General features: G+C 36.9%; 52 protein-coding genes. 23 read left to right on the top strand and 29 right to left on the bottom strand.

What is annotated here, in order from left to right; all coding sequences use genetic code 11:
- The first annotated feature begins 424 nt into the window (after positions 1-424).
- On the top strand, positions 425-1,105 hold the full coding sequence (locus ACFWDE_RS20590) for an MgtC/SapB family protein (RefSeq protein WP_377894362.1): 681 nt from the start codon (positions 425-427) through the stop codon (positions 1,103-1,105).
- 370 nt (positions 1,106-1,475) lie between these two features.
- A complete protein-coding gene (locus ACFWDE_RS20595; RefSeq protein ID WP_377894364.1) occupies positions 1,476-2,471 on the top strand; it encodes a potassium channel family protein in 996 nt (331 codons plus the stop codon).
- Here ACFWDE_RS20595 and ACFWDE_RS20600 read toward each other — a convergent pair.
- Both ACFWDE_RS20600 and ACFWDE_RS20605 read right to left on the bottom strand, forming a co-directional pair.
- The gene (locus tag ACFWDE_RS20600; protein WP_377894366.1) at positions 2,458-2,871 is read right to left on the bottom strand and encodes a YugN-like family protein; all 414 of its coding nucleotides are present in this window, start codon (positions 2,869-2,871) and stop codon (positions 2,458-2,460) included. The two genes, ACFWDE_RS20595 and ACFWDE_RS20600, sit on opposite strands and share 14 nt — an antisense overlap.
- 108 nt (positions 2,872-2,979) lie before the next feature.
- A complete protein-coding gene (locus tag ACFWDE_RS20605) occupies positions 2,980-4,332 on the bottom strand; it encodes a glucose-6-phosphate isomerase (RefSeq protein ID WP_377894367.1) in 1,353 nt (450 codons plus the stop codon).
- Between the two features lie 282 nt (positions 4,333-4,614).
- On the opposite strand from ACFWDE_RS20605, the gene ACFWDE_RS20610 reads away from it, so the two are divergent.
- A complete protein-coding gene (locus ACFWDE_RS20610; protein WP_002034535.1) occupies positions 4,615-4,848 on the top strand; it encodes a DUF378 domain-containing protein in 234 nt (77 codons plus the stop codon).
- Positions 4,849-4,960: 112 nt separating this feature from the next.
- Here ACFWDE_RS20610 and yugI read toward each other — a convergent pair whose 3' ends face one another.
- The 3 genes from yugI to ACFWDE_RS20625 all read right to left on the bottom strand — a co-directional run bounded on the left by yugI (position 4,961) and on the right by ACFWDE_RS20625 (position 7,243).
- A complete protein-coding gene (gene yugI / locus ACFWDE_RS20615) occupies positions 4,961-5,305 on the bottom strand; it encodes a S1 domain-containing post-transcriptional regulator GSP13 (protein WP_002015848.1) in 345 nt (114 codons plus the stop codon).
- Between the two features lie 253 nt (positions 5,306-5,558).
- Positions 5,559-6,749, bottom strand: a complete 1,191-nt coding sequence (locus tag ACFWDE_RS20620; protein WP_377894369.1) for an aminotransferase — start codon at positions 6,747-6,749, stop codon at positions 5,559-5,561.
- Entirely contained in the window at positions 6,746-7,243 is a 498-nt protein-coding gene (locus ACFWDE_RS20625) for an Lrp/AsnC family transcriptional regulator (RefSeq protein ID WP_002124435.1), read from the bottom strand. The genes ACFWDE_RS20620 and ACFWDE_RS20625 overlap by 4 nt, the downstream gene beginning before the upstream one ends.
- A 449-nt stretch (positions 7,244-7,692) precedes the next feature.
- Here ACFWDE_RS20625 and ACFWDE_RS20630 point away from each other — a divergent pair, with 449 nt between their 5' ends.
- Both ACFWDE_RS20630 and ACFWDE_RS20635 read left to right on the top strand, forming a co-directional pair.
- Complete coding sequence (locus ACFWDE_RS20630) at positions 7,693-8,685, top strand: 2-hydroxyacid dehydrogenase (protein ID WP_377894417.1); 993 nt, start codon at positions 7,693-7,695, stop codon at positions 8,683-8,685.
- A gap of 110 nt (positions 8,686-8,795) precedes the next feature.
- Positions 8,796-9,635, top strand: a complete 840-nt coding sequence (locus ACFWDE_RS20635; protein WP_377894372.1) for an alpha/beta fold hydrolase — start codon at positions 8,796-8,798, stop codon at positions 9,633-9,635.
- Between the two features lie 211 nt (positions 9,636-9,846).
- Here ACFWDE_RS20635 and ACFWDE_RS20640 read toward each other — a convergent pair whose 3' ends face one another.
- Positions 9,847-10,098, bottom strand: coding sequence for a YugE family protein (locus ACFWDE_RS20640; RefSeq protein WP_002015854.1), 252 nt, complete (start codon positions 10,096-10,098; stop codon positions 9,847-9,849).
- A 117-nt stretch (positions 10,099-10,215) separates the two neighbouring features.
- Between ACFWDE_RS20640 and ACFWDE_RS20645 the strand changes: the two genes are divergently transcribed.
- On the top strand, positions 10,216-11,367 hold the full coding sequence (locus tag ACFWDE_RS20645) for a MalY/PatB family protein (protein ID WP_377894375.1): 1,152 nt from the start codon (positions 10,216-10,218) through the stop codon (positions 11,365-11,367).
- A gap of 117 nt (positions 11,368-11,484) precedes the next feature.
- On the opposite strand, the gene sodC is transcribed toward ACFWDE_RS20645, so the two are convergent.
- Positions 11,485-12,024: a superoxide dismutase [Cu-Zn] gene (gene sodC, locus ACFWDE_RS20650; RefSeq protein WP_016096632.1), complete on the bottom strand. Its 540-nt coding sequence runs from the start codon at positions 12,022-12,024 to the stop codon at positions 11,485-11,487.
- Between the two features lie 68 nt (positions 12,025-12,092).
- Positions 12,093-12,269, bottom strand: a complete 177-nt coding sequence (locus tag ACFWDE_RS20655) for a hypothetical protein (RefSeq protein WP_000982763.1) — start codon at positions 12,267-12,269, stop codon at positions 12,093-12,095.
- A gap of 174 nt (positions 12,270-12,443) precedes the next feature.
- On the opposite strand from ACFWDE_RS20655, the gene kapB reads away from it, so the two are divergent.
- Positions 12,444-12,827, top strand: coding sequence for a kinase-associated lipoprotein KapB (gene kapB / locus ACFWDE_RS20660; RefSeq protein ID WP_001209324.1), 384 nt, complete (start codon positions 12,444-12,446; stop codon positions 12,825-12,827).
- 41 nt (positions 12,828-12,868) lie between these two features.
- On the opposite strand, the gene kapD is transcribed toward kapB, so the two are convergent.
- Positions 12,869-13,492 (bottom strand): 3'-5' exonuclease KapD, encoded by a 624-nt coding sequence (kapD, locus tag ACFWDE_RS20665; RefSeq protein WP_219920706.1) that lies wholly within the window; start codon positions 13,490-13,492, stop codon positions 12,869-12,871.
- 290 nt (positions 13,493-13,782) lie between these two features.
- Between kapD and ACFWDE_RS20670 the strand changes: the two genes are divergently transcribed.
- Entirely contained in the window at positions 13,783-15,108 is a 1,326-nt protein-coding gene (locus ACFWDE_RS20670; protein ID WP_377894376.1) for an ArsB/NhaD family transporter, read from the top strand.
- A gap of 103 nt (positions 15,109-15,211) precedes the next feature.
- Here ACFWDE_RS20670 and ACFWDE_RS20675 read toward each other — a convergent pair whose 3' ends face one another.
- Positions 15,212-15,679: a hypothetical protein gene (locus ACFWDE_RS20675; protein ID WP_002015861.1), complete on the bottom strand. Its 468-nt coding sequence runs from the start codon at positions 15,677-15,679 to the stop codon at positions 15,212-15,214.
- Between the two features lie 118 nt (positions 15,680-15,797).
- Between ACFWDE_RS20675 and ACFWDE_RS20680 the strand changes: the two genes are divergently transcribed.
- Positions 15,798-16,511, top strand: coding sequence for a DNA alkylation repair protein (locus ACFWDE_RS20680; protein ID WP_377894377.1), 714 nt, complete (start codon positions 15,798-15,800; stop codon positions 16,509-16,511).
- 581 nt (positions 16,512-17,092) lie between these two features.
- Positions 17,093-18,469: a glycine--tRNA ligase gene (locus ACFWDE_RS20685; RefSeq protein WP_002015863.1), complete on the top strand. Its 1,377-nt coding sequence runs from the start codon at positions 17,093-17,095 to the stop codon at positions 18,467-18,469.
- A gap of 38 nt (positions 18,470-18,507) precedes the next feature.
- On the opposite strand, the gene ACFWDE_RS20690 is transcribed toward ACFWDE_RS20685, so the two are convergent.
- Positions 18,508-18,891 (bottom strand): hotdog fold thioesterase, encoded by a 384-nt coding sequence (locus ACFWDE_RS20690; protein WP_002145111.1) that lies wholly within the window; start codon positions 18,889-18,891, stop codon positions 18,508-18,510.
- Positions 18,892-18,988: 97 nt separating this feature from the next.
- On the opposite strand from ACFWDE_RS20690, the gene ACFWDE_RS20695 reads away from it, so the two are divergent.
- Positions 18,989-19,732, top strand: coding sequence for a DUF3298 and DUF4163 domain-containing protein (locus ACFWDE_RS20695; protein ID WP_016096630.1), 744 nt, complete (start codon positions 18,989-18,991; stop codon positions 19,730-19,732).
- 50 nt (positions 19,733-19,782) lie between these two features.
- The gene (locus ACFWDE_RS20700) at positions 19,783-20,376 is read left to right on the top strand and encodes a biotin transporter BioY (RefSeq protein WP_377894379.1); all 594 of its coding nucleotides are present in this window, start codon (positions 19,783-19,785) and stop codon (positions 20,374-20,376) included.
- Positions 20,377-20,421: 45 nt separating this feature from the next.
- On the opposite strand, the gene galU is transcribed toward ACFWDE_RS20700, so the two are convergent.
- Together galU and ACFWDE_RS20710 are read right to left on the bottom strand one after the other, a co-directional pair.
- A complete protein-coding gene (gene galU / locus ACFWDE_RS20705) occupies positions 20,422-21,309 on the bottom strand; it encodes a UTP--glucose-1-phosphate uridylyltransferase GalU (protein ID WP_002067929.1) in 888 nt (295 codons plus the stop codon).
- Between the two features lie 152 nt (positions 21,310-21,461).
- Positions 21,462-23,186: a phospho-sugar mutase gene (locus tag ACFWDE_RS20710; RefSeq protein WP_377894380.1), complete on the bottom strand. Its 1,725-nt coding sequence runs from the start codon at positions 23,184-23,186 to the stop codon at positions 21,462-21,464.
- A gap of 143 nt (positions 23,187-23,329) precedes the next feature.
- Here ACFWDE_RS20710 and cdaS point away from each other — a divergent pair, with 143 nt between their 5' ends.
- Positions 23,330-23,935: a sporulation-specific diadenylate cyclase CdaS gene (gene cdaS, locus ACFWDE_RS20715; RefSeq protein WP_377894382.1), complete on the top strand. Its 606-nt coding sequence runs from the start codon at positions 23,330-23,332 to the stop codon at positions 23,933-23,935.
- 79 nt (positions 23,936-24,014) lie between these two features.
- Here cdaS and ACFWDE_RS20720 read toward each other — a convergent pair whose 3' ends face one another.
- From ACFWDE_RS20720 to ACFWDE_RS20735, 4 genes are all read right to left on the bottom strand, one after another.
- A complete protein-coding gene (locus ACFWDE_RS20720; RefSeq protein ID WP_377894384.1) occupies positions 24,015-25,499 on the bottom strand; it encodes a leucyl aminopeptidase in 1,485 nt (494 codons plus the stop codon).
- Positions 25,500-25,654: 155 nt separating this feature from the next.
- The gene (locus tag ACFWDE_RS20725) at positions 25,655-26,281 is read right to left on the bottom strand and encodes a 3D domain-containing protein (RefSeq protein ID WP_002089307.1); all 627 of its coding nucleotides are present in this window, start codon (positions 26,279-26,281) and stop codon (positions 25,655-25,657) included.
- Positions 26,282-26,367: 86 nt separating this feature from the next.
- Complete coding sequence (locus ACFWDE_RS20730; RefSeq protein ID WP_002089308.1) at positions 26,368-26,685, bottom strand: YuiB family protein; 318 nt, start codon at positions 26,683-26,685, stop codon at positions 26,368-26,370.
- A complete protein-coding gene (locus ACFWDE_RS20735) occupies positions 26,682-27,188 on the bottom strand; it encodes an NUDIX hydrolase (RefSeq protein WP_002067921.1) in 507 nt (168 codons plus the stop codon). Before ACFWDE_RS20735 ends, ACFWDE_RS20730 begins: the two co-directional genes overlap by 4 nt.
- A gap of 315 nt (positions 27,189-27,503) precedes the next feature.
- Between ACFWDE_RS20735 and ACFWDE_RS20740 the strand changes: the two genes are divergently transcribed.
- Both ACFWDE_RS20740 and ACFWDE_RS20745 read left to right on the top strand, forming a co-directional pair.
- Positions 27,504-28,550 carry an FUSC family protein gene (locus tag ACFWDE_RS20740; RefSeq protein WP_377894388.1) on the top strand — a complete coding sequence of 349 codons (1,047 nt, stop codon included), beginning with the start codon at positions 27,504-27,506 and terminating at the stop codon, positions 28,548-28,550.
- A 193-nt stretch (positions 28,551-28,743) separates the two neighbouring features.
- The gene (locus ACFWDE_RS20745; protein WP_377894391.1) at positions 28,744-28,923 is read left to right on the top strand and encodes a hypothetical protein; all 180 of its coding nucleotides are present in this window, start codon (positions 28,744-28,746) and stop codon (positions 28,921-28,923) included.
- Here the strand turns inward: ACFWDE_RS20745 and ACFWDE_RS20750 are convergent.
- Positions 28,920-30,128 carry an NAD(P)/FAD-dependent oxidoreductase gene (locus tag ACFWDE_RS20750; RefSeq protein WP_377894394.1) on the bottom strand — a complete coding sequence of 403 codons (1,209 nt, stop codon included), beginning with the start codon at positions 30,126-30,128 and terminating at the stop codon, positions 28,920-28,922. The two genes, ACFWDE_RS20745 and ACFWDE_RS20750, sit on opposite strands and share 4 nt — an antisense overlap.
- A gap of 461 nt (positions 30,129-30,589) precedes the next feature.
- On the opposite strand from ACFWDE_RS20750, the gene ACFWDE_RS20755 reads away from it, so the two are divergent.
- From ACFWDE_RS20755 to ACFWDE_RS20765, 3 genes are all read left to right on the top strand, one after another.
- The gene (locus ACFWDE_RS20755; protein ID WP_377894396.1) at positions 30,590-31,579 is read left to right on the top strand and encodes an NAD(P)/FAD-dependent oxidoreductase; all 990 of its coding nucleotides are present in this window, start codon (positions 30,590-30,592) and stop codon (positions 31,577-31,579) included.
- Between the two features lie 166 nt (positions 31,580-31,745).
- Positions 31,746-32,222, top strand: a complete 477-nt coding sequence (locus tag ACFWDE_RS20760; RefSeq protein ID WP_002112609.1) for a GyrI-like domain-containing protein — start codon at positions 31,746-31,748, stop codon at positions 32,220-32,222.
- Positions 32,223-32,397: 175 nt separating this feature from the next.
- Positions 32,398-33,645 (top strand): MFS transporter, encoded by a 1,248-nt coding sequence (locus tag ACFWDE_RS20765; RefSeq protein ID WP_002145098.1) that lies wholly within the window; start codon positions 32,398-32,400, stop codon positions 33,643-33,645.
- Positions 33,646-33,662: 17 nt separating this feature from the next.
- On the opposite strand, the gene ACFWDE_RS20770 is transcribed toward ACFWDE_RS20765, so the two are convergent.
- Entirely contained in the window at positions 33,663-34,544 is an 882-nt protein-coding gene (locus ACFWDE_RS20770; protein WP_377894398.1) for a helix-turn-helix domain-containing protein, read from the bottom strand.
- A gap of 80 nt (positions 34,545-34,624) precedes the next feature.
- Between ACFWDE_RS20770 and ACFWDE_RS20775 the strand changes: the two genes are divergently transcribed.
- A complete protein-coding gene (locus tag ACFWDE_RS20775) occupies positions 34,625-35,086 on the top strand; it encodes a 2-thiouracil desulfurase family protein (RefSeq protein ID WP_016096624.1) in 462 nt (153 codons plus the stop codon).
- A gap of 30 nt (positions 35,087-35,116) precedes the next feature.
- Here ACFWDE_RS20775 and ACFWDE_RS20780 read toward each other — a convergent pair whose 3' ends face one another.
- From ACFWDE_RS20780 to ACFWDE_RS20815, 8 genes are all read right to left on the bottom strand, one after another.
- Positions 35,117-35,470, bottom strand: coding sequence for a YxeA family protein (locus ACFWDE_RS20780; RefSeq protein ID WP_377894401.1), 354 nt, complete (start codon positions 35,468-35,470; stop codon positions 35,117-35,119).
- 105 nt (positions 35,471-35,575) lie between these two features.
- The gene (locus tag ACFWDE_RS20785; RefSeq protein WP_000809684.1) at positions 35,576-36,214 is read right to left on the bottom strand and encodes an O-methyltransferase; all 639 of its coding nucleotides are present in this window, start codon (positions 36,212-36,214) and stop codon (positions 35,576-35,578) included.
- Positions 36,201-36,542: a hypothetical protein gene (locus ACFWDE_RS20790; protein ID WP_377894403.1), complete on the bottom strand. Its 342-nt coding sequence runs from the start codon at positions 36,540-36,542 to the stop codon at positions 36,201-36,203. Before ACFWDE_RS20790 ends, ACFWDE_RS20785 begins: the two co-directional genes overlap by 14 nt.
- A 158-nt stretch (positions 36,543-36,700) precedes the next feature.
- On the bottom strand, positions 36,701-36,880 hold the full coding sequence (locus ACFWDE_RS20795) for a hypothetical protein (RefSeq protein WP_377894420.1): 180 nt from the start codon (positions 36,878-36,880) through the stop codon (positions 36,701-36,703).
- A 24-nt stretch (positions 36,881-36,904) separates the two neighbouring features.
- Positions 36,905-37,666 (bottom strand): hypothetical protein, encoded by a 762-nt coding sequence (locus ACFWDE_RS20800; protein WP_377894405.1) that lies wholly within the window; start codon positions 37,664-37,666, stop codon positions 36,905-36,907.
- 268 nt (positions 37,667-37,934) lie between these two features.
- Positions 37,935-38,288 carry a HesB/IscA family protein gene (locus ACFWDE_RS20805; protein ID WP_016106515.1) on the bottom strand — a complete coding sequence of 118 codons (354 nt, stop codon included), beginning with the start codon at positions 38,286-38,288 and terminating at the stop codon, positions 37,935-37,937.
- Positions 38,289-38,329: 41 nt separating this feature from the next.
- Positions 38,330-39,196, bottom strand: coding sequence for a diaminopimelate epimerase (dapF, locus tag ACFWDE_RS20810; protein ID WP_002145090.1), 867 nt, complete (start codon positions 39,194-39,196; stop codon positions 38,330-38,332).
- Between the two features lie 331 nt (positions 39,197-39,527).
- A complete protein-coding gene (locus ACFWDE_RS20815; protein ID WP_002015892.1) occupies positions 39,528-39,767 on the bottom strand; it encodes a YuzB family protein in 240 nt (79 codons plus the stop codon).
- Positions 39,768-40,197: 430 nt separating this feature from the next.
- On the opposite strand from ACFWDE_RS20815, the gene ACFWDE_RS20820 reads away from it, so the two are divergent.
- The 4 genes from ACFWDE_RS20820 (at position 40,198) to ACFWDE_RS20835 (ending at position 43,169) form a co-directional block, all read left to right on the top strand.
- Positions 40,198-41,268, top strand: coding sequence for an NAD(P)/FAD-dependent oxidoreductase (locus ACFWDE_RS20820; protein WP_002015890.1), 1,071 nt, complete (start codon positions 40,198-40,200; stop codon positions 41,266-41,268).
- Positions 41,269-41,493: 225 nt separating this feature from the next.
- Positions 41,494-41,667 carry a Spo0E family sporulation regulatory protein-aspartic acid phosphatase gene (locus tag ACFWDE_RS20825; protein WP_377894408.1) on the top strand — a complete coding sequence of 58 codons (174 nt, stop codon included), beginning with the start codon at positions 41,494-41,496 and terminating at the stop codon, positions 41,665-41,667.
- A gap of 64 nt (positions 41,668-41,731) precedes the next feature.
- Positions 41,732-42,391, top strand: a complete 660-nt coding sequence (locus ACFWDE_RS20830) for an ABC transporter ATP-binding protein (protein WP_377894410.1) — start codon at positions 41,732-41,734, stop codon at positions 42,389-42,391.
- Positions 42,375-43,169: an ABC transporter permease gene (locus tag ACFWDE_RS20835; protein ID WP_377894412.1), complete on the top strand. Its 795-nt coding sequence runs from the start codon at positions 42,375-42,377 to the stop codon at positions 43,167-43,169. Before ACFWDE_RS20830 ends, ACFWDE_RS20835 begins: the two co-directional genes overlap by 17 nt.
- Positions 43,170-43,219: 50 nt before the next feature.
- Here the strand turns inward: ACFWDE_RS20835 and phnA are convergent, their stop codons facing one another.
- Positions 43,220-43,561 (bottom strand): alkylphosphonate utilization operon protein PhnA, encoded by a 342-nt coding sequence (phnA, locus tag ACFWDE_RS20840; RefSeq protein WP_002112620.1) that lies wholly within the window; start codon positions 43,559-43,561, stop codon positions 43,220-43,222.
- Positions 43,562-43,820: 259 nt separating this feature from the next.
- On the bottom strand, positions 43,821-44,606 hold the full coding sequence (locus ACFWDE_RS20845) for a DUF2628 domain-containing protein (RefSeq protein WP_377894415.1): 786 nt from the start codon (positions 44,604-44,606) through the stop codon (positions 43,821-43,823).
- Positions 44,607-44,760 lie beyond the last annotated feature (154 nt).

Consider the following 44,760-nt stretch of genomic DNA (forward strand, 5'->3'; position numbering starts at 1 on the left):
CAGGATCAAACTCTCCAATAAAGTTAGTTTGTCTAGCATCTAAAAATAAAAATTGACGTTCACGTTGTTTGTTTCGTTCAGTTTTCAAAGAACTTATCTGCCGCTTCAGAAGCGACTTCATCATATTAACATCTTCATTTTTCGATGTCAACTATGTTTTTCAATTTCTTTTTTGTCGTTTTCTGCGTTTCTGCATCAGCGACGTTTATTAATATATCATGTGAAAAAATGAAATGCAACACCTTTTGAAAACTTTTTTGAAACCAACTACATTTCTTTTTTAATATCATATACTTAAACGAAACATCTCTTTCATTTCTAAGTAATTCCTACATATATTCTATAGAAAGTCACTCTGCCAAAAAGTGTTTCTTTCTATAGAAACGTTTTATTCATATACCATATCATACAAGGAGGAATATACATGGACTACACCGACTTATTAATAAAACTAGGTCTCTCGGCCATTTTAGGATTCGCCATCGGTTTAGAGCGCGAATTAAAACGTAAACCACTCGGTTTAAAAACGTGTTTAGTTATTTCTATAATTAGTTGCCTCCTGACGATTGTTTCTATTAAAGCAGCTTACAACTTACCACATACCGATCATATGAATATGGATCCACTTCGACTTGCCGCTCAAATTGTATCAGGAATCGGTTTTTTAGGTGCCGGTGTAATTTTACGAAGAGGAAACGATAGTATTGCGGGATTAACGACCGCCGCTATGATTTGGGGTGCTTCTGGCATTGGCATTGCCGTTGGAGCTGGTTTCTATATCGAGGCTACTTTCGGAATGTGTTTCCTTATGATTAGTGTAGAACTTATACCCTTAACGATGAAATTCGTCGGTCCTAGATCATTTCGTCAACGTGATATCGCAGTTAAACTCGTTGTACGAAATATGGACAATATCCCCATTGTAATTGAAGAAATAAAAGAAATGGATATAAAAGTTAAAAACATGAAGCTCAAAACATTGGAAAATGGTTCGCACTATTTACATTTGAAATTGTCTATCGATCAAAAAAGACATACTGCCGATGTTTACTATGCTCTTCAGCATCTTGAAAGTGTTCAACAAACTGAAGTGGAGAGTATGTAACATAAAGAAAAACGTAACTACTCAGCCATACATTTCATTCAGAATTTTGATAAGGAGTGTTAGTCCAGCGAAAATACGTACCTTATCGCCTATATTTTTCAGCATATGGATTGCTGCCATTGAGATAAGAATGGACCTACATCTTGCTACCTTTCTTTGTTTTAAAACTTTGCACGTGGCAGGAAAAGGCACTGACCGCTCCTATACATAGCCAGTCCCTCTCGACCATTTAAAAAAATGCTTTTCTGGCATTTTTTCATAGAGTGACTGAGTAGTTAAAGAAAAACTCTCTTTTTAATTAGAGAGTTTTTCTTTTTTCTATAATGGTAACAATGAATGTAGTCCTGAAACGTAAGGAGGAATAAGGAACTTGAAATCCCGCTCGAATTTAGTAGATACATTTCGTGATTCCATTATTTTTCGTTTAATTTGTTTTATTATTGTACTTACTGCTTTTTCTGGCTTTCTTATACATACACTCGAGCCAGATCACTTCACCACATGGTTCGACGGGGTTTGGTGGTCAATCGTTACCATTTTCACCGTTGGATACGGCGATTTCGCCCCCCATACAACGATAGGAAAACTTATTGGTATCTGTATTATTTTATTAGGAACTGGATTTTGTTCTTATTATATGGTTCTATTCGCTACCGACATGATTAGTAAACAATATATGAGAATTAAAGGAGAAGAAGCTGCTACCTCTAATGGTCATATGATTATCGTTGGCTGGAATGAGCGTGCAAAACATGTTGTAAAACAAATGCACATATTACAACCGAACCTTGATATCGTTTTAATTGATGAAACACTTTCTTTACTTCCAAAGCCATTTCATCATTTAGAATTTATAAAAGGTTGTCCGCATCACGATCAAACTTTATTAAAAGCTAACATCGCAACAGCTCACACTATATTAATAACATCAGATAAAGAGAAGAACGAAAGCTTAGCAGATACACAGTCCATTTTAAATATTTTAACTGCAAAAGGACTTAATCCAAACATTCACTGCATCGCTGAACTTCTTACTTCTGAACAAATCCAAAATGCAACGAGAGCTGGCGTATCAGAAATTATAGAAGGAAATAAATTAACGAGCTATGTATTTACCGCTTCTCTTTTATTCCCTTCCATTTCAGGTGTACTATTCTCACTTTACGATGAAATCTCCGATAACAAATTACAACTGATGGAGATTTCCCCGTCCTGCACCGGACAATCCTTTGCAAATTGTAGCTATACTCTTTTAAAGCAAAACATTCTCTTACTAGGTGTAAAGCGCGACGAACAATATATGATCAATCCAGTTCATTCTTTCATTCTCATCGAAAGCGACATACTCATCGTTATTCACCATTAAAAAAATGATTTTCTAGTTCTTGTACCAGTACTTTACCAATACTGATATATTTTCTTTTCACGTCTCCATCGGGATCTTTCGGCTCAGCAAATTGATCAACTCCACTCGTTCCAGCTGTTAAAGAATTAACATTATCATCTAGTTCGTCTTGATATACGTGCGAAAGAATATACGGCGTTTCAAGACGGACTATTACCTCGGGCACATCTAGTTCTCCATCCACCGCTGTAAATGGTACTCGTAAAAATTGATAGCCATCTTCTTCGTCGATTTTATAATCAAAACATCCTTTATCATAATCCCAATTACCACCAATACTATATCCGAGTGGTTTCATAATCTCTTCTAACTTATATAACGCATATGTACGTCCTTCTAAATTTGATTGAATCGGAATCAAGCCCATCCCTCCTAGACTTTTCCTTTAGCATACCCATTTTAGTTTGAATATACCGATGTACTTTTTCGTAAAACAACAAAAAGCGACCGGAGACCCGATCGCTTTTTATTATTTTAAACGCTCTTCTAATTCTGCTTTTAACTCTTCAAATCCTGGTTTTCCAAGTAGAGCAAACATATTTTTCTTGTACGCTTCTACTCCTGGTTGGTCAAATGGATTTACGCCTAATAGGTAGCCGCTCATCGCACATGCTTTTTCGAAGAAGTATACAAGGTAACCGAATGTGTACTCGTTTAGTTCTGGAATGTTTACAATTAAGTTCGGTACTCCGCCATCGCTATGTGCAAGTAATGTACCTTCGTATGCTTTTGTGTTTACGAAGTCTATCGTTTCACCAGCAAGGTAGTTTAATCCATCTAAATCGTTGTCGTCTAATTCGATTTTTAGTTCGTGTGTAGATTTACCTACTTTAAGAACTGTTTCGAATAGGTCACGACGACCTTCTTGAATATATTGACCTAATGAGTGTAAGTCAGTTGAGAAGTTTGCTGAAGATGGGAAAATACCTTTTTGATCTTTTCCTTCACTTTCACCAAATAACTGTTTCCACCACTCAGAGAAGTAGTGAAGTGCTGGCTCATAGTTAACAAGCATTTCAATTGTTTTCCCTTTATTGTATAGGGCATTACGAACTACTGCGTATTGGTAAGCTGGGTTTTCTTCAAGTTCTGATTTCGCGAAATCATTATGACCCGCAGCTGCACCGTTCATCATCTCTTCAATGTTTAGGCCACTTACTGCGATTGGCAATAAACCTACTGGTGTTAATACAGAGAAACGACCGCCAACATCATCTGGAATAACGAACGTTTCGTAGCCTTCATTATCAGATAATGTTTTTAAAGCACCGCGCGCTTTATCTGTAGTCGCATAAATACGTTTGCGTGCTTCTTCTTTTCCATACTTTTCTTCTAATAATTTACGGAAAATACGGAATGCGATTGCAGGCTCTGTTGTTGTACCTGATTTGGAAATAACGTTAATAGAAAAGTCTTTCCCTTCTAGTACGTCCATTAAATCTTTCATGTAAGTGGAGCTAATGTTTTGTCCAACAAATAGCACTTGTGGAGTTTTACGTTGTTCTTTAGAAAGCGTGTTATAGAAAGAATGGTTTAACATTTCGATTGCTGCGCGTGCTCCTAGGTAAGAACCACCAATACCTACAACAAGTAAAATGTCAGAGTCATTTTTAATTTTTTCTGCGCATTTTTGAATGCGAGCAAATTCTTCTTTATCATATTGAAGCGGAAGCTCTACCCATCCAAGGAAATCGTTCCCAGCTCCAGTTTTTTCGTGGATTGCATGATGTGTTACTTTTACTGCATCACGTAAATAAGTTAGTTCATTTTCACCGATGAAGGATAACGCTTTAGAATAGTCGAACGTTACATGTGTACTCATCTTTTTCCCTCCAATTATGTATATGTATTTCTGTATTCACTTTAGCGAAACTAAAGTTGTAAATCAAGCGATTCAATAATTGTAAACGTAACCATTATTTATTTTTTAGAAAAAGTTCATTTTTTGCATAAAAATTCGCATTTTTCGGTATAGATGTATATACATCGTTTTTCGTACATTTTTTATGTATAAAAACACCAAAACTACCCCATTATATAAAGGAGTTAAATTTTCTTATTAACTCTTCACTTGCTCATGCTTCACATTAAGGGGGGCTTTTTCATGAGTACATTGCAACGTATCGCATTAGTCTTCACTGTAATCGGCGCTGTTAACTGGGGACTGATCGGGTTCTTCCAGTTTGACTTAGTAGCAGCTATTTTCGGTGGGCAAAACTCCGCTCTTGCACGTATTATTTACGGCATCGTTGGTATTTCTGGGCTTATCAATCTCGGCTTACTATTTAAACCATCCGAGAATCTTGGTACTCACCCAGAAACACATGAAATTCAATAGTCAGTATGTCTTTTTCGCCTCCGACATACGAATATGATTGCATGCAATCATATTTGCAAATATATATATCATAAGTCACAGTAAAAGAGGAACGCTCATATGCGTTCCTCTTTTACTTTATTACCTCCGATTCTTCAATCCATTCTGCTAGCTTTTCACGCAGCGTATTAAATCCATTCTCAGATGGATTCGGTATAAGAATTCGTCCTTGCTTTCTTTTCGCCGCTTTTAACGATAAACTCATTTTTCTGTGTTCTTCATCAATTGAAAGTACTTTTACTTCTACTGTATCCCCGACCTTTAAAAAGTCATGAATGTCTTTTACATACCCATTTGTGATTTCAGATATATGCACAAGTCCTTGTGTTTCTGCATCCAAAGCTACAAATGCACCGTAATCTTGAATTCCAGTTACTTTCCCTGTTACAACCACTCCCGTTGTATATTGTTCTGACATGTGAAACACTCCCATACGTTTACCATTTTCTCTACAATTGTAAATAGCAAAGCAGATGTATTTATTGTTAAATATCCGATTAGTGAGTAAGTATCCTAAGTAAAACACCGGGGATACTCCCACCTTATATTAGTAAATTATACCACTTTGATAGAGCTCATTCAAAATTCACGAAAAAATTTCCTGTAATACGTATAATTCTCCAATATTAGGATAGAATACTAACACATGGCTTTCTAGTATTCCCCCCCTTTTATGGACAAAACGTATTGTGTTTTGTCCTTTTTTTATTCTCTATGAACCGTTCCATTCTCTTCATTGCTTCCATAAGTTGCTCAAGCGATGTTGCATATGAACAACGAATAAATCCTTCACCACTCCCGCCAAACACATTTCCAGGAACAACAGCCACTTTTTCTTCTAATAATAATTGTTCTGCAAATTCTGCTGAAGATAATCCGGTTGAAGCTATAGAAGGGAAGACATAAAATGCCCCGCCTGGTACATGACATGTTAAGCCCATTTCATTGAAAGATGTCGTCATAAAGTTACGACGTTGTTTATAGCTATCTCTCATTCGAATTACTTCATCATTTCCCCCGCGTAATGCTTCAAGTGCTGCAAATTGAGACATCGTCGGTGCACACATCATTGAATACTGGTGGATTTTGAGCATTAATTCTGAAAATTGCACAGGGGCTGCAATCATCCCAAGACGCCATCCTGTCATCGCAAATCCTTTTGAAAACCCTGAAATTAAAATTGTATGGTCACGCATATTTTTAATACTCGCGAAACTCGCATATGCTTCGTCGTATACGAGCTCTGCATAAATTTCATCAGATAACACGATTAAATTATACTTCTCAACAATAACTGCTAGCTTTTTTAATTCGGATTTATTTAACATTGCGCCTGTTGGGTTATTGGGAGAACAAAGTAATATTGCCTTTGTTTTCGTTGTAATAGCTGCTTCAATTCGATCTGGCTGTACTTTAAATTCATCTTCTAATGAAGTCGCTACTGGAACTGGGACCCCGCCCGCTAACGTAACAAGTGGTGCATACGAAACGAAACTTGGTTCAATAATAAGTATTTCATCATCAGGGTTTACAATAGCGCGCATCGCTACATCTAGCGCTTGACTCGCCCCAACTGTAACAATGATTTCATCATTCGGATCATAAGATACTCCAAATTGTTTTTTTAGATACTTTGCTATTTCTTGACGGAGCTCCAATAATCCTGCATTTGCTGTATATGACGTATATCCTTGTTCTAAAGAACGAATACATGCTTGCCTTACATTCCAAGGTGTAACAAAGTCCGGCTCCCCCACTCCAAGTGAAATAACACCTTTCATACTTGCCGCTAAATCAAAAAACTTTCGTATACCGGACGGTTGTAAAGATTCTGCTACTCTAGATAGGTCGAATTGCTTCACGGTGTCACCACAATTCTCTTATCATCATCTGTCTTTTCATAAATAATCCCCTCATGTTTATACTTCTTCAAAATAAAATGAGTTGTCGTTGAAACGACAGATTCAATTGTTGCTAATTTCTCAGAAACAAACATTGCTACTTCTCCCATCGTTTTCCCTTCTAATGTAATAGAAAGGTCATATGTCCCAGACATTAAATAAACGGATTTCACTTCTGAATAGCGATAAATTTGTTCGGCTACCGCATCAAAACCCACACCACGCTTCGGTGTAACTTTCACATCAATCATCGCCGTTAAACCAGTATGTTCTTTCACTTTTGTCCAATCGATATGTGTTACATAGTCCACGATAATCTTTTCACTTTCTAATTTCGCAACCATTTTTTTCGCTTCTTCTACTTCTATATTTAACAACTTCGCTAATGTATCTACAGATAAACGGCTATTCTTTTCAAGACAAGCTAATAATTCCAATTCTTTCTCTGTCACCATATAAATCATCCTTCCTTTTAGTTTGTGTCTAAATTATACAAATACTCTTTCCAGTTTGAAAAGAAGATTTTTTTTGAGAATTATGTCAAAATAAAGTGAAACTTTAATCAGCGGAATGCTTTATCCCGCTGATTATTAGCCCACACCAATCGGGCCTTTACGGACAGTTGCTTTCTAACTTATATTCTTTGCCTTAGCTGTTCTTCAAGGCGGAAAGCTTACTGCCCGCAAATAGCGGGGTAAAGTGAAACTTTAATCAGTGGGAGGGTTCATACCCGCTGATTATTAACCTTCACCAATCGGGCCTTTACGGGCAGCCCGGACTCCCACCTAACCTCTTTGTTTCAGCCATTTTTTGAGGTCGGAGTCTTACTGCCCGTTAATAGCGGGATAAAGCGAAACTTTAACCAGCGAGAGGGTTCATACCCACTGATTATTAGTACACACCAATCCGGGTAAAGAGGAAAGGGGATGGAACCGTGAAACCAAAAGTATATATTGCCGAACCAGTTCCAACATTTGTAGAAAACTATTTATCAGAACACTGTGATTTTGATAAATGGGATCAAAATCAGAAAGTACCTCGTGATGTTCTATTAGAAAAAATAAAAGATAAAGATGGATTATTAAATTTCGGATCTACTATAAATGAAGAGTTATTGCAGGCTGCTCCTAATTTAAAAGTAGTAAGTAACATTTCTGTTGGCCATGATAACTTTGATTTAAAAGCGATGGAAAAACAAAATGTTATCGGAACGAATACTCCATATGTGTTAGATGATACAGTCGCCGATCTCGTTTTCGCTCTTATGTTATCTGCTGGTCGCCGTGTTTGCGAACTCAATTCTTATGTAAAAAATGGTGAATGGAACGCTGAAATCGGAAAAGAACACTTCGGACTAGATGTACATCATAGTACGATTGGTATTATCGGAATGGGACGAATTGGAGAAGCTGTCGCAAAACGAGCGAAATTCGGCTTTGATATGAATGTCCTTTACTATAACCGTCGCCGTAAAGAAGAAGCTGAGCAAAAATTTGATGCTACATATTGTGATTTACAAACTCTAATCGAACAATCTGATTTTATTATTCTTCTTACTCCATTAACAGATGAAACGTATCATCTTATCGGTGAAAAGGAATTTTCACTAATGAAAGAAACAGCAATTTTCATTAATGCTTCTCGCGGGAAAACAGTAGATGAAACTGCATTAATTCATGCGTTAACAGAAAAGAAAATATTTGCAGCCGGCATCGACACATTTACACAAGAGCCGATTCAAAAAGAGAATCCGCTCTTATCATTACAAAATGTTGTAACTTTACCGCACATCGGATCTGCAACATTAAAAACTCGGCAGCAAATGGCGATGACCGCTGCTGAAAATTTAGTGGCAGGATTACAAGGAAAAACACCACCTAATATTGTGCGTGGGTAATTATAAATACGCAAAAGGCAAGATGACGATGTCATCTTGCCTTTTTTTGTTAACATATTTTGTTTCTTGTCTGGAGATGATATGAACAAAAATCAATGGAGTGAAAAAAAATGAACCATGAATGCAAATGCCCTTACTTCACTTTTTCCACTCGCGGGACTACTATTCATTACGAATTGTATGAACATAATACTAAAAAAGAACGACCTACTTTCGTACTCGTTCACGGCTTCCTCTCTTCCTCATTTAGCTATCGACGACTCATTCCTTTACTAACAAAGGAAGGTACAGTAATTGCCCTTGATTTACCACCATTCGGAAAAAGTGATAAATCTCATCTCTTTAAATATTCTTATCACAATTTAGCAGCTATTATTATCGATTTAATCGAACATTTATCTCTTTCGAATATTGTATTAGTTGGTCATTCTATGGGCGGACAAATTTCACTCTTTGTAAACCGCCTGCGCCCTGAATTAATTTCAAAGACGATTTTACTATGTAGCTCTAGTTATTTAGCACGTGCAAACTTCCCTTTACTGTACTCCTCTTATTTACCGTTCTTCCACTTATACGTGAAGAACTTGATTATTCGAAGGGGCATCGTTCATAACTTAATGAATGTCGTTCATGACCATTCATTAATTGACAATGAAATGATGGAAGGCTATGCTGCTCCTTTTTATGATGATCGTATATTCCCTGCTTTAACTCGAATGATAAGAGACCGTGAAGGTGACTTATCTTCAACTGAATTGCAAAAAATCGAAACCCCAGTATTACTCATTTGGGGTGAAAAAGATCGCGTCGTCCCTGTACATGTAGGACACCGTCTCCATAAAGACCTACCTAATTCAACTTTCATTTCTTACGAAAATACAGGACACTTACTACCTGAAGAAAAGCCCGATCATGTTTATGAAGAAATTATTGCGTTTGCGGCGCAATAAAGTGAAGCTTTAATCCGTGGGAGGCTCTATCCCCACGGATTATTAGCCTTCACCAATCGGGTTTTTACGGGCAGTTTGATTTCTCGCCTAACCTCTTTGCTTCAACCGAATTTTGAGGCGGGAGTTTTACTGCCCGTTAAAACGGGATAAAGGGAAGCTTTAATCAATCCGAACGAAAACAAACAAAAAGGCTGTCGTAAATTCCGACAGCCTATAATGAACAACTTCCGCCTTCTTTTAGTACGAGTAACTCTACTGCTAATTTTTCGCATTTTTCAAGTGCAGGTACTTCTTCAAAAGACATAAAGTATATATGTTGAATCTTCTTTGCGATGTATTTCGGATCATCAAACACACTTACGACGTTTACGACATCGCTCGCTTCTGTTTCATAAAACTCCGGTCCCATTTGAAACGGATCCCAATTTTTCACAACCTCAATCATTTTGTCATATGCACCCATCTGATTCCCGCCTTTTCACTTTTTAATGCTTTTCTTTATCGTATCATATCAGCTATTCTATAAGAAGAGTGAGAATTTTCATAACTTAACAGTTTGACAGAAGAAAGGAGCAAACATATGCAACTATTTCATAAAACGGTAAATCGTCGCGGAACACATAGTACAAAATGGGATACATATAAAAATGAAGAGCTCATCCACGCTTGGATTGCCGATATGGATTTTGAAGTACCAAAACCAATTCAAACTGCATTACAAAAACGCATAGAACATCCTATTTTCGGCTATACACTTCCTCCTGAAAATATTGGGGATATCATTTGTAATTGGACGAAAAGCCAATACAATTGGGAAATACAAAAAGAATGGATTGTATTTAGCGCAGGTATCGTTCCAGCTCTTAGTACGAGCATACAAGCTATAACGAAAGAAGAAGATGCCGTACTCGTACAACCTCCTATTTATCCACCATTTTTTGAAATGGTCAAAACAAATAATAGACAATTATGTGAGAGTCCCTTGTTTAAACAGAATGGCATATATAAGATAGACTTCGAGCATCTAGAAACTCAGTTTAAACAAGGTGTAAAACTAATGCTTCTTTGCAGCCCGCACAATCCTATCGGGCGCGTTTGGACGAAAGAGGAGCTAATAAAACTCGGTACGTTATGTACGCAATATAATGTAACCGTTGTCGCGGATGAAATTCACGCCGATATTATTTATAGAGGCCATACTCATACACCGTTTGCTTCTTTATCTGAAGAATTAGCAGCACGCACTATTACTTGTATGGCTCCGAGCAAAACATTTAATATCGCTGGATTGCAAGCATCGACCATCATTATTCCGAATGAAAATCTCCGTACTACCTTTATGTCTATCCAATATAGACAAGGATTCCACGGATTAAATACATTTGCTTATACAGCAATGCAAAGTGCCTATACAGAATGTAATGATTGGCTAAATGAAATTCGATTGTACGTTGAAGATAACGCTCAATTTGCTTGTGAGTATATTCAAAATCACATACCAGCTCTTTCTATAATTAAACCAGAAGGCAGTTTTTTACTGTGGATTGATTGTTCCCACTTGGACCTTTCTCAAAATAAACGAACAGCCTTGCTTGAAGAGAAAGGTAAAATCATCGTTGATCCTGGTGAGAAATACGGAACAGGTGGAGAAGCCCATATAAGAATTAACATTGGCTGTCCTAGATCTGTTTTAGAAGAAATTTTAAACAGACTGCGTCATACATTCTCCTAACAAAAAAAGAGGCTGTTCCAAAATCATTTTGGGACAGCCTCCTTTTTTCGGTAAATCGATATAATTCCACTTACTATCATGTGGTTTCTCAACAAAATCTACCATTCACGGTACATTCTATTTTTTCTTCATGTCCGACGCTTTTTTTACGATAACACCGCAAGCAATTCGATCACCAGATTTTCCTGTTGGTTGTGTCATACCATCATCAGGGTTTTCTGTAATTATAATAGACGCTCCATCTTTTCTATGAATCGTCGTTTTTCCTTCTTCAAGCGTTATATGCGGCGCATCGATTTCCGCTTTAATCTTTCCAGAACCGTCTGCAATTACGTTCGGTAAATCACCATTTTCTGCACCCTTCGGATTGAGGCGTCCGTGCTTTTTATTGTCTGGATTAAAATGATTCCCAGATGATTCAAAACGAGGTGCTTTACACTCTCCAATTTCGTGTACATGTATTCCATGCGGGCCTGGTGTAAAACCTTCCGCTTTAATCTTAATCTTCACTCCACTTGTTTGCTGAACTACTTTTGCAGTCCCAACTTCATCACCTGAAGCATTATGTAATTTCACGTCAATTTCTTTCGGCTTTCCTTGGTCACAACCCGCCATCAGAAATAACAAACAACAACTGAAAAAAAGCCGTCTTTTCATTCAATTCCCTCCAAAATACTTTCTGCCCTTAGATTGTCCGAGCATAGAGGGAAACATGCAAAAATGAATTACTGTTTCTTTTCAGCTAAAAGCTTTTCTTCTACTTTCTGTAATCGCTCTGCTTCTCGTTTTGATACACGAATAAACATACGCCACGTAGCAACCGCACCGATGATAAATAGAACGCAAACAATACCTGGAATAATATACTCCGTTTTATCTTCAGGAAAATATAAAGGCATCATACAGAACACTCCTTATCGAGGAATTTATGGCAAAAATAAACATCAGAATTTTCTGTTTTATCACCTTAAATTATAATTGAAGCCTGTCATATTCTCAAGGGGGGCGTTCCGAAAGCGAATGATTTCTTTGACTCCTTCGCGCACTTTCCTTACTATAAACTTGAGGTGAAAAATATGAGAGAAACATTTGAAATTGGTGAAATCGTTACTGGTATTTATAAAACTGGAAAATACATTGGCGAAATTACAAATAGCCGTCCTGGCAGTTACGTCGTAAAAGTATTAGCTGTTTTAAAACATCCGGTGCAAGGTGATTTACATAATGTAAAACAAGCTGACGTACCATTCTTCCACGAAAGACGCGCTTTAGCTTTTCGTGAACAGACGAACATTCCAGAGCAAATGGTGAAGAAATATGAAGGAGAAATTCCGGATTATACAGAGTCACTAAAACTAGCATTAGAAACTCAAATGAATTCATTTTCTGAAGATGATTCACCTTTTGCGGGGCGTAGTCTAGAAACACTTCAACAATTGAAGCAAGATTACAAACTTTAAAAAAACAAAACGACCAAATTACATGTTTTGCAATTTGGTCGTTACTGTGTACTCACATTCTTTAACACTTTCGAAAAATCAACAAGTTCTCCTAATGTCGGAGGTGCTGGTTTGACTAAATACTCTTTATCTTTTTCTACTAACTTAAAAATATTATATGTCGTCATCGCATCATCAAGCGCACAATGATGCTTTCCTGTTCCTGCTTTTCCATAAGCCTCAATTGCTTTCCACAGCCCTGTTTGATTTCTTTCTCCAAAAAACTTCTTATACTCAAGCGATAAATCACGACACTGTCCAAAGAATGGAAATTCTACTCCCGCCATTTCGCAATTTTGCTTTAAGACTTTCATATCCATATTTCCCCACGTTACAATTGTCGGTTTACACCTCTTTTCATATTCTGCAAGTTTCTCAACAAGTTCATGAAAAGAAATTCCTTTGTCCACTACTTCCTGTTTAATTCCTAAAAATTTTTTACATCGATCCGTTAAAGACGGAAATGTTTTCGGTCTAACATGCGATGAATACGTATCTTCCACCTTACAACCAACAACTGAAACGAGTCCGACCTCAATAATTTCTGGGAAAAAACCTTTTGGCTTTTTTCTATGCTGGGGCATCGTAAACTCAAAGTCTAAAAACAAAAATCGTTGTTCATCCATACGATCCCTTCCTTATCATCTTTGTCATTCCTTTCTATTTGACACTCCTACACGAACAAGCTCGAATGCTGATTCGATTTTAAATATTCAGATTGGATGTATCTTATATATATGTCAGATGCCCACAAATATTTTTAAAAATAAGAAAAAATGACCTATGCAGAAAATATGACAAAATAAACCCTTTCATTTACATCCGCCATTTTTCTACTTTATAATGACGTTATGTGTGTTTCATCTAGTTAATTTTTTGACACACTAAGAAAAGTGAATGAAAGGAGATGAGAGTTTTGCACGAAACAACGCAAGAACTCGCAAACTGGCAGTATTATTTCGCTATCGCAGTCTTTTTAATTACATATGCCATTATTATTTCTGAAAAAATTAACCGCGCTGTCATCGCACTTCTTGGTGCAACATTCATGGTAATTGCCGGGGTCGTTGACTTACACAATGCCTTTACGAAACATATTGAATGGGGAACAATTACATTACTCATCGGTATGATGATACTGGTAAACATTACAAGTAAGTCAGGTGTCTTCCAATACGTTGCCATTAAAGCCGCAAAAGGAGCACAAGGAAATCCAATTAAAATTTTAATTTCACTTTCCTTACTTACCGCGCTTGGCTCCGCATTTTTAGATAACGTTACAACCGTACTTCTTGTTGTTCCAGTTACTTTATCTATTACGCGCATCTTGCAAGTAAATCCTGTTCCATATTTACTTTCTGAAATTATTTTTTCAAACATCGGAGGAACAGCAACATTAATTGGTGATCCGCCAAATATTATGATTGGTTCTGCTAATAAACATTTAGATTTCAATGCTTTCTTATTCAACTTAGCACCTATCGTAATCATCATTATTGCTGTTACAGCAACAATTCTTTACTTCATGTACCGTAAGCAATTAATTGCTGATCCTGTACAAATTAAAAAATTAATGAGCTTAGATGAAAAACAATACATTAAAGACCCAGTATTAATGAAGAAATCTTTAACAGTACTTGGCCTTACTATTTTAGGTTTCATGACTCATTCCATTTTCCATATTGATGCAGCTATCATCGCCTTAACTGGCGCTACTGTACTTATGCTAATCGGTGTGAAAGAGCATGAAATTGAAGAGGTATTCGCAAGTGTAGAGTGGGTAACAATCTTCTTCTTCGCGGGACTATTCGTACTCGTTGGAGGACTTATTGATATCGGGCTTATCAAAATGTTAGCTCAAAAAGTAATTGGAATAACAGGCGGAGATATTTCTCAGGCATCTATCCTTGTTCTATGGGTATCTGGTATCGCCTCTGCAACAATTGATAACATTCCATTCGTTGCAACAATGATTCCACTTATTAACGATATGGCAGTTGGGCTAGGTTTATCACCTTCCGACGCACAAATCGACGTACTATGGTGGGCATTAGCATTAGGTGCTTGCTTAGGTGGAAACGGAACATTAATCGGGGCTTCTGCTAACGTAATCGTAGCCGGAATCGCAAGTCGTGAAGGACATAAATTCAGCTACATGGAATTCCTTAAAGTCGGCTTCCCAATTATGATCGTTTCATTAATCATTTCTCACATTTACATTTACTTACGCTATCTTATGTAGTAGAAAAAAGCGCCCTGCTCAGCAGGGCGCTTTCGTTCTTTTTTCAGCATATCCGAATTATTATGAAACCAAATATATCGACCGCTCGACAACTTTGATACGCCTACTCGTTATACCTCACCGGCTCATTCCGAATAATGAACAAATGAATCGGCAAGAAAACCGAAAATGTGATTGTATGAATGATCGTAAATAGTATGGAATTCGTTCCGTATCTATCCAAAATAGCGTAGATAAGATAAATAGACAGTACAAGTGATACAGCTGTTGCTAATATATATAGAATTGGTACGAAATTAAAGATGAAGCATCCGACATATATGCCAAATACTTTCCACCCTGCTTCTTCTTTCAAGAAATCTGGTAATTTATCTTTCGCTAAATCACCCCATATCTTACTATTGATAAACGGAATAAAAGCAAGAACACCATCAGTTGCACCATCATTTTTCGCCATCGTATAAAGTGCAAAAGCCGTTAACAAATACGAAATAATTGCCCAAATTATTATAACAAGAATAAACGCAAAACTAAGAGCAAAGAAACCTGCTAGTACGCCTTGATCTTCCATCTTATCCTCTCCTCTCTCTTCTCAACATATTTCATTACAGTGCAAGTTATGTTTTAAAATTCAACCAAACTCTCTGTATAATAAGAGGAGAATGATAATAAGAGAGGAGCCCATACCTATGCATCCATTTGTAAAAGCATTACAAGAGCATTTTACAGCTCATCAAAACCCAGCAAAAGCAGAACCAATGGCACGTTATATGAAAAATCACTTCCCATTTCTCGGTATTCAAACACCTGAAAGACGACAATTATTGAAAGACGTCATTCAAATACATACTCTCCCAGATCAAAAAGACTTCCAAATTATCGTACGTGAGCTTTGGGATTTACCAGAACGTGAATTTCAGGCAGCTGCACTTGATATTATGCAAAAATATAAAAAGCATATTAACGAAACTCATATCCCCTTCTTAGAAGAACTGATTGTAACAAAGTCTTGGTGGGATTCTGTTGATAGCATCGTCCCTACATTTTTAGGTGATATCTTTTTAAAACATCCAGAATTAATTTCTGCATATATTCCAAAGTGGATTGCATCAGAAAACATATGGTTACAACGTGCCGCTATTTTATTCCAGCTAAAATATAAACAAAAAATGGATAAAGAACTCCTTTTCTGGATTATCAGACAACTACATTCCTCAAAAGAATTTTTCATTCAAAAAGCAATCGGCTGGGTCCTTCGTGAATACGCAAAAACAAAGCCAGATGTCGTTTGGGAATACGTTCAAACTAACGAGCTCGCTCCATTAAGTAAACGCGAAGCAATTAAGCACATTAAAGAAAATTACGGAATAAATAACGTCAAAATAGGCGAGACTCTATCATAGATAGGCACGTCCCTCTATTGTGATTTAAAAAAGAACGTGTTAGAATATGTTCATTATTATTAATATAAGTAGCGATGACGGACTTATAAGTACTTGCACAAAAAGCGATTCAGGGATAGTGAAAGCCTGAAGCCGCAAGGAAACGGCAGTCTCGAGCAATACGTGATGAAAGTGGATGCGTCAAATGCGCATCAACTAGGGTGGAACCGCGGGTATATACAAGCTCGTCCCTAGGCATGATTGCCTAGAGACGAGCTTTTTTGTATTTAATTTAAAAGCGGAGGTGACTCGCTCAGAACAGGAGGGCATTGGAGCTCCTGACGAAGAGGCGCTTTTTGCCTCACAGGAAGGCGCGAAATGACCGACTGTTCTAGTCACCGGAGCTGGATAATTTAAAAGCGCAAGCGGCTCGCTCAAAATGTGAGGAGGATGGAGCTTCTGACATAGAGGCGCTTTTTGCCTCGGCGGAAGAAGCGAAGCCACCGAACATTTTAGCCGCTGGAGCTAGCGGAGATGCCCCGTTTCCAAAGTACCCATCACGTCATCGCAAATACGTTAACTTTCAAAAGGAGGATTTTATTATGTATTCAATGGAACAAGTTGTAAACTTAGCAAAACATCGCGGTTTCGTTTTCCCTGGTTCTGAAATTTACGGTGGTCTTGCAAACACATGGGATTACGGTCCACTTGGTATCGAATTAAAAAATAACGTTAAAAAAGCTTGGTGGAAAAAATTCATTCAAGAATCTCCACACAACGTTGGTTTAGATGCTGCTATTTTAATGAACCCAAAAACTTGGATCGCTTCTGGTCACGTTGGTAACTTTAATGATCCAATGATCGACTGTAAAAAATGTAAAGCTCGTCACCGTGCTGACAAATTAATTGAAGATGCATTAGACGCAAAAGGCATCGAAATGGTCGTTGACGGACTTACTTTCGACCAAATGGCTGACTTAATGAAAGAACATGAAGTAAAATGCCCTGATTGCGGTAGCCAAGAATTCACGGAAATCCGTCAGTTCAACTTAATGTTCAAAACATTCCAAGGTGTTACAGAGTCTAGCACAAACGAAATCTTCCTTCGTCCTGAAACAGCACAAGGTATTTTCGTAAACTTTAAAAACGTACAACGCTCTATGCGTAAGAAACTTCCATTTGGTATCGGTCAAATCGGTAAAAGTTTCCGTAACGAAATCACACCTGGTAACTTCACATTCCGTACACGTGAATTCGAACAAATGGAACTTGAATTCTTCTGTAAACCTGGTGAAGATTTAGAGTGGTTCGCATTCTGGCGTGAAACTTGTAAAAACTGGTTACTTTCACTTGGTATGACTGAAGAAAGTATGCGTCTTCGTGACCACGGTGAAGACGAATTATCTCACTACAGTAACGCAACAACTGATATTGAATTCAGATTCCCATTCGGTTGGGGCGAACTATGGGGCGTTGCATCTCGTACAGACTTCGATTTAAAACGTCACATGGAACACTCTAACGAAGACTTTAACTATATCGATCCACAAACGAATGAGCGTTACGTACCATACTGCATCGAGCCATCTCTAGGTGCAGACCGTGTAACATTAGCATTCTTATGTGATGCATATGAAGAAGAGCAATTAGAAAACGATTCTCGTACAGTTCTTCGTTTCCACCCTGCTTTAGCACCATATAAAGCAGCTATCTTACCATTATCTAAAAAGCTATCTGAAGGTGCTACTGAAGTATTCGCAGAACTAGCTAAAGACTTCATGGTAGACTTTGATGAAACTGGTTCTATCGGTAAACGTTACCGTCGTCAAGACGAAATCGGTACACCATTCTGTATCACATACGACTTCGACTCTGTTGAAGACAAAGCTGTTACAGTACGTGACCGTGACACTATGGAACAAGTTCGTATGCCAATTAGCGAACTAAAAGGTTTCTTAGAGAAAAAAATCCAGTTCTAATTATAAAAAAGAGGCAGCTCATAAGAGCCGCCTCTTTTCTATTTTTCACGTTTTTCTTTAATTGCTACTGTACATCTTGATATGCATAGTAAATCATCATTTTCATCAATGATGCGAATATCCCAAACCATTGTCGATTGTCCTCTATGTATCGGTGTCCCGATTGCTGTTACAATTCCATCTTGCTTTGAGCGAATATGATTTGCATTAATTTCTAATCCGAAACAAATACATTTCTCTTGATCAATTAAATTGTATGAACCAACACTTGCCACAGTTTCTGCTAATGCAACAGATGCACCGCCATGTAAAAATCCAAACGGCTGATGCGTACGTTCATCAACGGGCATTGTAGCAACTACTTTATCCTCTGTCATTTCTAATAGTTCAATTCCAAGCGAATCCATTAAAGTTTTTGACATATCGTTTCCCCCTTTTCCTCACTTTTAATTAAATGTATATTTTTACCTATTTACTTTCAAACTACCTATAACACTTATATAAGGAGGTTTCACCTAAATGAAACAGAAATTTTGTATACTACTGCTTATGTTCTCCTTACTCACTATTGTACCAAATTGTACGCATGCAGCCAAAGCATCCAACCTGACAATCGATGTGAAGACTGTAACGCAAAAAGGTAAGAAACCTTATATAGAATATCAAATTAATAGGCCTTCTTTTCACAATTTTTCTGATTCACAATTCCAAAATAAGCTGAATTCCTATTACAAAAATTCTACTACTAAATTTAAAAGTAAATTAGAAAAAGAAGCGAAGAAATATTATAAAGAAACAGAAGGATCTAGCACACCTTTTCATCCCTACGTTGCAAATGTTGACTATAAAGTAGCTTTAAACAAACCACCTTTCCTAAGTCTATATGTGAATTACTATCAATATACAGGCGGAGCGCACGGACTTTATACGTGGAAGGCAAATACATTTGATTTAAACGAAAAAAAATTATTACACTTAGACGATTTATTTCAGCAAGAGGATAAATATAAAGAAATAATTCGCACAGAGATTGTAAGACAAATTAAACAAAATGAAAGCATTTATTTTCCTGATGCAGCCGAAAAGGTAACGAGCACTAAAAAGTTTCACTACTTTTTAGAACCGGATAATCTTGTAATTTATTTCCCTTTATATGAAATTGCTCCTTATTCAAGCGGAATTCCGCAATTTCGTATTCCATACACATTGCTTAGAGACTATTTAAAGCCTTCTTATCAAAATATTTTGATTGACAACAAGTAAATATTTTCGCTACGATAATGTTAACCTAAACACAACTGGAGGTTAACATTATGAGGAAGCTTCATGTTTTAGATTTAGCATTAGCTGCCATGTTCGTCGCTCTTATGGCTATTGGTGCAAATATTGTATCTTGGGCGCCATTCTTACAGGTAGCGGGCGTTCCATTATCTATGCAACCATTTTTCGCAATTTTAGCAGGTCTTCTTCTTGGAAGTAGACTCGGGGCATTATCAATGACTGTTTACATGCTTGTTGGAGTAGCAGGTGCACCAATATTCGCTAACTTCAAAGCTGGATTCGGAGCACTTTTAGATCCTACTGGTGGTTTTATTATCGCATTTATTATCGTTGCTTACGTATCAGGAAAAATAGTAGAACAAAAAGAACGACCAACATTCAGCACCTTTGCAATTGCTTCTTTCGTCGGAATCATTTTAACGTATATTATCGGTACTACTTATATGTACGGGGCAGTGAATATTTTCATGGGTGGTAATATGAGTTATAAAGCTGCCTGGATGATTATGATGTGGTTTGCAGTAAAGGATATTGCGTTTACAATTATCGGCGCTATTATCGCACCTCGCATATACTATGCTGTACGTCGTTCGGCTTATCAGCGTTCTCATTCGACGATTTCATAATAAACAAGGAGCTGTTCCTATAGGAACAGCTCCTTGTTTATTATATTAAGACTCTTGCTTCATTTGCTCTTCTAAAATTTTCTTCATCATTACTAGCATATCATCACGTAATTCTGGGTGTTGCAATGCCATTTCAATTGTTGTTTGAACAAATCCTAATTTTTCACCAACGTCATAACGCTTTCCTTCGAAATCATATGCAAATACACGTTGAATTTCATTTAAGCTTTGAATTGCATCCGTTAACTGAATTTCGCCGCCCGCTCCCACTTGTTGCTGTTCCAAGAACATAAAGATTTCAGGAGTTAAAATGTAACGTCCCATAATCGCTAAGTTTGAAGGTGCAGTACCTTGCGTTGGTTTTTCAACGAAATTACGAACTTGATAACGACGTCCCTCTTGCTCTAACGGATCAATAATTCCGTAGCGATGTGTTTCTGCTTCAGGAACAGTTTGTACACCAATAACAGAAGAAAGTGTTTTATCATACTCGTCCATTAATTGACGTAAACATGGTTTTTCAGCTTGAACGATATCATCGCCTAATAATACTGCAAACGGCTCATCACCAATGAATTTACGCGCACACCAAACAGCATGTCCTAATCCTTTTGGTTCTTTTTGACGAATGTAATGGATATCTACCATTTTAGAAGAAGCTTGTACTTTTTCAAGTAACTCATACTTTTTCTTCTCTAATAAGTTTTGCTCTAATTCAAATGCGTTATCAAAATGATCTTCGATAGAGCGCTTTCCTTTACCAGTAACGATAATAATATCTTCGATGCCTGATTTTACTGCTTCTTCTACGATGTATTGAATTGTTGGTTTATCTACAATTGGAAGCATTTCTTTTGGCATTGCTTTCGTTGCTGGTAAAAAGCGTGTTCCTAATCCCGCTGCCGGGATAATTGCTTTTCTCACTTTTTTCATGACAAATACCCTCGCTTTTCATTCTAATTCTCTTAGTAAAGTGCAAATTTATAACACTCGCTCGTAATAATCCTCTACATCAAACAAAACTATAAGAAAAGAGGAGGCCGTTCTCCGTTCTCCTCTTTTCCTATCAGTAGCACTCTATTCTATTATAAACGATTCATAATATCTTCTTTAATAGTAAGTAACTTTTGTTCACTATTTTGTAAGGAATCATCTTGTACACCAAAGTAGAATTTAATTTTCGGCTCTGTTCCAGATGGACGTAAGCAGAACCAAGAACCATCTTCTAATTGATATTTTAACACATTTGATTTCGGTAAGTGAATCTCTTCCTTATTTCCATCTTGTAACGTTGTAATGATGCTTTCCTTATAATCCTCAACTGCAACGACTGTTAAACCAGCTACTTCTTTCGGAGGATTCCCGCGGAATGTTGCCATCATCTTTTGAATCTGTTCGGCACCGTCTTTTCCTTTTAACGTTAACGATACAAGGTCCTCGCGGAAGAACCCATACTTCTTAAATACTTCTAACAGGCCATCATATAACGTTTTACCTTGTGATTTGTAGTATGCAGCTACTTCACATGCAAATAGAACGGATTGCACTGCATCTTTATCACGGCAGAATGGGCGGATTAAATAACCATAGCTTTCCTCATAACCGAATTGGAATTTATATTGTCCGCTTTCTTCATACTGTTTAATTTTTTCACCGATAAATTTAAATCCAGTTAACGTATCAACTGTATCTAAACCGTATGCTTTTGCGATTGTACGGCCAATTTCAGACGTTACGATTGTTTTTAAAACAACACCGTTCTCTGGAAGCGTTCCGTTTTTTTTCTTTTGAGATAATAAATAATCAAGCATTAATGCACCTGTTTGGTTACCAGTTAATACTTGAAACTCACCATCATGATTACGAACTGCTACACCAAGACGGTCTGCATCAGGATCTGTTGCGATTAACACATCAGCGCCTACTTTTTCACCGTCGCGAATTGCATACTCAAACGCTGCATGCTCTTCTGGATTTGGTGATTTTACTGTAGAGAAGTTTGAATCTGGTAACTCTTGCTCTTTTACAACTGTTACATCTGCAAATCCAACTTCTTCTAAACCACGGCGTACCGAAATATTTGATGTTCCATGTAATGGTGTAAAGACGATTTTTAAATCTTTTCCTACTTCTTTCACCATCTCTTTATTAATAATGACATTGTTCAATTCTGCCGCATATGCATCATCTACTTCTTGTCCAATTATATGTAATAAACCGTCAGCTTTTAATTGCTCAACATCAGCAACTTCAACTGTTAATTCATTTTCTACTGCATTTACGTAGCTAATTAACTCATCAGCTTCTTTTGGAGGCAACTGCCCACCATCTTCACCATATACTTTATAACCGTTATATTCGGGCGGATTATGGCTTGCCGTAAGAACGATTCCACTTACTGTATGTAAATGACGAACTGCGAAAGAAAGCACTGGCGTTGGACGTAAGCTTTCAAATACGTATGTTGTAATACCCTGTGCACCAAGAGTAGCAGCTACTTCCATTGCGAATTCAGGTGATTTATGACGAGAATCATACGCGACAACAACACCACGTTTTTTCGCGTCTTCACCTAATTTTTCAATAAACCTAGCTAATCCTTTTGTTGCTTTACGAACTGTATATACATTTAAACGGTTCGTACCAGCACCAAGTTCACCACGCATACCACCTGTGCCGAACTCTAGATTTTTATAAAAGCTATCCTCGATTTTCTTCTCATCTTGCTTCATGTTTTCTAGCTGTTCTTTTAATTCTGCGTCTAATTCTGCATATGAAAGCCAGCGACTAAATTCTTGTTTCCAATTCATACTTCCATCTCCTCTCGCCTGTCGTACCTTCATTATATGAAAAAAACAACCTGCATCTCAATATTTTTTAAAATCTAACAGGATTTTACTATAAATATTTGTATACACTATGGTTAAATACTCCACCAAAGGGAATGAGGATTATGCAAGAATGGGGCTTGTCAGAAGAGCTCAAAATAAAAACAAAGCAGATGATTGAAATTGCTGAAAAAGAATTATCAAACATGAAGCATGCAATCGATAAAGAAGATGAATGTATTTTATGTAAAATGGAAGATATTCATCATATGTTAACAAATGTACAGACGTTAGCAGCTACATATTATATTCAAGCATATTTATCACCTTATACGGAAAGTTCACATTTCATCACTACAGCTGTCCAACATTTAAGCGCTCGAAAACACGGTGCTCTTATTATCGTGGAACGAAGTGACGCTCTTGATTCTTTCATTCAAACTGGAACGACATTAAACGCACACTTAACCGCGCCACTACTTGAATCGATCTTTTATCCAGGGAACCCTCTTCATGACGGAGCCGTTCTCATTAAAAATAATCATATTCTCTCAGCAGCTAATATTCTTCCATTAACAAAAAGCACAGAAATCAATCCTGAGCTAGGAACACGTCACAGGGCTGCAATTGGCTTATCAGAGAAAAGTGATTCACTTATATTAGTTGTCTCTGAAGAAACTGGTCGTACTTCATTCGCTTTAAATGGAACGTTATATACGATTTCTTTATAGAATACCTATAAAATAAAAAAAGCTGTTCCGGAAAGGTTCATTATGTAATGACCTTTCCAGACAGTTTTTTTTGCATTCTTTATTCTTCTCCGAAACGCTCAACAAGTGTTGCAAGTGTACGCACCATTGCACCTGTTGCCCCGGCCGGTCCTAAATCATGTGTTCCTGTTGTTTCAGATGTTCCAGCGATGTCTAAGTGTACCCATGGTGTTTCTTCTGCAAATTCACCAAGGAATGTCCCAGCCATAACCGCATGTCCTTCACGGCCTGGTGAGTTATTTAAATCAGCAAATTTACTGTTTTTGACACGTTCTTTATCACGTTCAAAAATCGGCAATTGCCAAATTGGCTCATCCGTTTCCATAGAAGCCTCTAACACTTGTTCAAACAATTCTTCATTATTTGTCATTGCACCTGTTGTATGATTTCCAAGTGCAACAATTATACCGCCTGTTAATGTTGCAACATCAACTAAGTAATTTGCACCAAGTTTCTTCGCATACGTAATACCGTCAGCTAACGCTAAGCGACCTTCTGCATCTGTATTTAATACTTCAATTGTTTTTCCGCTCATAGATGTAATAACATCATCTGGCTTAAATGCTGTACCACTTACAACGTTGTCAGTTGATGGAATAACAGCAATTACATTTTGCTCAGGGCGAAGTTCACCGATGATCTCCATCGCGCCAAGAACAGCTGCAGCGCCGCCCATATCACCTTTCATACCAACCATGCCTTCACGTGGTTTTAAAGAATAGCCGCCAGTATCATATGTAATCCCTTTTCCAACAAATCCAATTACATCTTTCCACTCTTCTTTTCCTTTATAAATAAGAGCAATCATTTTTGGCGGTTCAGTAGATCCTTGGTTTACTGCAAGTAATGCACCCATACCAAGCTCTTCCATCTCTTCTTTCTCAAGAACCTTATAATCCATATCGTATTTTTCCGCTAATTCAACTGCATACTCAGCAAGCTTTGTCGCTGTTAATACGTTTGGCGGCATATTTACAAGCGTACGAGCTGAATTCGTTGCACGTCCATGTACGTATCCTACCGTTAATGCTGCTTCAATTTCTTGTGCATCTTCTGCTGTAATAGCAATCAGTTTTTCTAACTCTACTCTTTCTTTTTCATCCGTTTTATATGTTTGTAATCCGTATGTACCAAGGCAATATACTTCCGATGCAATATGAGCTACATCAATCGCGTCTAATTTATCTGTTACGAAAGAGTCAAGTAAGATTGCTGCGTCTTTTACTTTTGCTGATTGTAACGATTTAAAAGCTTTACTAAGAGCCGCACGTAACGTTTCTGTTGTATATGACTCTTTCTTACCTAAACCAACAAAATAATAACGTTTAACATTTGTTTTTCCTAAGCTATGTACTTTTGAAATGGCTTTCTTCTTAGTTGAAAGTTCTTCTTCTTCTAATAAAACTTGTAATTGTCCTTCAAACGCTTTATCCAGTTCTTGTACAAAGCTACTCGTTTTATCTTCTTCAAATAAGGCAACAATTACCGCTTCATGACTTGCTAATTCTTTTTGTACTTGAAACATGTTCAGACCCCCTAAATTTCTCTACGTCCATTATAACTTTATTTTCGATAAAATGCGACAATTCTAAATTCTATCGTTTCATATGAAGATACTATTTCCAATATCTTCTATGGTGAAATAAGACAAGAAAAAAGTCTAGCGTTATTACCACTAGACTATCTTTGTTTTAAATATTGTCCACGAAACACTTGCATCGTTTCGTCTTGATTTAACATCGTTAACTCTTCTTCCGAAAACTTACCATTTCCTATTTTCACTATATACACATTTACTTTTTTCTTACCCCATTGGCTATAAACATCTTTCACCGTATCATAATATAAATCGAGACGATTTCCTTTTATAGCACCGCCCTTATCAGCTACAACACCATATCCGTAACCTGGCACGAATAGAATTGTCCCGAGCGGGAATACGCGCAAGTCAGCAGCGATTGTGGAATATAAATCCCTTTTTGCTTTAACACCTGAATATGTAATGCCATACTCTGGATGCCCCGGTCTCTTTCCAGTTGACTCTATACCTGATGTATAACCAGTTGCAGTCATTTCTATAACACGATATTTAGACCAGTCATTTGCCTGTTCTAAAGCATTTATCACTTCTTTACTCGGAGCAACTTTTTTCTCAATTTCTGCTGCATGTACTTCTTTTACACTTGTTCCTTCATATGATTTTATAATCTCTAATAAAGAAACTCCTGTGAAAGCCTGCCATGTTACGCATAATGCGAATGCAAGTAAACAAGTCATCATAATGCGAATACAATATCGTTTTAACATTTTTATATTCCACACTCCTTCATCGTTAATCATTCCCTATACGATGAAGGAATATGCAAAAAAATAATCTCCAAATTGATTGGAGATTAAAACATTTGATATCCACTTTTCCGAAGCTTCTTAATTATAATTCCTGCTAAAGCAGCACCTACTAATCCAGTAGATAGAATAAACACATCTGCGTGTCCTAAATGCGATACACTTGTCCCAAATGAAGAAAATGTTTCTTTTGGCTTTGAAAAATAGTCCCATACACTCGCTTTATTAATAATAAGCATACAAATAATCGGATACACAATAACCATTACCCACGTAGCTCGCAAAATCATGTTGAGTAAAAATCCAATTCCAAAAAATAAAATAAAGAACAACATCATTGAAATAAGTAGTACCGGTATACTCACTTCTTCTCCCTCTCCTTCGCATACGCCGTAAACACATGATAAGCCGTATAACCAAACTGCTCTCCTGGATTTAATGTTGTGTCCATTTCAAAATGCGACTCTGCTCTTCCTTCTAATAAATATTTGATGAGTACAGAAGTATTTTGATCATCTGCAATGTTTTCTGGATGTAAAAAAGCTACTTCCGACAATTCTTTCTCCTGTACGATAACGTCTTCTCCCTCTGGCTCTAAAAGAAAAATAATCATATTATCACTAATTTCATTATGAATAACACCTGAGCGAATACCAATAATCCCCTTTACATGAGCAACAATGCCTGTCTCTTCCAAAATTTCACGTTTTACAGCTTCATCAACAGTCTCGCCTTCATTAACAAAACCAGCAGGTAAAGACCATTGCCCTTTCAATCCACCGTATTTTTTCTTAACGAATAGCCATCTCCCATCTTTTGTAGCTACTAAACCACTGACAGCTAACCACACTTTCCCTCGCTTCCCCATGATATAACCTCCTCCACCGAACGGACAGAATATTCTTTCTTTTTTATATATTATACTATATTTTTAAGTACACTGTGATTTTTCCTTTCTTAGGGTAATGCCCCATTACCATCAACTTAAAAAATTGGCATTTCCCCATATTGAAAAAAATGAGCTGAATTATTATAAATAACTCTGGAAAGATAAAGTTTTCATTTTGGGGATACTTCAAAATATTAGCCTGATGGACATAGGTATCACCACATGTCCACGGATTAAAGAAAGAGCCTATTATTAAACTGTACCCTACTCTTTGGGTCTGAAGAGGTGCTATAGATGAATGTAAAGACATATAGGGCTCAAGTGTTTTCTTGGTCTAAGGAGACCAAGGTAGAAATAGTAGAACTCATTTCCGCCGGCATAGGTATGGCCGGACCTGTTCTGTTCGCCACAGTTCTAGGCTATCCCGCTCTTGGTTTTGCTGCATCAGTCGGCAGTTTGGCAGTCAGTATCGTGAAAGTCGGTTCGAGTTTTATAAATCACGGGAAAAATTTGGCATCAGCACTGATATCAATAGTGCTTGCTGCGATTGCTGCTGTTCTCTCTTTCGGACATGGCTATCTAACATTTGGAGTCTTGATCCTGCTGGTAAGCCTTGCTGCGTTAATTGGCGGATATAGTCGTGCCTTGGCGGTGGAAACAACACGCTTTTTCGTATTCCTGATCATCATCCTCAATATGGTCGATCAGACGGAGTACCGGATGGAACTAATTTTTTCAATCTTAGCAGGGGCGATTTGGACCGTCAGTATCAGCTTGGTGCTAGGCATCTGGGTACACCGTTGTTTTAAATCATCGCTGGATGGAGCTGTGAAAGGGCCAACATCGAAAAAAATCATTCTATGGCGGAATTCTCTTGCACACCTATCCGGTTGGCAATTCCCAATCAGGCTCGCATTATGTTTAGGTATAGCTGAGGGATTGCGAATACTTTGGCCCGAGCACCACTTCTATTGGATTGCAATTACCGTAGCGATCCTTACTCAGCGGAAAATAGAACTCTTTCCAATCAAAACAACACAACGAGTGCTTGGTACAGTAATCGGCGTGATTGTTGCGAGTTTGCTTCTCGCAACTAGCCTACCAATTTGGGGGTTGGTTATAAGTATCGGGCTATTTGCAGGTGTTCGACCTCTTCTAAAGGTTCGAAATTATCTTGTATACTCTGCAACCATGATCCCGCTCATTATTTTGATCATGGAAGCCGGAAAACCGTTCCAGTTTATCATTCTGTTCGACCGTGTATTTGCAACCCTTATCGGCGCAGTCATCGTGATTGCAGTGAACTTGATATTCAGTAGAGCGATGGCGAAATCAGTGTAAAGGTGGTTATCTAGCGAAAGATGCTTTAATATTTCGGGTATCTTTTCTAGTTGAACAAAATCCCCCCTAAAATGAAAAAATACGCTATTCTTTCTGTAGAATCATAAGAAAGGATGGCGTTTTTGTATGTCTATTTCTGTATCTGATGAATTACAACTATTTGCTAAAAAACTATATGGAAGGGAAAGTAAGTATGAAGAAAACGAAACAGTGGCCTGGCGAATCTGCATTTTCTTTCTTCGGAAACGCAATTATTCTATATGGAATTCCTTTCACTTTTCACCCTCTTTTTATTACTATATCGAAAACGTGTATTATACAAAAAAAGCAGAAACAGCTCATAGCCGTTTCTGCTTTTTCTACTATATATTAAAAGAACTTCAATTTACCTTTTTTAAGAACTAATAAAGGTCCGCCTAGTAAGAATAAGTAACGGTTGTCGATTACTTTCTTCATGAATGAAGCTTTCCAACCTGTTAACTTTTTACCCATAACAACGCCCATTGCATCGTCATGACCTAATGAACATACAGATCCTTTATTATCAAATGCAAACTTTTTCATTTCGCCTTTGCCGCGAACTAACACAGTTAAATTGTGTGCAATATTATAACCTTCTTGAATTGCAATCTGTGCTGTTGGTGGGTATGGACGGTTAATCTCCTCATTGATGATTAACGCTGCGTCACCAACCATGAATACATCCTCATGACCCGGAGCGTGCATGTACTCATCCACTTTAATACGTCCGCGCATTGCTTCAAATCCAGACTCTTCCACAATACCGTTACCACGAACACCTGCAGCCCAAACTACAGTTTCAGATTTAAGAAGTTCAGCATCATCACCGTTTGCAACGATAATACCTTCTTCAGTTGCTTCCTTAATTGCTGTACCGATGCGGAATTCTACACCTTTTTTCTCAAGTTGTTTTACAGCGTACTCTACTAATGCTGGATCGAAACCAGGAAGTGCTGTTGGAGCAGCTTCTACACAGATGATACGTGCTTTTTCACGTGGAACGTCGTACTCTTTGCAAAGTTCAGGAATACGATTTGCAAGCTCACCTACGTACTCGATGCCAGTAAATCCAGCGCCACCAACAACGATTGTTACTAACTCATCGCGTTTTTCAGTCGCATATTGAGCGAATTTTTCTTCCATATGCTCACGAATTTGACGAGTTGCATTAATGTTAGTGATTGAGAATGCATGCTCTTTTAATCCTTTAATTCCGAACGTTTCTGATTCGAAACCAAGACCGATTACTAAGTAATCATACTCTAATTCACCATCTTTTAAGATAATACGTTTTTCAGCAGCTTGAATCTCTACTACTGTATCTTGTACAAAGTTCACTTTATTTGTATCGATAACGTCTTGAATATCTAGACAGATTTTATCATCTTGTAATGTACCAGCTGCACTCTCATGTAACCAAGTTGCTTGGTAGTGATAGCTGTTGTTGTTTACTAACGTAATTTCAGCTTCACTTACAGATAATGTTTTTTGCAGACGAACAGTCGTAATCATCCCGCCATAACCTGCACCTAAAACTACGATTTTTGGAGTCTTCACCAAATCACAACCCTTTTCTTTATATAATAGTAATTAAAAATAATACCAAGTACTAAAAACTCTATTTGTCAAGAATGTGGAATTTATCACATTCTATATCATAACAAAACGTAGTCAAAAAATCGTACGAAATTTGTCATAGAAATTTAACATAATACTTCCCTATATTAGTCGGTTTCATTCCATAATTCAAGCACCTAGAGAATTATCAATATTTTAAAATAACATAGCGTTTTCAAGGGTTTTTCAGCCTTTTTTTCATGTATTTTCCTTTCGCTATATTTTATACGATTCTAAAACATCTATGCGCAAACTTACTTATTATTCAGTCGTTTTCAGAAGTATTATTAACTGAAATATGCTATCATTTATTTGAAAGTGTCATCATTTGCAGGATTTTCGTGTACATATGAACAATATATGAAATCAATATTAAAATTCCATCTATAGGGGGAATGAAAGTGACAGAAAATCAAAAAGTTTACGACATAACGATTATTGGTGGTGGCCCAACAGGACTATTCACTGCATTTTATGGCGGAATGAGACAAGCAAGTGTAAAAATTATTGAAAGCTTACCTCAACTTGGAGGGCAATTATCCGCACTATATCCCGAAAAATATATTTATGATGTAGCTGGATTCCCAAAAGTGCGTGCACAAGAGTTAGTTGATAACTTAAAAGAGCAAATGAAGAAATTTGATCCAACTGTTTGCTTAGAGGAAGCTGTTGATACGCTTGAAAAACAAGCTGACGGTATATTTAAACTTGTTACAAATAAACAAACTCACTACTCTAAATCTGTCATTATTACTGCTGGTAATGGTGCTTTCCAACCACGCCGCTTAGAATTAGAAGGCGGGGCAAAATACGAAAAGAAAAACTTACATTATTTCGTTGATGATATGAATAAATTTGCTGGAAAACGCGTCGTTGTATTCGGCGGCGGTGACTCAGCAGTAGATTGGACAATGATGTTAGAACCGATTGCGGACAAAGTTACAATTGTTCATCGCCGTGATAAATTCCGTGCACATGAACATAGCGTAGAAAGCTTAATGAATTCCCTTGCAGAAGTAAGCACACCTTACGTTCCAGTTGAACTCATCGGTGATGATACTATTGAACAAGTTGTTCTTCAGCACGTAAAAACAGAAGAAAAAGTTATCATCGATGTTGATGACGTAATCGTAAACTACGGCTTCGTTTCTTCGCTTGGTCCAATTAAAAATTGGGGCTTAAATATTCAAAAGAACAGCATCCTCGTGAACTCAAAAATGGAAACAAATATTCCTGGCATTTACGCTGCTGGTGACATTTGTACATATGAAGGAAAAGTAAAACTCATTGCTTGCGGCTTTGGTGAAGCACCGACAGCAGTAAACAATGCAAAAGCTTACTTCGATCCAAACGCAAAACTTCAACCAATGCACAGCTCAAGTATGTTTTAATATAGAAATGAAAAGAACTCTTTTTACATGAAAGGAGTTCTTTTCATACTCTCTCCTTTTCCTAGCTAAAATACATTCCAATTTTATAAAAAACACTACTTACTTCCAAAATATGTTACAATAAAACAAGAACGTATGTTTCATTTAATAAAGGGAGGTTTTATTAATGAAAGAACCTATTATCGTAAAAAAAGAAGCTTTCCAGGCAATCGGTGTCTCTATTACGACGACTAACGAAAAGGAAGCATCGACTGAAGGAAGGATTCCAATGCTTTGGAATCGCTACTTTCAAGAACAAATCATGCATCAAATTCCAAATCAACAAACAAAAGAAACATTCGCCTTCTATTCAAACTACGAATCAGATGAAACTGGTACGTATCAATTTACGATTGGTATGCCCGTTTCTTCATTAGAAGACGTTCCTGAAAATATGACAACTTTAACAATACCTGCTACTACGTATGCGGTATTTACAACGAGAAAGGGACCAGTTTCTGAAGTCGTTTGCGAGGCTTGGGAATATATTTGGCAATGGTCGAAAGAAAACAAACGTGCCTTTACAACAGATTTCGAACTGTATGATGAAAAAGCAACAGATCCAAATAACGTACAATTGAATATTTATATTGCATTAGCCTAAAACATTAAAAAGAAGATGCCCTTGGTATCTTCTTTTTTTGTCGTGAAATAGCCACTGTGCAAATTCATTATTATTGTCTACAATGAGAAAGTGCAGTATAGAACTATTAGAAACTGTATAAAACGATTGTTAATAGGTTTTTTAGTCTAAAATCGGTACATAGAAAGGAAGCAATATGGAGGAACTACAACAAAATAAATCTGCTTTAGAAGGAAGCGGAAAACCGTTATTAAAAAATACGAACTTCCTTTTTCTTTGGGCAGCTACTCTCTTTTCAAGTTTTGCTTTAGCCTTTTTTACTTTTTCACAAACATGGTACATAGCAAAAACATTAAACCTTGAGGCTTCACTCGGTATTGTTTTCGTGGCTCTTAGTGTTCCAAGGCTCATCTTTATGATTATCGGCGGAGCATTAGCTGATAAATTCCCGAAAAAAAACATTATGTTTTATTCTAATATTATTCGCGCTATTCTTGTCGCAACCATTCTCACCTGGTTCATCGTCGGTGATGTAACACTATATACATTTGCTTTGTTCGCTTTGTTCTTCGGACTTGCTGACGCTTTCTTCTGGTCAGCAGATGGATCTATTCTGCCTGAACTTGTAGAAAAAAGCCGTTTAACACAAGCAAATTCACTTACTCAAATGACAAACCAAGCATCTGTCATTTTAGGACCTGTACTTGGCGGTATTCTCATTAAATTTACGAACTATGAGACAATTTTTTCAATTACAATCCTGCTACTCATTATCGCTGCAATACTCGTTCAAAAAATACAATTTACCGTACCCGAAAAAAATGAAACAGACAAAGGCATGTTCACTTCTATTAAAGAAGGAATCTTATACGTAAAGGAATCACCATTCCTTTCAACTTTCCTGATTTGTAGCGCCTTTCTAAACTTATTTTTAATCGGTCCGATGCAAGTCGGTTTCCCGCTTTTTGTTAAAAACGTTCTGCACGGTGATTCACTTCAGTTTAGTTACTTAGAAGCATCTGTCGGCGGTGGAATGGCGATAGGAGCTATCATTGTCGGGTTAAAAAACATTAACCGCAGACGTGGTCTATTTTGTATTATCATGATGCTACTGTCTGGTGTATTCTTCTTATCCATCAACTTTAGCACTGTACTTTGGCAAGCTCTATTAGCTGGAATGTTTTACGGTATTACAATTGCGATGGCTATCGTTCCACTTATGGCAATGATCCAATCAACAGTAAAAGAAGAGATGATGGGACGCGTTATGAGTTTACTCATGCTTTCATCGATGGGATTCATTCCGCTCTCTTACGCATTTACATCGCTTGCACTTGGGATCGGTATTCCAATTGTAACGGTTATGAAAAGCGGTGCAATCGCTGTTATCGTCTTCGTACTATTTGTAGCGATTCGTGTTCCAGTTGTAAGGAAATTCGATTAGCTACTAAGAGTCATGTATTATACGCATGACTCTTTTTTAAATGGATCGAATAACGGTATTCCCTTACTTCTCCTTAATGCCGCTCCCCACTCTAATCCAATTTCTAAAAATAAATCTCGCATCGTACTATACAACAGTGCTCCAACATCTTTACGAATTTCTCCGTACTTATACGCCCTCACAACACTTTTAGCCCGCCAAATTAAATTTCCATACGCTTCTTCATCAGCTAAAATCTGGCCTAATAAAACACCTTGCTCTAGTAATCCGCTTTTTTTGTAAGCAAGCTCCACTTTACTCCAAAGTGTATTAAGCTTCTTCGGATTACTCGTCATCGGCACCAGTGCGTATATAAAAGGCTTTGGTATATCGTGACGACAATACGTTTCATCAAGCTCGTACGTTACTTTTCTTTTCTCTTTTATTTGTGGAATGTTTTTAGAAAGAATTGTTTCTCCCGCGCGTTTTTGCTCATTTCCACTACAGCCATCTGCACAATCACCACTTTCACATGCGGACATTTTCATACGGTCATCCATGCGGTCAATCGCAGATGTAAGAAAAACATATAAGTTTGCACTGTACCCACCGCGCTTATATCTCTCCTTTGTCGCAACACGCTTTATAATTCCTAGTTCCTCTAGCTTTGCAATTGAGCGGCGTACTGTACGCATACTCTTTCCGACATTTGTAGCGATCGTCTCCATTAACGGACAAGCAACCCCCACTGTTTTTTGTTTCTCATTCACCGCATACTTTCCTAAAAAATGAATAATGATAGAATCAGTTTTATTCAATTGAAATCGATAGCATTTAAAAACTTGTTTTTGATATGTATTAAACTCTTCTTTACTTCGAAATTCACTGTATGGTTTCATTAAATTATATAAGCTTCCCATTTCTATCACCTCATTTTATAAGTAAGAGGCAGTAAGCGAAATTGGCGTGATAGTTAATATTTTTTATTGGAGATGACAATATGATCGTAATTAGCGCTTGTTTAGGTGGTATCGCTTGCCGTTATGACGGTAACGATAATCTCGTTTCAAAAATAGAAGAGTTATTACAAAGGGAAGACACCATCCTCGTTTGTCCTGAAGTATTAGGAGGATTACCAACGCCTCGCCCTTCAGCTGAAATTATTGGAGGAAATGGCGATGACGTTTTAGACGGAAAAGCGCAAGTGATGACAAAAGATGGTGAAGATGTCACGGAGGCTTTCGTGTTTGGTGCTTATAAAGCATTAGAACAAATAAAAGGTTTAAACCCAGAATATATTATTTTAAAAGAACGCAGTCCATCTTGTGGTAGTTCTACTATTTACACAGGAGAATTTAATGGCAATAAACAAATCGGTTACGGGGTAACAACAGCTTTATTTAAAAGACATGGATTTAAAGTCATTTCAGAAGAGGATTTTGAGAACGAAAAAAGGAATTGACCCTGTTCGTCAATTCCTTTTCTAACTGTCTTATTTCACACCTAGTTTTTCTTTCACTTTCGCAGGAAGCTCGTCTTTCTTCACTTCTTCCCAAGCTGTTACACCTTTTTTATCTGAGTGGAATACACGTAGGAATGCTTCTTTACGAAGATTTTTCACAGCGGTAAATTCCATTTCTTTTTCTTTACCATCCTTATCAAATCCAGGTAACTTATACTCGAATGATTTGTGCGGCTGATCATTATCAACTTTTTCATTCTTTTCGATTCCATCAGTAGTAATTTGAACGTAGTACTCATCTTTACCCATACGGTTTAAATCACAGCCAACTAATAGACTTGCAAATACAACTAAAATACTAAAAAGTGCAATATATCTTTTCATTTCCTTCACCTCATGTGTTTTTCTTATATTGTTATCTTAAAGCCTAAGCTTTAAAGAAGAAATTCAAAAACATGACATGAACATTACACTTTTGTAAGATAACAATTATTTCTTCACTTTAGAAATCGTCATCCCGTCACCAATTGGAATGAGTACAGATTCTAAATTCGGATGAGTTGCTACTATTTCATTAAACTTCTTCATAACTTCTGTATAACGTTTTGATTTCACACTTTCATCTGCTACACTACCACCAGCTAGAACATTATCTGTAACAATTACAGCTCCTGGCTTAGCAAGTTTAATACAGTATGTTAAATAGTTTTCATAATTCTCTTTATCAGCGTCGATAAAGAAGAAATCAAATCGCTTATTATCACTAGCTAATATTTCAAGACTTTGTAAAGCAGCACCAGTCATATACGACACTTGTTTTCCAAATCCCGCTTTATGTAGATTGCTATGTGCTACCTCTGCATATTTCTCTTCTAGTTCAAGAGAAGTTAACGTACCCTCTTCCCCAAAACCTTTCGCAAGACAAATTCCGCTATAACCACCTAATGCACCTATTTCTAAAATATCTTTCGCTCCAGAAATAGAAACTATCATCGTTAAAAGTTTGCCCGAAGAAGGCGATACCGATATCGGAGGCATTTCGTTTTCTTTTATGGAAGCAATCACTTCATCCAAAAGAGCATCTTGACCACAAAATACTGAATCGATATAACGATTAATTTGTTTCATCAGATGCAGTCCCTTGCTCTAGATTTGCCTTCTCATCTAACATAGGCGCTTCTTCTGTTTCACTCTCATGTATTTCAAATAGTTGTGTAAATTCATTAATGACCATATCAATTGCCTTCAGTTCCCCCACTAAAATTTGCTGAATGGACTGGAATTCCGGCTCACTTAACTGCTGCTTAATCGTAGCACGCTTCAAATTCATCATTTCTAAAAAGGCAATCGCTCTCCCGCGGCGAAACGTTTTCGGCCCGCGATGATGTGATCCATCTCTTCCTTTATGACGTTCACCACGGTGGTGTCCTTCTTTCATGAACTTATCTTTTCCCATTTCAAATCCCCCTTTGTATACAAATGTATACATGTTTTATACCCTTAATCGTATACATTTGTATACAACATGTCAAAATAAAAGAAAAACCCTTTATGAAAAAGGGAGCATTTAACTCCTTTCTCATAAGGGTTTTATCATGTAAATCTTTATTAGAGCTAATAACGTCTTCCACGCCAATTTTTCCACTTGTCACGAATCTTATCACGGAATTTCCTTATACCGCTTATTACACCCTCTATTACGCACTCTATTATGATATCTATTACAATGTAACTTACAAATCTAATTATAGGTTTAATCACATATCTCCCTACGAACTCAAAAATATCGTCAATCTTGCGTCCCCTCCCGTAATTAATTTACTGTCGTTGTAACCCATCTTCTACTACCTGCGTAACAGTCCCATTCGGTTCGAAGATTACGCGTAATGTTCCTTCGCCGCCATACCCGGTATAGCCGTATACTGAATACGATTTATATTTCTCAATCATACGTGGCTGTCCAATCGCTGCTTTTACCTGATTTGCGGTCATACCTTTTTTGATTTTCAAATAGTGATTATAGTCTACTTCCGCCGAATCGTTATTTACATCTTTATACCACGGTACGCGGTCGTTTTTTTCTTCATATTCCTTTACAGGCTCTTCACTGCGTTTCGTAGATACCTGATTCTCTTTATCCGCATCCCTTATAGCAGTACGTTCAATATTTACAACGTAGCCATACGTATTTAATTCAACCATAATTTCATATGTACCATCCGTATCCTTTTCAGTATAAAATACGCGTTTTTCCTTGTTATTATAATGTTTTAGGTTCTCACCACCGTAGTCAATCTCGTTAAGAATATCCGTATATGTCATGCCTTCCTCAATTTTTTTAGCTTCATCACTAGAAATATAACGCTTCTGTGACGATTTAGCATCCTCATATTTAATGCTGTCACGTTTGCTCGTAGTCATAGGCGTTTCCTTCTGTTCTTTTAGTACTTCCGCTTCCGATTTCACTTGTTGCTTTGCTCCCGCTTTTGTTAACACGTCTGTATCGTTAGAACAAGCTCCAAATATTGATGCTGTAGCCAACGTCATCCCTAATAACAGTACTTTCTTAAATGACTTCATTGTAATTCCCCCGGTATTTTTTAATGTCTAGTAATCTGCGTATTTTAATTAATATGGAATTAGTCAGTTCTATGTAATTTAATATAGACTTCCTCTTCATGCATCCTCTTTAGCCTTCTTCTTGCATATATTCACTATCTTTGTCCTGCTCTTTTTCTTTTTAAAGGCAAAAGAAAAGACCTTCTAACGATTTGATCTCATCGCTAAGAAGGTCTTTATATGCAACCTACCCATTCAATTTCCATTTAGCATAACGGAATGAAAAAACTTAGCACTCTTCCGGCTTACCAGCATTCGACGATGTACGGAAAGATGATCCGCATCCACATGATGCAATTGCGTTTGGATTATCAATTGTGAATCCGCCGCCAAGCATAGATTGCTTATAGTCAACTTTCACTCCTTTAACAATCGGAGCACTTTCTTTATCGATAACAAATTCAACACCGAAAAACTCAAGAACTGTGTCGTCTTCCTTTGGTTCTACTTCAAATCCTAAGCCGTAAGAAAGACCACTACATCCGCCGCCATGTACAGCAAGGCGCACGTACTTCTCTCCATCTTCAGCATCTTTTAACATATCTTTAATTTGAAAAGCTGCTTGTTCTGTTACTTCAATCATGAAATACACCATCCTTTCTGTTCTCATTCTATTATACATCTTTACGCTTCTATCTTGTACTCATACACTCCGCGGCAAATTATTTCCGCAGGTCCTTTCATTAATACATTTCCTTCTTCTGTCCATGCGATCATTAGGTCGCCGCCTGCTAAGTGAACTGTAATTTCTTTATCGTGTTCCATTTTTCCATTTAAAATTGCCGCAACGACAGCTGCGCATGCTCCTGTCCCGCAAGCTTGTGTTACACCAGATCCACGTTCCCAAACACGGAAATTCATCTCTTCATCATTCAAAATCTCGATGAATTCAACATTCACTCGCTCTGGGAACATTTCATGTGTCTCAAGAACCGGTCCTAACGTTGTAAGAGGCGCTTTTTCTACATCATCAACAAAAATAACCGCATGCGGATTCCCCATTGAAACAGCTGTAAATGCATAACGGTGATTATTGTATAAGAAGTTTTCACGAATAAATGGCGTTTCTCCTTCACCAAGCATCGGTATCTCTTCACGTGTTAAACGAGGTGCCCCCATGTCGATTTTCGCTAATGTAACTTTGTCATCTTCTACCGTTACTTCTGCCGTAACAATACCAGCTAACGTTTCAATTGTGAAAACTTTACCTTCTACTAGTTTATGCTCATACGCATATTTCGCTACGCAGCGTAAACCATTTCCACAGCTCTTTCCTTCTGAACCATCGTTATTAAACATGCGCATTTTTACTGGTGCCACGTCAGAAGGACAAATTAAAATCATTCCATCTGCACCAATACCAGTATTAATATTTGAAACCTTTTCGGCTACAAGAGCTAAATCTTCTTCTCTAATTTGTTCCTCAAACATATTTACATATATATAACTATTTCCAAGACCATGCATTTTTGTAAAAGAAAATTGGCTCATTTTTATTCACTCCAAAAATAATTTATTATTTCAAGTATAAAATGCATGCTTTTAGAACACAATATGAATGTCCCCCCTTTCTCATATTTGACAGTATTTTGGCAATAAGCCGTTCTTACACAAATCGCGTAAGAAAAAAGCCCTTCTAAAAGGGCCTTTTTTTTCGAAATAAACACTCCTAATAAAGTGAAACTTTAATCAGTGGGGGTTTTGTTCATCCCCCACTGATTATTAGCCTTCACCAATCGGGCTTCTACGGGCAGCACGACTCCCGCAAATAGCGGGATAAATGAAAAAAAAAAAAAAAAAAACGTTGCCTGTTTGCAACGCTTTAAAACATTGGATTTTCATCCATATAATCATATACATTATTTACAAGTTCTTCTACTGTTGCCCCTTGTACAACTTCACCATTTACAAGTGCAAATGGACCTTCAAAACAGATGCCACAATATCCTAAACAACCATATTCCATTACGTCTAAATTAGGATCTTTTTCTAATTTTTCTAAAGCTGCTTGCGAACCGCTTGCAAGGTTACCTACACAAAATTCGATTAATGGTTTAATCAAAACTCTCCCCCCCTGTATCTCTAAACAAATTACCATTTACTTTAGCAAGTATGAAGTGCATACCTAATTTGCGAAACGGATAAGTAATCCTCTCTACTTGTTACCATTCCACTTTATTTATAAGAAGAAAACTAAGCTGTTTCTTGTTGTTTTCGTTATATATTCTAAACTATTTAGTTACTTCACTATTTCACTTCAAAATAGATAGTCTTCTTTATATAACATACTACTCATAATGAAATAGTAAATAGTAACTAGAAAATGAAAACAGTTTACTTTACTTTTCTTCTTATTGTACAACAGAGTATTCATTCATGCATTGTTATTTGTTCACAAATTCGATATAATTTGATTGTGTAAAGTCAAAATATTTTATTAATATAAAATTGTATGATTAGGGGATATTTCAACAGAAAAGGGGTAATCCATCATGAAACACCTCGTACTACTAGGTGGTGGCTACGGTGGAATGAGAATTCTGCAGCGGCTACTTCCAAGCAACCAACTTCCAGATGATGTACAAGTGACATTAATCGACAAAGTACCATACCATTGCTTTAAAACTGAATATTATGCATTAGTTGCGGGTACAATTTCAGAAACGCATATTCGTATACCGTTTCCTGAGCACCCACGTCTCAATATTCAATACGGCACAGTAACAAATATTGACCTCGAAACGAAAGCCGTTCATCTCGATGGCGGTGAAACGATTCAATATGATGATTTAATTATCGGGCTTGGCTGTGAAGATAAATATCATAACGTTCCTGGGGCGAAGGAATATACACATAGCCTACAATCAATTGAACAGACACGTAAGACATATGAACAATTAAATAGCTTAGAACCAAATGCAACAGTGGCTGTCGTTGGGGCTGGTTTAAGCGGTGTTGAAGTGGCAAGTGAACTTCGTGAGAGCCGTTCAGATTTGAAAATCTATTTATTTGATCGAAAAGATAGAATTTTATTCCCGTATCCAGAGAAATTAAGTAGATACGTAGAAGAATGGTTTGTAAAACATAAAGTTACCATTATACGAAACTCTAACATTACAAAAGTGGAACCAAACATTGTATACAACCATGATGAACCACTTGAATGTGATGCAATCGTATGGACAGCTGGTATTCAAGCAAATGAAGTTGTTCGAAACCTTCCAGTTGAACAAGATGGTAGCGGACGGGTTGTTTTAACAAAATATCACAATATTCCAAATAACGAGCACGTTTATGTAGTAGGAGATTGTGCAGCACTTCCACACGCACCATCTGCTCAACTTGCTGAAGGTCAAGGAGAACAAATTGTCCAAATATTATTAAAACGTTGGAATAATGAACCACTTCCTGATGAACTGCCTGTTATTAAATTAAAAGGTGTTCTCGGTTCTCTCGGCAAAAAACACGGATTTGGTTTACTAGCAAACCAACCATTAATGGGGCGTGTACCGAGATTATTAAAATCCGGTCTTCTTTGGATGTACAAATATCATAATGGTTAATACTTTAAAGGCTGCCTACATAGTAGACAGCCTTTTTCTATTCATTTTTTAAAAAATAACTTTCTCAATATAGATTCACAAAATTTTTACATTTTAATATTAAAAACTATCGATGAAAAGTGTATGCTATTTGTAAGTTGTTTTATTATTTCCTTTAAGACCGAATTCATTCGGTCTTATTTTTTATGTTGTAAATACTTTTACAGGAGGCATTACATTTCACTTATGAACTTAATGAAACTAAACGATCGAATAGAAGCAAAGAAGAAAGAATTGATCTATCTCGTTGAAAAGTATGGATTCACTAATGATAAAGTGATTTCTTTCAGTCAAGAATTAGATCGTTTACTTAATTTGTTAATAGAGCTCAAAACTAAGAAAAAACGTTGCTCATTATAACCTTATTTTTCTATTTCCCTCTCTTTTTTGATACGATATAACTAGAATCAGAAAGGAGCAACTTATGTTTATATTAAAAGACATCAAATATAAAGATATTCTACACATTCCTTACTTACAAATTCAACAAGAAAAAATAACTTGTATTATCGGTGAAAGTGGTAGCGGAAAAAGCACATTACTTCGTATGTTAAACGATTTACAATCGCCAACATCTGGCACAATTGAATATGACGGAAAATCTATTTTAGATTATCCTCCCATTCAATTACGCCGTGAAGTTGTCATGCTCGGACAAACTCCGCCTATTTTTGATGGAACAATTAAAGATAATTTATTAATGGGACTTCGATTTTCTGAAAAGCCATTTCCAAATGACGATGCCCTGCGGGACTCATTAACGACTGTTAGTCTAGATAAAAAATTAGAAGATAGCGCCTCTTCTTTATCAGGTGGCGAAAAACAAAGACTTGCTTTCGCTCGTATTATACTAATGGATCCGCCCGTCTATTTATTAGATGAACCAACTTCGGCATTAGATAGCGATACAGAACGCCGCGTTATGAAACAATTTACTATACTGGCAAGAGAAAAGAAAAAAACAGTTATCTTCATCACGCATTCGCAACAACTTCCAGAAGAAATTGCAGACGATATTATTGAAATTAGTAAAACAAATGGTGCTACTAGAAAGGAAGTGCTCTCAGTTGAAGGGCGTTATTGAACTCCAAATTTGGCAACTTGCCGCTGCATATATTTTTATTCTTATTTTAATCGGGCTTGTAAAACTAAAAGGAATACCACGCGAGAAACAAATCGCGCTCGCAACATTCCGTATGACGATTCAGCTCGTACTCGTTGCTTACGTCCTAACATACGTATTTGAAAATAGTAACCCATTTTATACAATTGCTCTCATTACTTCTATTACTACCTTTGCAATTTTTAATATTTATAAACGGGTTAACCTCCCAATGTCTAAAGAGTTAAAACGAGTAGCTGCTCTTTCTATGGTTGCTGGCTCAATCGGACCATTGCTACTATTCATCTTCGTTATTATCGGTCATGATCCCTGGTATGCTCCGCAGTATATCGTTCCTATTGCCGGTATGCTAATCGGTAATGCCATGACAGGTATTTGCCTCGGGGCAAATACCTTTTTAAACAGTATGAAATCACAAAGAGATCATATCGAAGGTGCACTTATGCTCGGCGCAACACCGAAAGAAGCAGCTGCTCCGCTCATCCGAGACGCTTTTGACTCTGCCATTTTACCAACAATTAATTCTATGGTCGGAATGGGAATTATAAGCTTACCAGGCATGATGACAGGACAAATTTTATCCGGTGTATCACCATTTACAGCTATTCAATATCAAATTGCGATTATACTTGGTATTTCTGGAAGTACAGCTTTCTCTGTTATTATCTTCTTACAGCTTGGATATAAAACGTTCTTTAATAAGCGGTGCCAGTTGAAAGAGGTTGAAGCACAATCATAAAAAAGACGCTCTGCAAGTTACTTACAGAGCGTCTTTTTTCTTTGCTAATCTTACGCCTTCTTAACGAACTGTGATTTTAACTTCATAGCTCCGAAACCGTCGATTTTGCAATCGATATCGTGATCTCCCTCAACTAGACGGATACTCTTTACTTTCGTACCAATCTTCACAACTGAAGAAGTTCCTTTTACTTTTAAATCTTTAATTACAGTAACAGCATCGCCATCTTGAAGAACGTTTCCGTTCGCATCTTTTACAACTTTTGCACCATCATTATTTTCAGCTTCCGCTTCTTGACCCCACTCATGGGCACATTCTGGACATACGAAAAGAGCGCCATCCTCATACGTATATTCTGAATTACATTTTGGACAATTTGGTAAAGTAGCCATAAATCTATTTCCTCCGTTCATTATTTATACGTAAAAATCAAATCGAATTTTTACATGTCGATAAATAAAATTTGTATAGCATTTCTTTATACTGCCATAGTCTCACGTTATTGACAAGCCTACCTCAAATTCTCATTTTTTATTGTATTTTACAAAATTTCAATTAGTATTCCGATCCCCTCACATTCTGTTACAAATTCTTACAAACAAAAAGAAGAACCTTCATAAGGCCCTTCTTTTAAAATAATCTAATTACGCTCTAGAAAAACCACATATTTTCTTCAACGTAAGTTCGATACTCATCTAATTCTTCTTCACTTAATTTCTTATTATTTAAATATGCTTCTTGCCATTCAAAGTAATCATCATTTAAATATACAGCGAATTTAATTTTCACATTCTTTTTTTCTTCATAATCATAACCAGTAAATTCCACTATGTCATACTCTTTTTCTTTTTTAACGTACTTCCAATTTGGATTATCAGTTATAGTCTCTAAAACATCGCCTTCAAGACTTAAACGAACAACGTTTTTAATATTCGGTTCAGTTGGTAAATAAGATAAGCCAAAACCAATTGCACCAACTACCGCAATTACTATCGCTTGTAAACCAATCATAACTCCGATATGAGCGCCGCCCTTTGATTGTAAATAATACTCTTTCTTATAATCCGGCACATCTTCTACTTTACGTAAAATGCACGTAACATGCTTATAATACAAGCGATTTCCTTGCCATCCAGTAAACAGCATCGTTCCAGCATATATTATAAAATCTATCCACATTGGTATATCAATAAAAGTAGCTATAATTAAAGTAGGAACCGCTAATAGCGTAAGTATAATAAATAACTTATACATTTTACGATAAGCTAACCAGAAGTGCGGGAAGATACATGCTACCCAATTCCACGTATTTTCTTTCTCCGGATTCTTCACTTGCCCCCATTTAAAGTCGTAATAGGCCGTATTCTTTCTCACAACTTTATGTAATTCTTGCTGAGAGATTGTTTCTTGTAAAACAGGTTCCTTCACGTACATCATCCTTCTCTTATTTCTATATACTTTTATTGTATATGTACAAAACGAAGGAATCTAACAAAAAATAGTTATATTTTATAAAAATGAGCGAAAATCGAATACATTCCGACAATTACCCATTCTATATTCCATTTTACTATTAAATATATTAAAATAC

It is taken from the genome of Bacillus sp. NPDC060175 (assembly GCF_042728695.1).
Classification (GTDB): Bacteria; Bacillota; Bacilli; order Bacillales; family Bacillaceae_G; genus Bacillus_A.

Bases quoted from the DNA above. Each gene is read 5' to 3' on its own strand.
- ACFWDE_RS20610 (WP_002034535.1), top strand. From the start codon at position 4,615: ATGAGTACATTGCAACGTATCGCATTAGTCTTCACTGTAATCGGCGCT.
- kapD (WP_219920706.1), bottom strand. From the start codon at position 13,492: ATGGATGAACAACGATTTTTGTTTTTAGACTTTGAGTTTACGATGCCC.
- ACFWDE_RS20625 (WP_002124435.1), bottom strand. From the start codon at position 7,243: ATGGTGACAGAGAAAGAATTGGAATTATTAGCTTGTCTTGAAAAGAAT.
- ACFWDE_RS20770 (WP_377894398.1), bottom strand. From the start codon at position 34,544: ATGGGAAGCTTATATAATTTAATGAAACCATACAGTGAATTTCGAAGT.
- ACFWDE_RS20740 (WP_377894388.1), top strand. From the start codon at position 27,504: ATGAATGTAAAGACATATAGGGCTCAAGTGTTTTCTTGGTCTAAGGAG.
- phnA (WP_002112620.1), bottom strand. From the start codon at position 43,561: ATGGCTACTTTACCAAATTGTCCAAAATGTAATTCAGAATATACGTAT.
- ACFWDE_RS20745 (WP_377894391.1), top strand. From the start codon at position 28,744: ATGAAGAAAACGAAACAGTGGCCTGGCGAATCTGCATTTTCTTTCTTC.
- galU (WP_002067929.1), bottom strand. From the start codon at position 21,309: ATGAAAAAAGTGAGAAAAGCAATTATCCCGGCAGCGGGATTAGGAACA.
- ACFWDE_RS20725 (WP_002089307.1), bottom strand. From the start codon at position 26,281: ATGTTAAAACGATATTGTATTCGCATTATGATGACTTGTTTACTTGCA.
- kapB (WP_001209324.1), top strand. From the start codon at position 12,444: ATGAGAGAAACATTTGAAATTGGTGAAATCGTTACTGGTATTTATAAA.
- ACFWDE_RS20690 (WP_002145111.1), bottom strand. From the start codon at position 18,891: ATGTCAAAAACTTTAATGGATTCGCTTGGAATTGAACTATTAGAAATG.
- ACFWDE_RS20700 (WP_377894379.1), top strand. From the start codon at position 19,783: ATGAGGAAGCTTCATGTTTTAGATTTAGCATTAGCTGCCATGTTCGTC.
- ACFWDE_RS20685 (WP_002015863.1), top strand. From the start codon at position 17,093: ATGTATTCAATGGAACAAGTTGTAAACTTAGCAAAACATCGCGGTTTC.
- ACFWDE_RS20640 (WP_002015854.1), bottom strand. From the start codon at position 10,098: ATGGGTGCATATGACAAAATGATTGAGGTTGTGAAAAATTGGGATCCG.
- ACFWDE_RS20695 (WP_016096630.1), top strand. From the start codon at position 18,989: ATGAAACAGAAATTTTGTATACTACTGCTTATGTTCTCCTTACTCACT.
- cdaS (WP_377894382.1), top strand. From the start codon at position 23,330: ATGCAAGAATGGGGCTTGTCAGAAGAGCTCAAAATAAAAACAAAGCAG.
- ACFWDE_RS20720 (WP_377894384.1), bottom strand. From the start codon at position 25,499: ATGTTTCAAGTACAAAAAGAATTAGCAAGTCATGAAGCGGTAATTGTT.
- ACFWDE_RS20710 (WP_377894380.1), bottom strand. From the start codon at position 23,186: ATGAATTGGAAACAAGAATTTAGTCGCTGGCTTTCATATGCAGAATTA.
- ACFWDE_RS20830 (WP_377894410.1), top strand. From the start codon at position 41,732: ATGTTTATATTAAAAGACATCAAATATAAAGATATTCTACACATTCCT.
- ACFWDE_RS20590 (WP_377894362.1), top strand. From the start codon at position 425: ATGGACTACACCGACTTATTAATAAAACTAGGTCTCTCGGCCATTTTA.
- ACFWDE_RS20635 (WP_377894372.1), top strand. From the start codon at position 8,796: ATGAACCATGAATGCAAATGCCCTTACTTCACTTTTTCCACTCGCGGG.
- ACFWDE_RS20845 (WP_377894415.1), bottom strand. From the start codon at position 44,606: ATGATGTACGTGAAGGAACCTGTTTTACAAGAAACAATCTCTCAGCAA.
- yugI (WP_002015848.1), bottom strand. From the start codon at position 5,305: ATGTCAGAACAATATACAACGGGAGTGGTTGTAACAGGGAAAGTAACT.
- ACFWDE_RS20605 (WP_377894367.1), bottom strand. From the start codon at position 4,332: ATGAGTACACATGTAACGTTCGACTATTCTAAAGCGTTATCCTTCATC.
- dapF (WP_002145090.1), bottom strand. From the start codon at position 39,196: ATGAGCCAATTTTCTTTTACAAAAATGCATGGTCTTGGAAATAGTTAT.
- ACFWDE_RS20785 (WP_000809684.1), bottom strand. From the start codon at position 36,214: ATGAAACAAATTAATCGTTATATCGATTCAGTATTTTGTGGTCAAGAT.
- ACFWDE_RS20780 (WP_377894401.1), bottom strand. From the start codon at position 35,470: ATGAAAAGATATATTGCACTTTTTAGTATTTTAGTTGTATTTGCAAGT.
- ACFWDE_RS20735 (WP_002067921.1), bottom strand. From the start codon at position 27,188: ATGGGGAAGCGAGGGAAAGTGTGGTTAGCTGTCAGTGGTTTAGTAGCT.
- ACFWDE_RS20645 (WP_377894375.1), top strand. From the start codon at position 10,216: ATGCAACTATTTCATAAAACGGTAAATCGTCGCGGAACACATAGTACA.
- ACFWDE_RS20825 (WP_377894408.1), top strand. From the start codon at position 41,494: ATGAACTTAATGAAACTAAACGATCGAATAGAAGCAAAGAAGAAAGAA.
- ACFWDE_RS20790 (WP_377894403.1), bottom strand. From the start codon at position 36,542: ATGGGAAAAGATAAGTTCATGAAAGAAGGACACCACCGTGGTGAACGT.
- ACFWDE_RS20820 (WP_002015890.1), top strand. From the start codon at position 40,198: ATGAAACACCTCGTACTACTAGGTGGTGGCTACGGTGGAATGAGAATT.
- sodC (WP_016096632.1), bottom strand. From the start codon at position 12,024: ATGAAAAGACGGCTTTTTTTCAGTTGTTGTTTGTTATTTCTGATGGCG.
- ACFWDE_RS20765 (WP_002145098.1), top strand. From the start codon at position 32,398: ATGGAGGAACTACAACAAAATAAATCTGCTTTAGAAGGAAGCGGAAAA.
- ACFWDE_RS20800 (WP_377894405.1), bottom strand. From the start codon at position 37,666: ATGAAGTCATTTAAGAAAGTACTGTTATTAGGGATGACGTTGGCTACA.
- ACFWDE_RS20775 (WP_016096624.1), top strand. From the start codon at position 34,625: ATGATCGTAATTAGCGCTTGTTTAGGTGGTATCGCTTGCCGTTATGAC.
- ACFWDE_RS20805 (WP_016106515.1), bottom strand. From the start codon at position 38,288: ATGATTGAAGTAACAGAACAAGCAGCTTTTCAAATTAAAGATATGTTA.
- ACFWDE_RS20675 (WP_002015861.1), bottom strand. From the start codon at position 15,679: ATGGAAGATCAAGGCGTACTAGCAGGTTTCTTTGCTCTTAGTTTTGCG.
- ACFWDE_RS20680 (WP_377894377.1), top strand. From the start codon at position 15,798: ATGCATCCATTTGTAAAAGCATTACAAGAGCATTTTACAGCTCATCAA.
- ACFWDE_RS20655 (WP_000982763.1), bottom strand. From the start codon at position 12,269: ATGATGCCTTTATATTTTCCTGAAGATAAAACGGAGTATATTATTCCA.
- ACFWDE_RS20760 (WP_002112609.1), top strand. From the start codon at position 31,746: ATGAAAGAACCTATTATCGTAAAAAAAGAAGCTTTCCAGGCAATCGGT.